The organism is Bifidobacterium platyrrhinorum, from assembly GCF_010667645.1.
Classification (GTDB): domain Bacteria; phylum Actinomycetota; class Actinomycetes; order Actinomycetales; family Bifidobacteriaceae; genus Bifidobacterium; species Bifidobacterium platyrrhinorum.
This window is the reverse complement of the sequence record NZ_WHZV01000008.1, coordinates 1-57,671: the sequence shown is the minus strand read 5'-3', so window position 1 is coordinate 57,671 and position 57,671 is coordinate 1. Positions and strand designations below refer to the sequence as shown.

Here is a 57,671-nt window from a genome sequence, read left to right as displayed (position 1 = left end):
AGGATCCGACGCGCACGACCTCCCGCAACCACGCGGCCATCAGCATCGACCAGAACGGCCAGTTGTGGATCGAGGACTACGGTTCGCTCAACGGCACGTTCATCATCCGCGACGGCGAGGAGCACCAGGTGGTCAAGGGCACGCCGTCCGAACTGGACGCGCCCGCCACGCTGCGCATCGGCGACCAGTTCTTCACGCTCGAGGAGCAGGACGCCCGCTGACACGGGCGGAAACGCCGTCAACGGGCGAAAACGGGTTGGGCCCCGTTCCCTGATGATCGATGAATCATCAGGGAACGGGGCCCAACCCGTATGGGGGGTCCGTCCGGCGGCCTACCGGATCACCGGCCTACCGCATATCGGACGGACGCCGGACTCAGGCGTTGGCGTCCGAGGCGTCGCCGGAGTCATCGGACGAACCGGCGTCGCCGGCGTCCGTGCCCTCGTCGCCGAAGTCGGCGGTGCCGCCCTGGTCGTCGAGGAAGTCGTCCGGGTTGAAGTCCTCGCCGAGCTTCAGGTCGCCGAAATCGATGTTGGAGAAGTCCACATCGTTGATGTCGCCGTCGGTGAAGTCGAGGCCCTCGCCGTCGTCGCCACCGCCCAGACCGAAGTTCGGGTAGATGGTGTCGCGGATCGCCTTGTCCGGCTCGACCACCGCGTTGCGGTAGCGGGCCAAGCCGGTGCCGGCCGGGATGAGCTTACCGATGATGACGTTCTCCTTGAGGCCCTTCAGGTCGTCGACCTTCTGGTTCAGGGCGGCGTCGGTGAGCACGCGGGTCGTCTCCTGGAAGGAGGCGGCGGACAGCCACGAATCGGTGGCCAGCGAGGCCTTGGTGATGCCCATGAGCTCCGGACGGCCGGAGGCGGGCTTCTTGCCGGCCTTGACGGCGGCCTTGTTGACCTCGCGGAAGCGCTGCTGGTCGACCAGCTCGCCCGGCAGCAGGTCCGTGTTGCCGGAGTCGATGACGGTGACGCGGCGGCTCATCTGGTGCACGATGACCTCGATGTGCTTGTCGTGGATGTCCACGCCCTGGGAGCGGTACACGTTGTGCACCTCCTCCACGATGTTCATCTGGGCGGCGCGCTTGTTGAGGATGCGCAGGATCTTCTTCGGATCGACCGAACCCTCGACCAGCTGGGTGCCGGTGGCGACGTGCTCGCCGTCCTTGACCAGCAGCGGCACGCGGCGGGACACGCTGTACTGGATCGGCTTGATCTCGCCGTCCTCGACAGGGGCGCCGGAGTTGGCGTCAGGGGTGAGGATCACCTTGCGGCCGCGGTCGTCGTCCACCACCTTGATGGTGCCGGCGAACTCGGCGATCGGGGACTCGCCCTTCGGCGTACGGGCTTCGAAAAGCTCGGTGACACGGGGAAGACCCTGGGTGATATCGGAGGCCGAGGCGACGCCGCCGGAGTGGAAGGAACGCAGGGTCAGCTGCGTACCCGGCTCGCCGATGGACTGGGCCGCGACGATGCCGACGGTCTCGCCGACGTCGACCAGCTTGTTGGTGGCCATCGACCAGCCGTAGCACTTCGAGCACACGCCGCGCTTGGACTCGCAGGAGAGCACGGAACGGCACTTGACGAACTCGACGCCGTGGGCGACGAGGTCGTTGAGGACGTCCATCGACAGGGCGTCGTCGCGCTTGTACAGCACGGTGGCGCCGTCGGCCGGGTCGACCACGTCGGCCGCGAGCAGACGGGAGTACGGGCCGCCGTCGGCGTTCTTGACGAGCACGAGGTTGCCGTCGGCGTCGCGGTCGGCCACGCGCACCTGGATGCCCTGCTTGGTGCCGCAGTCCTCCTCGCGCACGATGACGTCCTGGGAGACGTCGACCAGACGACGGGTCAGGTAGCCCGACTCTGCCGTACGCAGTGCGGTATCGGCAAGGCCCTTGCGGGCGCCGTGCTGGGAGATGAAGTACTCCAGCACGGACAGGCCGTCGCGGTAGTTGGACTTCACCGGACGGGGGATGATCTCGCCCTTCGGGTTGGCCACGAGGCCTCGCATGCCGGCGATCTGGTTGATCTGCATCATGTTGCCTCGCGCGCCCGACTGGACGATGATGGCGAGGTTGTTGAGCGGATCGAAGTCGTGCTCCACGGCCTTGGAGACCTCGGCGGTGCACTTGGTCCACAGGTCGATGAGCTCCTGGCGGCGTTCCTCCTCGGTGAGCAGACCCATCTCGAAGTTCTCGTTGACGGTGTCGGCTTCCTTCTCGTAGCGGTCGACGAGCTTGTTGCGCTCGGCCGGCTCGATGACGTCGGAGAACGCGAAGGACACGCCGGACCACGGCGCGCGGGTGAAGCCGAGATCCTTCAGGGCGTCCAGCGAGGCGGCCACCTGGGCGGTGGAGTAACGGGTCGCGATGTCGTCGACGATCTTGGCCAGGCGCTTCTTGCCGACCTGCTCGTTGACGAACGGGTAGTCGACCGGCAGGGTCTGGTTGAACAGCACGCGGCCGTAGGAGGTGGCGAACAGCGTGGTGCCGTCCTGGAAGCGCTCCTCGTGCACGGTCTCCTCGCCGTTCTGGGCGGCCGGATCGGCGACCTTGAGGTCGCCCGGCTCCCAGTTGGCCGGCAGGATGAAGTCCTTCGGCACGCGGATGAGCACCTTGGCCTGCATGTCGATCTCGTGCAGGTCGAGCGCCATCTCGGCCTCGGCCAGCGAGGAGAACACGCGGCCCTGGCCCTTGGCGCCCTCCACCACGGTGGACAGGTAGTACAGGCCGAGGATCATGTCCTGGCTCGGCATGGTCACGGTGTGACCGTCGGCCGGCTTGAGGATGTTGTCGGAGGCCATCATCAGCGAGCGGGCCTCGGCCTGGGCCTCGGCGGACAGCGGCAGGTGGACGGCCATCTGGTCGCCGTCGAAGTCGGCGTTGAAGGCGGCGCAGGCGAGCGGCGGCAGGTGGATGGCCTTGCCCTCGACCAGGATCGGCTCGAAGGCCTGGATGCCCAGACGGTGCAGCGTAGGCGCACGGTTGAGGAGCACCGGATGCTCGGAGATGACCTCCTCGAGCACGCCGTACACCTCGGTGTCGCCGCGGTCGACCATGCGCTTGGCGCTCTTCATGTTCTGCGCGTAGTTCATGTCGACGAGGCGCTTGATGACGAACGGCTTGAACAGCTCGAGGGCCATCGGCTTCGGCAGGCCGCACTGGTGCATGCGCAGCGACGGGCCGACGACGATCACGGAACGGCCGGAGTAGTCGACGCGCTTGCCGAGCAGGTTCTGGCGGAAGCGGCCCTGCTTGCCCTTGAGCATGTCGGACAGGGACTTGAGCGGGCGGTTCGAGGCGCCGGTGACCGGACGGCCGCGGCGGCCGTTGTCGAACAGGGAGTCGACGGCCTCCTGGAGCATGCGCTTCTCGTTGTTGAGCATGATCTCCGGGGCGCCGAGCTCGATGAGGCGCTTGAGTCGGTTGTTGCGGTTGATGACGCGACGGTACAGGTCGTTGAGGTCGGAGGTCGCGAAGCGGCCGCCGTCCAGCTGGACCATCGGGCGCAGGTCCGGCGGGATGACCGGGATGACGTCGAGCACCATGGCCTCCGGCTTGTTGCCGGTGGACAGGAAGGCGTTGACGACCTTGAGGCGCTTGAGGGCCTTGGTCTTGCGCTGCTCGGACGCGTCCTTGATCTCCTCGCGCAGCTCGGCGGCGATGGCCTCGAGGTCGAGGGACTGCAGGCGCTTCTTGACCGCCTCGGCGCCCATGGAGCCCTCGAAGTAGTCCTCGTAGCGGTCCTGCATCTCGCGCCACAGGTCCACGTCGTCGATGATGTCGCCGGCCTTGAGCTTCTTGAACTTGTCGAAGACGGCGTTCAGGCGCGCGATCTGGTCGTCGTAGCGCTGGCGGATGCCCGCCATGTCGCGCTCGGCGCCGTTGCGCAGCTTGCCCTTGGCGGAACCGGTGGCCTCGCCGGCCTCCTCGAGCTCGTGCAGATCGGCCTCGACCTTCTTGGCGCGGTCCTCGATCTCCACGTCGCGGCGCTTCTCGAAGTTCGCGATCTCGTGGTCGAACTCGTCCTGCAGGTCCGGAAGGTCCTGGTGGCGCTGGTCCTCGTTCACGGCGGTGACCATGTAGGAGGCGAAGTAGATGACCTTCTCCAGGTCCTTCGGGGTGACGTTGAGCATGTAGCCCAGACGGGACGGCACGCCCTTGAAGAACCAGATGTGCGTCACCGGGGCGGCCAGCTCGATGTGGCCCATGCGCTCGCGGCGCACGCGGGAGCGGGTGACCTCCACGCCGCATCGCTCGCACACGATGCCCTTGAAGCGCACGCGCTTGTACTTGCCGCAGGCGCACTCCCAGTCGCGGGTCGGGCCGAAGATCTGCTCGCCGAACAGACCGTCCTTCTCCGGCTTGAGGGTGCGGTAGTTGATGGTTTCGGGCTTCTTGACCTCGCCGTGGCTCCAGCCGCGGATGTCGTCGGCGGTGGCCAGTCCGATCCTCATCTTGTCGAATGCGTTGACGTCCAGCACTGTTGTTGTGTCCTTACTTACGTTCTTGCGTTGCTCGATTGACTTGCTCGGGCGGGCGCCCGCCGTCCCATGCGGCGGGCGCCGTCGTGTTCACGTTCGGTCCGTGGCGTCCGTGGCCTCGCGGCCCGGACCCGCCGGCCTCACTGGTACTCGGGCTGCGGGGCGGCCTGGTCCTCCTTGGCGGCCGCGTCGGGGCGGGCGCCGATGTTGAAGCCGAGGTCGTCGGAGGAGCTGGACGGATCGTCGTCCTCGTCCTTCATGTCGATGGCCTGGCCTTCGGCGTTGAGCACCTCGACGTTCAGCGACAGGGACTGCATTTCCTTGAGGAGCACCTTGAAGGACTCGGGGATGCCCGCCGGCGGCAGGTTCTCGCCCTTGACGATCGCGCCGTAGACGCGCACGCGGCCGTCCACGTCGTCGGACTTGGTGGTCATCATCTCGTGCAGCGTGTACGCGGCGCCGTAGGCCTCGAGGGCCCACACCTCCATCTCGCCGAAACGCTGGCCGCCGAACTGCGCCTTGCCGCCCAGCGGCTGCTGGGTGATCATCGAGTACGGGCCGGTGGAGCGGGCGTGGATCTTGTCGTCGACCAGGTGGTGGAGCTTGAGCATGTACATGTAGCCCACGGAGATCGGACGGGCGAACGGCTCGCCGGTGCGGCCGTCGAACAGCGTGGCCTTGCCGTCCGGGCCGACCAGGCGGTCGCCGTCGCGGTTCGGCAGCGTGGTGGACAGCAGGCCCTTGAGCACGTCCGGCTTGACGCCGTCGAACACCGGGGTCGCGACCGGGGTGCCCGGCTCGGCCTTCTCGGCACCGGCGGGCACGAGCTTCTTCCACTCGGCCTCGAGGTCCGGGTCCAGGGAGATGTCCCAGCCGGAGTGCGCGATCCAGCCGAGGTGCAGCTCGAGCACCTGTCCGAGGTTCATTCGCGACGGCACGCCGAGCGGGTTGAGCATGATGTCGACCGGGGTGCCGTCGGCGAGGAACGGCATGTCCTCCTCGGGCAGGATGCGGGAGATGCAGCCCTTGTTGCCGTGGCGGCCGGAGAGCTTGTCGCCCACCGTGATCTTGCGGTGCTGGGCGATGTAGACGCGGATCATCTGGTTCACGCCGTTGGGCAGCTCGTCGCCGTCCTCCTCGGCGTCCTCGCGGGTGATCTCCTTGACGCCGATGACGGTGCCGGTCTCGCCGTGGGGCACGCGCAGGGAGGTGTCGCGCACCTCGCGGGACTTCTCGCCGAAGATGGCGCGCAGCAGGCGCTCCTCCGGGGTCAGCTCGGTCTCGCCCTTCGGCGTGACCTTGCCGACGAGGATGTCGCCGGCCTCGACCTCGGCGCCGATGCGGATGATGCCGCGCTCGTCGAGGTTCGCGACCGCGTCCTCGCCGACGTTCGGCAGGTCGCGGGTGATCTCCTCGGCGCCCAGCTTGGTCTCGCGGGCGTCGATCTCGTACTCCTCGATGTGGATGGAGGAGAGCGTGTCGTCCTGCACGAGGCGCTGGGAGATGATCACGGCGTCCTCGTAGTTGTAGCCGTTCCACGGCATGAACGCGATGAGCAGGTTCTTGCCGAGGGCCAGCTCGCCCTTCTCGATCGCCGGGCCGTCGGCCATCACGGTGCCGGCCTCGACGCGCTCGCCGTCGTGGACGATCGGACGCTGGTTGTAGCAGGTGGTCTGGTTGGAACGCTGGAACTTGGCCAGCTTGTAGGAGCTGGTCGTGCCGTCGTCGTTCATCACGCGGATCATGTCGGCGGAGACGTAGGTGACCACGCCGTCCTTCTCCGACTTGATGACGTCGCCGGAGTCGTTGGCGGCGCGCCATTCGGAGCCGGTGCCCACGAGCGGGCGCTCGGACTCGATCAGCGGCACGGCCTGGCGCTGCATGTTGGTGCCCATCAGCGCTCGGTGGCCCTCGTCGTGCTCGAGGAACGGGATCAGCGAGGCGCCGAGGGAGACCATCTGGCGCGGGGAGACGTCCATGTAGTCGACCTGGCTGACGGGCACATCGACCGCCTCCTCCTCGCCGACTCGGGCGAGGGCGGACTTCTGGACGAAGTTGCCGTTCTTGTCGAGCTCCTGGTTGGCCTGGGCGATCACGTGGTCGAGATCGCGGTCGGCGGTCATGTACTCGACCTCGTCGGTCACGTGGCCGTCGACGACCTTGCGGTACGGGGTCTCGATGAAGCCGAACGGGTTGACGCGGCCGAAGGTCGCCAGCGAGCCGATGAGGCCGATGTTCGGGCCTTCGGGGGACTCGATCGGGCACATGCGGCCGAAGTGGGACGGGTGCACGTCGCGCACCTCCATGGAGGCGCGGTCGCGGGACAGGCCGCCGGGGCCCAGCGCGGAGAGACGACGCTTGTTCGTCACGCCGGACAGCGGGTTGTTCTGGTCCATGAACTGCGACAGCTGCGAGGTGCCGAAGAACTCCTTGATGGTGGCGTTCACCGGGCGGATGTTGATCAGGGACTGCGGGGTGATGGCCTCGGCGTCCTGGGTGGTCATGCGCTCGCGCACGACGCGCTCCATGCGCGACAGGCCCGTGCGCAGCTGGTTCTGGATCAGCTCGCCGACCTGGCGGATGCGGCGGTTGCCGAAGTGGTCGATGTCGTCGACGTCCACGCGCAGGTCCACGTCCTGGCCGTTGCGCTTGCCCGGGAAGGTGTCCTTGCCGTCGTGCAGCGTGCACAGGTACTTGATGGTCGCGATGATGTCCTCGCGGTGCAGGGAGCGGTCGTTGACCTCGTTCTCCAGACCGAGCTTGCGGTCGATCTTGTAGCGGCCCACGCGGGCGAGGTCGTAGCGCTTGGTGTTGAAGTAGAAGGACTCCAGCAGGTTCCTGCCGGCCTCCGGGCTGGCGGTGTCGGCCGGGCGGATCTTGCGGTAGAGGTCGGTCAGGGCCTCGTCCTCGGTCTGCAGGGTCTCCTTCTCGAGGGCGTCGAGCACCAGCGGGTAGTCCTTGAACGCCTCGCGGATCTCCGGCTTGGTCATGCCGATGGCCATGAGGAAGACGATGGCGGACTGCTTGCGCTTGCGGTCCACGCGCACCTGCGGCTGGTCCTTCTTGTCGATCTCGAACTCGAGCCAGGCGCCGCGCGACGGGATGATCTTCGCGCCGAAGACCTCCTTGTCGGAGGTGCGGTCCTGCTGGCGGTCGAAGTAGACGCCCGGGGAGCGCACGAGCTGGGAGACGATGACACGCTCGGTGCCGCCGATGATGAAGGTGCCGTGCGGGGTCTGCAGCGGGAAGTCGCCCATGAACACGGTCTGGGACTTGATCTCGCCGGTGTCGCCGTTCTCGAACTCGGCGTTGACGTACAGCGGCGCGGAGTAGGTGTAGTCCTTCTCCTTGCACTCCTGGACCGTGTGGCGCGGCTCCTCGAAGTACGGGTCGGAGAAGGTCAGGGACATGGTCTTGCCGAAGTTCTCGATCGGGGAGATCTCCTCGAAGACCTCGTCGAGGCCCGAGGTGTGCGGCGTGGTGACGGTGCCGTTCTCCTCGTCCTTGGCGACGCGCGCCTTCCAGCGGTCGCTGCCGATCAGCCAGTCGAAGCTGTCGGTCTGCACGCCCAGGAGGTAGGGCACGTCGATGGGTTCCTTGATGGAACCGAAGTTCACGCGGTCCGACGCCTTGTGCAGGTCGATGTCGTGCTGGTCGGCGCGTGCGGTGATGGTGGTGGTGTTCGTCGTAGCTTCAGTAGCAGCCAATGGACGTTCCTTATCGCTCGCTTTGTGTTCGTTTTCCCCGGAAGCGCGCATGGCCACCATATGCCTATGCGAGCGCTTCATTGTTGGAGGCATGCCCGCAATATGACACACCGTATGCAAATTACAAAGAATAGCGGTATGCGAGGACTTTCTCGGCGTCCGTTCACTGCACCTCGACGGTGACCTTCTCGCTGGTCACCTTCGGCGCGTTCTTCAGGCTCAGTTCGGCGGTGTACGTGCCGCGGTCCACCTTCGGCAGGTCGTCCTGGTTCTCGACGCACTGGTCCGACGTGCGGTTCGCGCCCCAGGTCATCGACTGGATGTCCTTGTCGCCCTTCGCCATGAGCAGCTGCCGTGCCTCGGCCGGGCAGGCGTCGGAACGCCACACCACGTCCCCTCCCGAGCGGATGGTGAGCACGCGGCCCGAATCGGAGGCGTCCACGAGGCAGGAGTCGGTCCCCTCGTGCTCGATGGTGGCGACGAACTCCAACGAGCCGCCGACCGGCACGGTGGCGGTCTTCGCCGTGAGCAGGAGCCTCGTGTCCTTCGCCGAGCAGTCCTTCACGCCGGAGCTTTTGTGCGGCGTGGTGACCTCGCCGCGTTCCAGCGCCACGCGGCTCACCCCGCCCCACGTGGCATCGAACGCCGCGGCGGCCCCGCGGCCCAGCGAATACACGCAGAACGACACGAGCGCGAGCGCGACGAGCAGGACGACGCCGACGACGATGCGGCGACGACGGTAGATCGCCCGCTGCCGTTTGCTCAGCCTGCGTTTGCCGGCGTTCCTCGTTGCGCCCATGACGTCCTCTCGCATGATGATTGCCGATGTGATTGACCGCGCGACCCGCCGGGATCCCGACGCGTCGCGATGCTTTCAGTGTACGGACCGGCCACCCCGGGAAGGTTCAGTCCAGCGGCAGCCGGACCGAACCGCCGGGCAGCATCTCGATGAGGCCGTCCTCGTCGAGGCCCGCCACGCAGCGGTCGAGCTGCGCATGGTCCTTCCACAGCGTTTCGATCGTCGCGCGTTCCAGCGCGTTCTCCCCCTCGGGCAACCTGCGCAGCGCGTCGAGCACGATGCCGCGCACCTGCCGGTCGGTGCCCTGGAACCGTTGTCGCGGACGCGTACGCCGCTGTCCCAGACCGGGACGTCCGGCGGCGAGGAACGCGCAATCGTCCCGCACCGGGCAGTGGTCGCACAACGGCGATTTCGCCGTGCACACCAACGCGCCCAACTCCATCACCGACTGGTTCCACGTGACGGAGCGTGCGGCGTCGCGCGGCAGCACCCCGGCGGCGAGCGCCCGCTCCGCCGGGCTCGCCGCGCCGCCCCGCGACTCCTCGCCCGCGAACACGCGCGAGAGCACGCGGCGGATGTTGGTGTCGATCACGGCGATCCGTTCGCCGTACGCGAAGCTCATCACCGCGCTCGCCGTGTAGTCGCCGACGCCGGGCAGCGCGGTCAGCGCATCGTAGCCGTGCGGGAGCCCGTCGCCGCATTCGGCTGCGACGACGCGCGCGCATTCCTGCAGACGCAACGCCCGCCGCGGATAGCCGAGACGCCCCCACATCGTGATCACGTCGGATTTCGGGGCGTCGGCGAGCGCGGCGGCGTCGGGCCATCGTTCCATCCACGCGGTCCAGTACGGCACGACGCGGCTCATCTGCGTCTGCTGGCTCATCACCTCGGAGACGAGAACGCCCCAAGGCGTGGTCCGGCCGAAGCGCCACGGCAGGTCGCGGGCGTTGGCCTCCCACCATGCGGCGAGACGCGGGCGCACCCGGGCGGCGCGGGCGGCCGTGCCGGAGGCCGTTCCCTCGCCCACGGATATGTCCATGTCCGCGGATGCGTTCATGTCCGCGGCCGCGCCCGCCGTCCCGTCCATCGCCGCCGCATGCGGCGCTGCGCCCGCCGCGGCGTCCGATGCCACGCCACCGACCATGCCGACTCCATCGGCCATCCTCCACCGCCTTCCCCGTGTCCTGCGGCGTACCGCCCGGCCGGACCGGCCCGTGCGCACGCCAAGGCCTTCATTGTGCCGTCGCCGGCGTACATCCGCCGCATCGCGAGACCGGCCGACCCTGTCCGTCGCGGTAGACTGGATGGTGGATGGATGCACGAGGATGTGCACCGGACACCGGCGCTTGGGGAGGCCGGCGGCGGATGCGGACCGTTCCGCATGAGGGAGGATCATGATGATGCGCATTCGGGGAAATTCCCGTCACGGGATTCACGGAATCGACGGAATTCACGGAATTCACGGCGCTCCGCGACGGTTCGGCGTCCCGGCCGCGGCTTCGCTGGCCGCCGCCGCGCTGTCGGCCGCCCTGATGGCGGTTCCCCTGCTCGTGCCGCAGGCATGGGCGGCGGGCGGGGCGCCCCGCCTGAAGGAGGTCGCGGCCATCGACCTGCCCGGCGAATACGACCGCGCCTCATGCCAGTCGGCCGGAAGCGACGGCGCCACGGCGCTGTGCACCGGGGCCGGCGACCGCGATACGGGGATCTTCGCCGTGAACGTGAAGGACGGGTCGACGGTCCCCATCAAGACGAAGGGCGCGGCGCTCTCCGAGGACGGCAAGTACGTCTACTACGTGCAAGGCAACCTTTCGGAGATTGACGGCTATTCCTCGTCGGACGCCGGGTGGGACCTCATGAGGATGAACGTGTCGACGAAGGACTCCTCGCCGATGACGTACCAGGTCGGCGACACGTGGGTCTACGCCGCCCACGGCGATTCCGTGTTCCTCTACAAAAACGACGCCAACCAGGACCGCATGAAGACGGTGGACACGGGCACCGGGGACGTCGTCGCGCAAACGGACATGCAGTCGGGCGCGATGCCGGTGTTCTCCCCGGATTACGGCCGGATGTACACGATGGTGATCACCGGCGACGGTTCCGAATCGCTGCGGACCATCGAACCGAAGACGGGCAGGACGCTGGCCACGGTGCCCGTGACGTCGGATTCCGGCTCTCTCGAAGGATCGTCGCTGTCCCTGTCGTCGATCACGCCCGACGGCAAATCCCTCATCGTACGGGTCAACGACAGCGTCGAGGGGAGCGCCGTATACCGTATGGACGTCGCCAGCGGGCGTTTGCATGCACTGTCCGACCACGCGTACGCCGTCACCGCCACCTACCCGTTGTGGAACTCCCCGGACGGCTACGCGCTGATGATGGCGGCCGATTCGGGTTCGCCCGCGGACGGCGTGCCGCGCGCCGAATTCGGCGACGTCGCCTCGCTGGACGTGGTGAACCTCTCCGACGGCAAGACGATCTCGAGCATCGGCATGCCCGCCGAATTCCTGGACGCCGTCGGCGGCGACTCGCATGGGCTGGCGGCGGCCCTGCTGTCCGACGGACGGTACGCCGTGACGGCCAGGCCCGCGAACGGCGCCCTGCGTCTGGCCGTCATCGACATGACCAGCGGTGCCGTCACCACCATGGACACCTCGCCGGGCATCGACGTGACGGGCGTGACCACAGGCGCGGTCAGCAAGGACCGGGGCAGGCTGTTCGTGTCCGTGACCGACGGCGGGAAGGCCAAGCTGCTGGTGTACGACACCGGCCTGGGTCCGTCCGGATCACGCGCGTTGTGGATATGGGGAGGCGTCGCGGTCCTGGGCGTGGCCATCGCGGTCACGGCGGTGCTGGTGGCGGTCAGAAGGCGCGGCGGCCGCGGCGCCCTGGAAGGAGTGACGGCCAGGCCCCGGCCGACCGCGCCTTCTCCCGTTTCCCCGATGTCTGCGGGCGCCAGGCCCCGGCCGAAGTTCTGCGGCGGATGCGGCGCCCCGGTGGAACCGGGCAGCGACGTGCGGTTCTGCACGCAATGCGGACGCCCGTTGCGGATCTGACGACGGGACCGGGGCGTCAGGCCGACGATGGCTCGGGTCCGACGGTCGCGTCGGAGCCACAATCCCGATCCATGCAACCATGCCGTGTCATCCGGCCTTGTCCGTGCGCGGCGTCCCGCCGGGCGTCACCTGCCGCCGGCGAAGTTCAGCTGGCGCCACGCCTCGTAGATGGCGATGGACGCGCAGTTGGTGAGGTTCAGGCTGCGCAGGCTCGGGCGCATCGGCAGCCTGACCTGCTCGGCCACGTGCGGGCCGGCCATGATGTCCATCGGGTCGGGGATGTTGCCCGGTTCCGGCCCGAACAGCAGGATGTCGGTCGGCTTGTATTCGATCTCCGTATACAGCTTCGTGGCGTGCGCGGTGAACGCGATGATGCGCGAGTTCGGCATCGACTCGACGAGGTTCTCGAAGTTCGGGTGCAGCACCACGTGCGCCATGTCGTGGTAGTCGAGGCCCGCGCGGCGCAGCTTCGTGTCGCGCAGGTTGAAGCCGAGCGGCTCCACCAGGTGCAGGATCGTGCCGGTCACCGCGCACAAACGGATCGCGGAGCCGGTGTTGCCGGGGATGCGCGGCGAGTAGTAGCACAGGTGCGGGGTGACGGTCTCCGCCTCGGCCGCCTTCTCGGCGGTGAGCATCGCGTCGACCACGCTGATCGGGTTGCCGTGCGCGTCGGTCACGAGCTCGTCCGGCCCGTAGTTCGACTTGCGGTAACCGTATTCGAACATCTTCTCGACCTTGTCCTCGGGATTGCCTTGGACCTCGGGATTGCCTTGAACGCCCGTCTGCTCCGCCATATTCCCACCACCTTGGTTCCTGCGTGCGTGATTCGACCTTCGAGCATAGGACAAGCTCTGCCCCGCCCCGGCTCTGGCTCCGCCCCGACCGCAGCGGTCACTCCACCCGGATCCTGGGCACTCCCGCATCACGGAGCATCATGAACAGACCATTCGAGAAGGCAACGTCCTCATAGGTGCAATGGAGGATCGTGGTCACACCGGCGGCACGCAATGCCCGATCACGGTCATTCTGCTCCCTGAGCACCTGCTTGGCCGTACGCCCCCGCGTCATGGAGGGTTTCTCGTACTTGGCCATGCCGTCGTATTCGAGTACGATCATGCGACCGTCGTACAGTCTCCAGAGAAAATCGACGCGGTATCGGCGCGCGGGATACGAGGGATCGCAGATCTCGACCTGGAGTTCCGGCACGGCGAACCCATCGGCGATGAGGGACGCGCGGACCAGGGATTCGCCGCCATTCTCGCTGTTCGCGTCAACGCATCCCAACAGCGATTCGATCGGCGCACGGTCCGTGTGCATCCCCTTGCACGACTCCTTCACCGACCGCATGTCGACGCCCTTACGTGCCGCGGAGTCGAAGATCGGCAACGCGTACCGGAACGGGATGCATAAGGCGCAGTCGATCAGGGTCCGGGCAGCCGCCGTCACCGGAACGCCGTCCACCCGGACCGCCGTGATCGACGGCATATACAGACGCCGTATCCCGTATTCCGCGGCATCGCCGCCATGCCGAGACCGGGATCCGGCCGTGTTCCCAAGGCGGTCGAATATCCGCCTCCGGTCGACGATCCCGTCCCCCGATCGATCGGCCACATACACGACGCCGTCATGAAGCCCCCATGAGTGGTCGAAGCCATAGGCGTCGGCGGCGGTCAGTCCGGAGAACACCCAGTCCGGATGCAACCGGGACAACCCGCGCGCCACGTGCAGCGAACGTTGGCATCGATCCAGATCCTTCCAATACTCCGGCGGCGCATACAGGTTCGGGTATGGGGATACCAGCTCCCCGACCTTCCGCCTCCGTTTCAGCGCCCTCCTCATCGCATCCGTACGTCCGACCGCGCAACGACGTTCCCGACGCGCCTGCCCGAGCTCGGCGACCACACCGTTGTGCCGTTTCATGACCTCACGGTAGGCGCCGCCGGCACGGCACGGCAACCCCCGTTCATACATGGGGATAACCATGGAACGTCCTGTGGATAATCAACCGGGAAACCTTTTCCTGTGGATGATCTTCCATCGGATAAACACCTGACGGATAAACACCTGACGGATAAGCATCTGACGGATAAGCACTCGTCAAACAGGTGATCAGACCGTCATGGACGACCGCTTACGATCGTTGCATCCTTCCGACTCCTGTTTCCGGAAAAACCCGGCGTACGTTCGACCGGAGTTTATTTCTTCCCGTCCGATTGGACGTACGCTGAGTCGTCGTCAGCGTACGTCCAACCGGATGGTGCCGGAAAATCCCCGGTCGAACGTACGCCGAAATAAGGGAACACCCGGAACACGGGGTTCCTCACGGATCCCGGTGTCCGTCCCCGGTATCCATCCTGATCCCCATCCCGGGATCCATCCCGGTGTCCGTCCCGGAATCTGTCCCCGGAATCCGTTTCGGGATCCGTCCCCGGGATCCATCCGGCATCTGTTCTCGACATCCGGCCCGGAATCCGTCCCGGAATCCGTCCTGATATCCATCCGGAATCCGTCCCGGGATCCTCGGATCAGTTCTTGAACGAGTGGATCGGGGCGGGGATGCGGCCGCCGCGGGTGACGAACGCCTCGCACGAGGTCTGGTTGACCGGGATGATCGGCGCGTAGCCCATGAGTCCGCCGAAGTTGGCCATCTCGCCGACGCCCTTGCCCTCGACCGGGATGACGCGCACGGCGGTGGTCTTCTGGTTGACCATGCCGATGGCCGCCTCGTCGGCGATGATGCCGGAGATCGTCGCGGCGGACGTGTCGCCCGGGATCGCGATCATGTCGAGGCCGACCGAGCACACGCAGGTCATCGCCTCGAGCTTCTCGATGGTGAGGCAGCCGTTGCCGGCCGCGTCGATCATGTTCTTGTCCTCGGAGACCGGGATGAACGCGCCGGACAGTCCGCCCACGTAGGAGGACGCCATGATGCCGCCCTTCTTCACCTGGTCGTTGAGCATCGCGAGCGCGGCGGTCGTGCCGGGCGCGCCCACCTGTTCGAGGCCGATCTTCTCCAGCACTTCGCCGACCGAATCGCCCACGGCCGGGGTCGGCGCGAGCGACAGGTCGATGATGCCGAACGGCACGCCCAACCGGCGCGACGCCTCCTGCGCGACGAGCTGGCCGACGCGCGTGATCTTGAACGCGGTGCGCTTGATCGTCTCGCACAGGAACTCGAAGTCCTTGCCCTTGGCGGCGTCGAGCGCGCGCGAGACGACGCCGGGGCCGGAGACGCCCACGTTGATGACCGCGTCGCCCTCGGTCACGCCGTGGAAGCCGCCCGCCATGAACGGGTTGTCGTCGGGCACGTTGCAGAAGGCGACGAACTTCACGCAGCCGTAGGAGTCGATGTCGGCCGTGGCGTGCGCGATGTCCTTGACGATGTGGCCGAGCAGCTCGACCGCGTTCATGTCGATGCCGGTCTTCGTGGAGCCGACGTTGACGGACGAGCAGACCACGTCGGTCTCGCTCAGCGCCTGCGGCAGGGAGCGGATGAGCAGCTCCTCGGCCGGGGTCATCGCCTTCGAGACGAGCGCCGAATAGCCGCCGATGAGGTTGACGCCGACCTCCTTGGCCGCGCGGTCGAGCGCGTGGGCGATCCTGACGAAGTCCTCGGAGGTCTTGCAGCAGCTCGCGCCGACGAGCGAGATCGGGGTGACGGTGATGCGCTTGTTGACAATCGGGATGCCGTAGTCGCGTTCGATGTCCTCGCCGGTGGAGACGAGGTCCTTCGCGTACGTGGTGATCTTGCGGTAGATGTTGTCGCAGGTCTCGTCGACGCTTTCGCCCGCGCAGTCGAGCAGCGAGATGCCCATCGTGATGGTGCGCACGTCGAGCTTCTCCTGCTCGATCATCTGGTTGGTCTCGTGGACCTCCATGATATTCAGCATGGTGTGGTTCCTCCTGCCTCAGATGCGGTGCATCTTGGTGAAGATCTCCTCGCGCTGGCAGCGGATGCGCACGCCGATGTCGTCGCCGAGGTCCTCGAGGTTGCCGACCATGGCGCTGAACTCCTTGTCGGAGTTCGCGTAGTCGACGATCATCATCATGTTGAAGTAGCCGTCGATGATGGTCTGGGAGATGTCGAGCACGTTGACGTTGTGCTGCGACAGGTAGGTGCATACGCGTGCGATGATGCCGACGGTGTCCTGGCCGACGACGGTGATGATTGCCTTGTTCATGGCGCTCCCTGATGTGGTGGAAGGTGGAAATCGATCCGCGGAAAAACGAAAAACGGGTGCTCACCAGTATAGGTGAACACCCGTTACGCGGATTCGCGACGTCCACGGACACCGTCGCCCACAGACGCAGACACGGCACACGGCCGTCCGGCCATCCATGGCCGGCGGCGGCCGAACGGGCGGCCACCGCCATCGTCAGGTCACGCTACGCGGCGAGGTCCTTCGGCTTCGCCTCGGCGGCGCCGACCTCGACCGGCGTCATCTCCGGCTCATGCGCGCGTTCCTTCAGTGCGAACGAGAGGACGAGCACGACGGCGATGAGCGCGAGGCCGAACAGGTAGCCGAAGCGGGAGCCGTCCACGAAGCCCTGCGCGGGGTTCGTGCCGCCGCCGGCCGTGTAGGCCGTCTGGCCGAGGCCGAGCAGGCAGGTGGCGACGGCGGTGGACACGGCGCCGCACACCTGCTGCATCGTGTTGAGGATCGTGCTGCCGTCGGCGGCCATGTGCATCGGCAGCGCCTTGAGCGCGGCGGACTGCGTGGACTGCTGGATGAACGGGATGCCGACCATCACGATGATGTGCGCGGCGAGGAACAGGGCGACGGGCGAGCCGGTGCCGATGGCGAAGAACAGCGCGCCGCCGACCGCGGTCATCGCCACGCCGATCCAGACGAGGCGGCGGGCGCCGTGGCGGTCGAACAGGCGGCCGGCGCCCAGCGTGCACAGCGCGTTGACGATGCCGCCGGGCAGCATGAGCAGGCCGGCGACGGTGGAGCTCAGGCCAAGGCCGCGCTGCAGCTCCTGCGGCACGAGGTACATGAACGCGAGCGTGCAGGCGAACGAGCAGGAGACCATGACGGCCGGCGTGCGGAACGCCGCGATGCCGAGCGCACGCAGGTCGAGCAGCGGCGTGGCGATGGTGAGCTGGCGGTGCGCGTAGAAGGCGAGCACGACGACGCCGACGACGAGCAGTCCGACGACGGCCGACGAGAAGCCCATGTCGCTCACGAGGCTCACGCCGGCGACGAGGCAGCCGAAGCCGAGCGCGGACGCGAGGATGGAGAGCATGTCGACGGCCGGGCGGGTGCGCTCGATGGGCGTGACGAAGAACAGCGCGGTGCAGGCGAGCGCGACGGCGGCGATCACGGCGAACAGCACGAAGATCGCACGCCAGGAGACGGCGCCGATGAGCGTGCCGGCGACGGTCGGGCCGACGACCGGCGCGAACATGACGACCAGCCCGGCCACGCCGTTCGCGGCGCCGATCTTCGCCGGCGGGAACACGTGCATGATGGCCGCGTACAGGGTGGGCAGCACGATGCCGGTGCTCACGCCCTGCACGATGCGGCCGGCGAGCAGCACGGGGAACGTGGTCGCGAACGCGCACACGATCGCGCCGACGAGGAAGCATGCGAGCGCGAACAGCACGAGCGTCTTCGCCCTGACCCACTTGAGCAGGAAGCCGACGCACGGCAGCACGATGCCGATGGCGAGCATGTAGCCGACGACCATCCACTGCGCGGTGCCGGAGGAGACGGCGAATTCGTCCATGAGATCGGGGATGGCGATGTTCATCGACGTCTCGGAGAGCATGCCGAGGAACGCGCCGAAGTACAGGCCGAGCATGACGCGGTGCGGATGCGCGAAGCGCGGGGCGGGCTCGCCGCCGGGCACGGGCGTGGCGACCTCGTAGGAGATGCGGTCGAGATGCGGCTGGGCCGCCGCGGAACCGGCGTTGGGATCATTGATGGTTGTCTGATCGGACAACGGAAAACCTCTTCTTGTCTGTATCCACACGTCGCCGCCGGGCGATCCCCCCCCCACATGGGCGGCATACCGCAGCATGGCCGCAGACCAGACCGCATGGCCGCGCACGCCGCGCGTTTCGTGGGAAACGCACGGCGGCGGCATCATCGGCGGGGAATCGAGAACCCCTAACGTCCGGGTCCCGACGGCAACGAAAAACCGCATGCCCCAAGGCGGAGAATGCGCCGGAGGCATGCGGTTATCAAGTCGAGATGTGACCGTAGTACGTTTTTCGTTTTTTCGTAAGCGAGCCGGGCGTGTCGCAGCGGCCTCCCCCAGTCCGCTCCGCGGACAGTCCCCCTCGTCAGAGGGGGCCGAGAAACGCGCTGCACTCACCGTCTGCGCACGACGTCACGTCCGGTGCCGCGCATCGTGTTCTCCGCGGTCTTCGCGGCCGCTGGGGTCACGCCGCGTTCGCGCGCGGCCTGCTTCATCTTCGGGTTCTCCGGGCCTTCGTTGGGAGGCAGCTGGCACAGCCACTCCCCCACGAGTCCGACAATCATGTCCGCGAGGCAGATCACGCCGGTGACCGCGCATTCGGTCACGGCCTGCGCGTAGAAGTCGGCCTCGATGTGCCCCACGGAGGGGATGATCTGGCCGAAATACCAGCCGGCGAGCGCCGCGCCGGCCAATGCCAGCGCCTTGGCGAGCACGAGCGTGTGGAACGCGAGCGTCGGGTTGACGAAGGTGCGCGGGCGTTTGCGCGGGTCGGTGGTCGCATACTTGTGCACGTTGATCGCGAGCACGAGCACGAGCACGCCGATGGCGACGAGCAGCGCCGCGACGAACCAGGGCGCGCCGATCAGCGTGAGCCCGTACCGTTCCCCGAGCACGGCGACGCCCGCGCCGGCCGCCAGCCCCAGTGCCAGGCCGAGCGCCGGCTGCCACCATGGTGTCCTATGCGCCTTCATCGTGTGTCCTTCCGATCGTCCGTCCGATGCCGGGCGGTTCCCGTGTATCCGCGTGTCCTCGCGTATCCGCGCGCTCCGGCGGTTCGCGTCATTTCGCCCCGATGATCCAGTTGTCGCTCAGCTGCCCGACCATCCCCGCGTCGGGGGCCATCGCGAGCAGGAACGACACCGGGTCGCCGCCGAGCGTGGCGTTCGGGTCCATGTCCATCCACGGCGCGAGCACGGAGGCATGCGTCCTGGCCGACGGCCACGGCACGCGGCAGTCCGGTTCGTCGGAGGTCACGTGCTCCATGTCGACGAGGTCGAGGTCGATCCCGCCGTCGTGCGTGCGTTCGATGGCGCCGAGCGCGGCGATGAGCGCGCGTGCGCCGAGTCTCGTCTCGATCTGGATGACGGCGCTCATCGCGTCCGGGCCGTCGAAGCTGCTCACGTGGTAGAGCGGCGAGATGCCGTCGACCTGGTTGCCGGGCAGCCCGTCGATGGCGACGATCGCCTCGCGGAACAGATGCTCGGCATCGGTGGAGGTCGAGTCCATCGAGATGACGGCCTTGAGCGGGATCGTCGCGCCGCCCGCGAGGTCGTGTCCGGCCGCGGAGCCCTCGGCCGGGGCGGCGGGATCCACAACACCATCGGAACCGGCGGCACCGGCGGCACCGGCATCGCCCGCCCTCACGCCACCGTCGTCGTGCGCCGTGCCGCTCATCCAGTCCCCGGCGAGACGTTCGACCGGCGGTTCGTCGCCGTCCGCCTCGGCGAGCATCCCCTCGGCGAGTTCGTTCACCGGACCGCCGTGCATGCCCCTGAGATCGGCGTGCGGGTCGAGCGCCGCCCACGGCACGAGCACGAACGCCCGCTGCCATGCGCGCGGATGCGGCAGGGTTAGGTCAGGGTCGTCGGATTCGATGCCGTCGTAGTCGATGATGTCGAGGTCGAGCGTGCGGCTCGCCCAATGGTTCTCGCGCGTGCGGCCGTGGTCGGCTTCGATGCGCTGGAGTCCCGCGAGCAGCGCGCGGGCGTCGAGCGTGGTGGTCGCCTCGACCACGGCGTTGAGGAAGTCGGGGGCGCCGTCGGCCATGCCCCACGCGGCGGTGCGGTAGAGCGGCGAGACTCCGGTGACCTGCGTGCCGTCGAGCGCGTCGATGCGACGCACCGCGTCGCGCAGCGTCGCCTCCACGTCGCCCTGGTTGCCGCCGAGCGCGATGACCGCATGATGCGTCGCTGCGCCGGCATCGGCGGACGCGGTCGTGCCGGCACCGCCCGCCGCGTCGTTCCCGGCGTCCGCCGCCGCACGCGAACGGGTGATGGTCACGGCCACGTCGTCGAACGGCACGGTGATCGGCGCGTGCGGCTTGTGCACGGTCACGTCGACCGTGCGGATCGGGTCGATGGCGAGCAGCGCGTCGGCGATGTCCTGCGCGAGCTTTTCGATGAGGTCGACATGCGCGCCTTCGATGACGGCGACGATCGCCTTGGCGGCGCGGCCGTAGTCGACGGTGTCGGCGAGCGCGTCGGACCGGCCGGCGGCGGCGAGGTCGAGGTGGAGCGTCGCGTCCACGACGAACGGCTGCGCGCGCTCGTGTTCGAAGTCGAGCACGCCGTGCGTGCCGTTGGCGCGTACGCCGGTCAGTGTGATCGTGTCCATGTCGGTTCCTTCCGTCTCACCCCGCGTATTCGCGCCACGTGTCGCCGACGGCGACGGCGGCGCGGCTGCGGGCCACGTCGTGCACGCGCACCGCCCACGCCCCGTGTTCCGCGCACAGGGCGCTGAATGCGGCGGTGGCGTCGTCGCGCGCGTCCATCGTCGGGTCCGTGAATCCCGCCTTGTCGAGGATGGCGGTGATGAAGCGTTTGCGCGATTGGCCGATGAGCACCGGGTATCCGCTCGCGCGGAACAGGTCGAGACCGGCGAGCAGCGGCAGGTTGTGTTCGATGCCGGGCTTGGAGAAGCCCAGGCCCGGGTCGATGACGATGCGTTCGGGGGCGACTCCGGCGGCGAGCACCGCGTCGACCTGGCGCATGAGCTCGTCGTGCACGTCCCGCAATACGCCGTGCTCGTAGTGCGAGGTGTCGGCGTCGGGGGCGCCGGCCTTGGAGCCGGCGAGCCAGCCGCGCCAATGCTGCACGATGTACAGGCAGTCGTGGTCGGCGACGACGTGCGGCAGTTCCGTGTCGAGCGTGCCGCCGGACACGTCGTTGATGATCTGCGCGCCGGCGTCGAGCGCCGCGGCGGCGACGGCCGCACGCGTCGTGTCGATGGACAGCGTCGCGCCCGCGGGAACGAGCGCCTCGACCGCGCCGGTCACGCGTGCGAGCTCGTCCTCCTCGCTGACACGTTTGGCGCCCGGCCGCGTCGATTCGGCGCCGACGTCGATGATGTCCGCGCCGGCGGCCATCATCGCGCGCCCATGGTCGGCGGCGGCGCGCGGGTCGAGCCACAGGCCGCCGTCCGAGAACGAGTCCTCGGTGATGTTGAGCACGCCCATGACGAGCGTGCGATCCGTGTCATGCAATGCCTTGAGACCCGTCATCCCGTTCCCCTTCATCGATGGTTCTCCCCTTCACCGCAGTGAGGCCCCCTTGCGGGAGCCTCACTTCCGGCCGTAACGGCTATCTGCTCATGATCAGGCTCATGGCCTCGGCGCGGGTGGCGGGGTTGCGCAGCAGTCCGCGCACCGCGGAGGTCACCGTGCGCGCCTCGGATTTACGCACGCCGCGCATCGACATGCACAGGTGCTCGCATTCGGTCACGACGATCACGCCGCGTGCGCCCGCATAGTCGACGAGCGCGTCGGCGACCTGCTGGGTGAGGCGTTCCTGCACCTGCGGACGCCGGGCGTACACCTCGACGAGCCGGGCGAGCTTGCTCAGGCCCATGACCCCGTCCTTGGCGGGGATGTACCCCACATGGGCGACGCCGTGGAACGGCAGCAGATGGTGCTCGCACACCGAATACAGCTCGATGTCCTTGACGAGCACCAGCTCCTCGGTGTCCACATCGAAATGCTTCTCGAGCACATGCTCGGGCGAGGCGCCCAGGCCGGCGAACAGCTCCCTGCCGGCGCGGGCGATGCGGTCCGGGGTCTCCACGAGGCCCTCGCGGTCCGGATCCTCGCCGATCGCCTCGAGGAAGAGGCGCACGGCCCTGCGCACGCCCTCCTCGTCGTAGGAGGGGGCGTCGCCGTCGCCGCGCGTCTGGCCGGCGGCGACGTGGCCGCGGGGCGACTGCGGCAGCGAGACCTGCAGGACGGAACCGTCCTGCGCCGCGCGGGACTGTGCCTGCGCGGGGGCGCCGGGACCGCCGTGGCCGGCATGGTGCGGCCGTGACTGCACCATGCCGGGCTTGCGGGATACGTCGCCGGCATTCCTCGCGTCGGCGTTCTCACGGACCAGCGACGGCGAATCCGGCAGGGAGATGTTCTGCGCGTGCCTTGCCATCGGTCACTCCCCCGGCTTCATGCCGACCGAACGCTTGAGCGATTCGGGGATCTCGACCGGCGGCAGGTCGGAGTCGGGGCGCTTCTCGTCGGACAGCCACACCGGGCGGACCGGCGCCTTGCGGATCGGCGCGAAGATCGCGGCGAGCTCCTTCTCGTTCAGGGTCTCCTTGACGAGCAGCTGGCGCACGAGCTCGTCGAGGATGTCACGGTTCTCGTTGATGATGTTCCACGCCTCGGTGTGCGCGGTCTCCACGAGCTTGAGCACCTCCTCGTCGATGACCTCGGCGGTGCGGTTCGAGTAGTTGTGCGGCGCGAGGGCGCCCAGGTCGCCGCTCTGGTCCTCGTCGCCCGTCCACTTGATGGCGCCCAGCTTCTCGGAGAAGCCGTACTGCGTGATCATCGTGCGGGCGATGTTCGTCGCCTTCTCGATGTCGTTGGACGCGCCGGTGGTCGGGTCGTGGAACACGATCTCCTCGGCGGTGCGGCCGCCCATCGCGTACGCCATCTGGTCGAGCAGCTGGTTGCGCGACTGCGAGTAGCGGTCGGAGGTGGGCATCACGGCGGTGTAGCCGAGCGCGCGGCCTCGCGGCAGGATCGTCACCTTGGTGACCGGGTCCGTGTTGTGCAGCGCGGCGGCGACGAGCGCGTGGCCGCCCTCGTGGTAAGCGGTGTTGCGCAGCTCGTCGAGCGCCATGCCCTTCGACTTGCGCTTCGGGCCGGCCTGGACACGGTCGATGGCCTCGTCGATGGCGCGGTTGTCGATGAGCTGGGCACCGGCGCGGGCGCACAGCAGCGCGGCCTCGTTGAGCACGTTGGCCAGGTCGGCGCCGGTGAAGCCCGGCGTGCGCACGGCGACCATGTGCAGGTCGACGTCCGGCACGAACGGCTTGCCCTTGGCGTGCACCTTGAGGATCGCCTCGCGGCCCTCGAGGTCCGGCGCGGCCACGCCCACCTGGCGGTCGAAGCGGCCCGGGCGCAGCAGGGCCGGGTCGAGCACGTCGGGGCGGTTCGTCGCGGCGATGATGATGAGGTTGGTGTCGTTGTCGAAGCCGTCCATCTCGACGAGCAGCTGGTTGAGCGTCTGCTCGCGCTCGTCGTGGCCGCCGCCCATGCCGGATCCGCGCTTGCGGCCGACGGCGTCGATCTCGTCGATGAAGATGATGGCGGGCGCGTTCTTCTTCGCCTCGTCGAACAGGTCGCGCACGCGGGAGGCGCCCAGACCGACGAACATCTCGACGAAGTCGGAGCCGGCCATCGCGTAGAACGGCACGCCCGCCTCGCCGGCGATGGCGCGCGCGAGCAGCGTCTTGCCGGTGCCGGGAGGGCCGTACAGCAGCACGCCGCGCGGGATGCGGGCGCCCAGCGCCTTGTACTTGGACGGGTCCTTGAGGAAGTCCTTGATCTCCTCGACCTCGGCGAGCGCCTCGTCCTCGCCGGCCACGTCGGAGAACTTGGTGTTCGGGGTCTGGCCTTCGAGCAGCTTGCCGTTGTTCTTCTTGCCGCCCATGCCGAGCATGCCGCCGGCGCCGCCCATGCGGCTCATGAGCCACCAGAACAGGGCGAAGAAGATGATGAACGGCAGGATCGAGGTGAGCAGGTAGCTGAGCATGCTCGTCTCCTCGATGGAGGCGCTCCAGCCCTTCGACGGGTTGGCCTTCTCGACCGCCTTGAGGATATCCTGTCCCTGAGCGAACGTGTAGTAGAACTGGACCTTGTCGCCGTAGTTGTGGTTCTTGCCGGTGTCCGGGTCCTTCTTGTTGTAGTCGCTCTTGAGCTCGAGGGTGACCTTCTGCTTGTTGTCGACGATCTTGGCGTAGCTCACCTGCTCGTTGTTGAGCAGCTGCAGGCCGTCCTTGGTGTCGATGGTCTGGGTGCCGGTGCCGCTGAACATCTGGAACATCAGCGCGACGAGCACCACGACGACGGCGCCCCACAGCCACGGGGACTGCCAGAACGGCTTGTCGCCGTTGCCGCCGTTGCCCTGCTTGCCGTTGTTGTTGCGGTTGCCGCCATTGTCGTTGCGGCGGAACGGATTGTTGAACGGGTTGCCGTTATTGCCGTTGTTCGGCTGTCCGGGCCCCTGGGGGAAGCTCATGCCTGTTCTCCTTGATATACTGCCGGCTTCAGCACCGCGATGGAATCGAGGTTGCGGTAACGCTCGTCGTAGTCCAGGCCGAATCCGACGACGAACTCGTCCGGGATCTCCAGCCCCTTGTACTTCACGTCCACGTGCACCTCGCGGCGCGCGGGCTTCTCCAGCAGGGCGAAGATCTCGACCGATGCGGCCCCGCGCCGCTTCAGTTCCTCGACCAGCCATGCCAGCGTGCGGCCGGAATCCACGATATCCTCGACGATGAGAATGTGCCGACCGCGAACATCGGTCGACAGGTCCTGGCGGATCGTCACCGTGCCGCTGGAGGTGGTGCCGGAGCCGTAGCTCGACAGGCTCATGAAATCGAGCTGGCAGGGGATGGACAGCGCCTGCGAGAACGCGGCGATGGTGTTCACCGCCCCCTTGAGCACCGCCACCAACAGCGGGTCCTTGCCCCGGTAGTCCTCGCTCGCCTGCGCGGCGGCCTTGGCGATGATGGCCTGGATCTCCTCTTTGCTGACCAGCTCGTGGTCGATGTCGTCATGTACGTCAGCGATTCGCATGCCCACCATATTGGCACAGGCGAGTGACGTGTTTCTTAGGGATTGCTGGGAAACCTCAGAGTTTCGTCAGTGAGGCGGCGAAGGCGTCGAGGGCCTGGTTCGCCGACCATCCGTTCGACGGGTTGTTGACGATCGCGGCGAAGGTGAGTACGCCCCCGTCCGCGCGCGAGACGTTGCCCACCAGCGAGCGCACGGTGTCCAGGGCGCCGGTCTTGACGCGCAGCAGGCCGCGGGCCGAGTCGTCGCCCACGCGGTTCCTGACCGTGCCGACGAGGCCCGGCAGCGCCAGGCCCTCGGACGCGGCGGCGGCCCCGCCGTCGGGGTCCACGTATTTCGACTGCACCTGGGCGAGCGTGAGGACGGTGAGCGTGGTGCCCGGCGCCAGTCCTGAGCAGCTGGTCAGGTGCATGCCCTCGGTGGACACCCCGTGTTCCCCGAGCACCTTGGCGACGGCCTTGACGTCGCCGTCGATCGAATTGCCGGTGCCGAGCTTCAGGGCGGTGAGACGGCCGAACAGCTCGGCGAGCGTGTTGTCCGAATGGCGCAGCATGAACGCCAGCACCTCGTTGAGCGGCGCCGAGCTCACCTTGGCGAGCCGCGCGGATTCCCCGACGCCGCTGACGTCCTGCGAATCGAGGACCTGGATGCCCTGCTGCGCCAGCAGGCCCTTGAACGCGGCGGCGGCATCGTCGGCCGTGCTCTGCGAAAGCATCGGGTAATCGGTGAACTCGTCCGGATCCTCGGCGGCCAGGCCGGTCCAGTCGCGTCCGCCGTCCACCGCCATCGAGGAGATCGGCGTGTAGTAGCGGTTCTCGCCGTTGTTCTCGTCGATGTCCGTCGGCGTGCGGTCGTCGCCGAACAGCGTGTCGTCCGCGGCGACGGCCACGGAGGTGATGCCCTTCGCCTTGAGCGCGTCGGCGGTCCGCCGCGCGAGGGTGGCCAGGCCGGCGCGCCCGTTGACGTGGGAGGGGTCGGATTCGCCCAGGCCGAGCAGCATGTCGCCGCCTCCCTTGAGCACGACGGTCGGGTTGTCCGAGGCGTGGGTGAGGTAGGTGGAGGTGTCGAGGGTCGATCCCATCTCCAGCGTGCTCGCGGCCGCGAACGCGGTGAGGGTCTTCGTCGTGGAGGCGGGTTCGCGGGCCGTGCCGGCCTCGTGCTCGGCGACCACGTTCCCCTTCGCGTCGGCGATGACGACCGAATAGTCGGAGCCGACGCCCTCCGCCTTGCCCAACGTCTCGATGAGCCGGGCGGCCTGCGCCTTGTCGACGGGCTTGTCCGCGTCGGCGTCGCCGGCCACGACGCCCGCCGCGACGGTGGAGGCGGGATCGGGGTAGGTGCGCACGGCGACCGGGTCGAGGGTGAGCATGCCCGGCGCGACGTCGAACACGTCGGCGACGGTGTAGCCGATTCCCGTGGCGAGTGTGAGCGCGACGCAGGTCGCGCACACGGCCACGCGGTGACGTGCGGGTGATGCCGTTCGTCCGTTGTCTGCCACATCCGCTCCTTACTGCCCCGGACCATTGTCCCGGATTCACTGTCCCGGATTCGTCCGGTGTCGGTGTGTCCGGATCCACATTCCCGGGCTTGTGCTCCCGGATCCGCGTGCCCGACCGGAGAAAACGTACGCCAGGACGTTCCTTATGTACGAGATCTCCGGCGACCGCCAGGTTGACCGGAGACTCCGTACGATTGCCGCCTTCCAGCGTACGAAACCCCCGGTACGGACCGGCCTGCGGCCGGCCTCAACATCACCTCGCAGCTGTCGCCGCTCGGCTGAGCCTAAAAACAGTCCACCGGACTGTTTTCTTAACGGCTCAGCCCTTATGCTGGATCGGCTTCCACTGGGCCTTGGAGAAGATGGCCTGGAAGGAGATGGGGACGTAGGAGAGCATGTAGATCGGGAAGGCGAGCACGTAGGCGAACAGCTCCTTGTTGGTGGCGCCGATCTGCCCGCGTTCGGCCACGATCGTCAGGCCGGCGAGCGCCATCATGCCCAGCACGGACAGCACGATGCCGTTCGCCCATCCGGTGACCGAGCTCAGCTGGCTGGACCACGAGACGAATCCGAAGGCGGCGAACAGCACGCCGAGGATGACCCTGGCCACGCCGAGCACGGTGAACGGGCACAATAGCAGCGTGAAGTCGACGGCGGAGAAGTCGCGTTCGCGCACGGCGCGGCGGACCAGCGAAGGCCCGTAGTAGCGGAACACCTGCAGGAAGCCCTTGCTCCAGCGCAGGCGCTGGCGCCAGCTCTGCGCGAAGGTGACGGGCTGCTCGTCGTACAGGATCGCGGTGCCGCAGTAGCCGACGCGGTCGCCGTGCAGCACCGAGTCCATCGTGAACTCGAGGTCCTCGGTGAGCAGGTGGAACTTCCAGCCCTTGTTGCGCTTCATGACCTCCTTGGAGAACATGAAGCCGGTGCCGCCCACGTGGCAGCTGGATCCGAACAGCATGCGAGAGTTGTTGAGGAACCTGGATTCGCGGATGAACCACAGCGCCGAACCCGAGGAGACCCAGTTGTCGTTGAGGTTCACCGAGTTGCGGTAGGAGGTGAGGATGCGGAATCCGGACTGGAAGGCCTTGTTCATCTCCTCGAAGTAGTGCTTGTCGAGCTTGTTGTCCGCGTCGAAGACGAAGTACGCGTCGTACGTGTCGGCCAGGCCCTCGTCGATCATGTGGTCGAGCAGGTAGGTCAGGGCGTATCCCTTGCCGATGAGCTTGTCGTTGTGCCGTTCGACCACGTTGCAGCCCATGGCGCGCACCACGTCGGCCGTGTCGTCGGTGCAGTTGTCGGCGACGAGCCAGATGTCGATGAGGTCGGCGGGATAGGTCTGCTCGCGGATGCAGCGGATGAGGTTGCCGATGACCTTCGATTCGTTGCGCGCGGAGATGAGCACCGCGTAGCGTCTGTCCATGGGCGCGTCGGGGAAGCGCACGGGCTTGGAGAACAGGGACATGAGGATGCACGCGCCCTGGTAGACCATGCCGGCGCCGCCGACGATGACGAGCAGGATGTCGAGTACGGTGAGCAATGCCATCAGCGCCACCTCGCACGGGGGTTGTCGGAGTCGCCGGATTCCCGTTCCCTGGCGGCGTCCCGGGGTTCCGTCGTCTTGCGTATCGTCTTCGTCTCAGGCGGGTCGTCGGTTTCCGGCGTCCCGTCGGAGGCTTCCGGCGCACCGGTCCGCACGCCCCTGAGCCCCGCCGCGGCGGTGCGCCTGAGCACGCCCTGCGGAATCGCGACGGTGACGGAGTCCCCGCCGTCGCCGGAGGCCCGGTCGTCGTCACCGTGCGGGATGGCGTAGATTTCCTCCTGCAGGCGGCGGATCTCGTCGTTCATCGGCACACGGCTCGTCGAACCCTTCGCGGCGCGGGGCATGTGCTCGCCGATCGGGTGGAGCACATGCTCGTTGAACGCCTCCGAGGCGACCACGACCTTCGACTTGGGGCCGACCGGATCGTTCATCAGCGGCGAGTCGACCAGATCGTACCGGCGCGTGTACGCGCGGAAGATGACCTGCAGCGAGGCGGTGACCGGCAGCGCGAGGAACGCGCCGAGCGCGCCGAACAGCGAGCCGAACGCGAGCACGGACAGGAACGCGATCGCCTCGTTGATGTCCATCGTGCGGCGGGAGATCATCGGCGAGAGCAGCAGGTTCTCGATCTGCTGGTAGATGATGATGAACACGAGCACGGCCACCGCGTACGTCCATCCGCGGTTGCCCCAGGCGAACAGCACCGGCAGCGCGCCGCCGATGTACGTGCCGACCGTCGGGATGAACTGGGAGACCACGCCGCAGAACAGGGCCAGCGGCAGCCAGTAGGGCACGCGGATGATCTCGAGGAAGATGGCGGTGCAGGCGGCGTTGATCATCGCCAGGATCGAACGGGAGAACAGGAACGAGGAGATCTGGTCCTGGGCGACGGTCCACACCAGCAGGAAGCGCTTCTGCATGCCCGGCGCCATCCACTGGCAGAAGGATCGGCGCAGCTTCGGGCCCGCGGCGGAGATGTAGTAGGTGGTCATCACCACGGTGAGCAGCTGCAGCAGGAACGAGAACAGGCCTCCCACCGTGCTCACGGCGGTGCCGGCGAAGTCGGTGACCCACGAGGTCTGGATGTTCTTGACGATCTCGGTGAAGAGGTTGTTGATCTCGGGCAGCTCGAACGAGGAGTACTGCGCCACGAAGTCCTTGATCTGCTCATAGGTGGCGGGCACGCCGTAGACCATGGCGATCATCTGGTTGACGAACATGCTGCCGAACAGCGAGAACAGCACGCCGATGACGAGGGCGACCGTCAGCAGGCCGACCAGCGAGGCGATGCCGCGCCTCCAGCCGTGCCGCACCAGCGCCACGACCATCGGCTCGATGGCCAGCGCCAGGAACAGGGAGATGATGATGTCGAGCACCAGATAGGAGATGCGCCCCCAGGAGCGCCAGCAGAAGGTGAACACGACGATCGCGATCGCGATGTAGAACAGGGAGCGGCCGAACCATTCCGGGGGCCTGCGGGGATCCCCCTTCACCGGGAACAGGGTGCCGAAATCCCACCGCTGCTCCGTGTCCTGCGTCTGTCTGCTGGTGCTCGCGCTTTGGCTCATGGGCCCCATTGTAGCGACCGGGGAGATGCCCGAGGCGGGCGGAGGGTGTACGCCCGGCCAATTATCCTGAAGGCATGCTCAACGTCTCGATCGTCATTCCGGCCTGGAACGAATCCGAGCGCATCGCCGTCTGCCTGCTCAACACGATCAGGCAGACCGTGATGCCCTACGAGATCCTGGTCGTCGACAACCGGTCCACCGACGACACCTGCGCCATCGTCGAACGCTTCATCGCCGACCATCCCGAGGCGCCGGTCAAACTGTTGCACCAGAACGAGGAGCAGGGTCTGATCCCGACGCGCAACTACGGGCTCGACCATGCCACGGGCGACGTGCTCGGCCGCTTCGACGCCGACTGCATGATCAAGCCCGACTGGGTGGAGGTCGTCTCCGGCATCTTCACCGAGGATCCGCAGGCCATGGGCGCCACCGGCCCGGTCATGTATTACGACATGCCGTCGCGCCACTTCGGGCTCAAGGGCGACAACTCGCTGCGCAAGCGCATCTACAAGGCGGACGGCGGCCAGCCGTTGCTGTTCGGCTCCAACATGGCGCTGCGCGCCTCGGCCTGGCATGCGATCTCCGGCGAGGTGTGCCGCGACAAGGCGGACGTCATGCACGAGGACATCGACATCTCCCTGCACCTGATGGGCAAGGGGCTCAAGACCGTGTACTCGCCGCGCATGATCGCCGGCATGAGCGCACGCCGCATGGACACGTCGCTCTCGTCGTTCCGCAACTACATGAAGCGGTTCCGCAACACGTTCGACGCGCATCCGCAGCATTGGCGCAAGCACAAGCCGGAGGTCCTGTTCACCGCCATGTACCCGGTGATGCACCTGTTCTACCCGGTGTGGCAGAAGGTGCTCAACACGGCGGACATCAATCCGGCCGAGGCGGCGTGGATCAACGAGCAGATGGAACTCGCCGAGAAGGAGGGGCGGGAGCTCTACGACGAGACCCCCACCGACGAGGAGTGGGACGAGAGACACGAGTGACGTCGGCCGGCCGGTTCACGATTTCCCCCCCCCCGCGCGGAATCGTGAACCGCCGCCCTGTGCGAACGAACATGACGAAGCCCGGAATCAGGCCGAAGCCGATTCCGGGCTTTGTTCGTTCCCGTTCGTTTCCGGTTCACGATTTCCGGAAGCGGAAAATCGTGAACCGGTCATCTCACATCAGGGACTTGTAGATGGCGAGGATGTCCTCCTCGGTGGCCTTGCGCGGGTTGCCCGGGGTGCACACGTCGTTGAACGCGTCGTGGGCGAGCGGCTCGAGATCGGCCTCGGTGGCGCCGACCTCGGAGATCGTGGTCGGGTTCTTCAGGTCCACGGTGAGCTTGTGGACGGCCTGCACGGCCTCCTCGCGCACCTTCTCGAGGTCGCCGGTGTAGGCGTCCTCGACGCCGAACGCGTCGGCGATGTCACGGTACTTCTCGCCCGTGTAGTCCTTGTTGTACTCCATGACCGGGGCCAGCAGGATGCCGTTGGCGACGCCGTGCGCGACGCCCAGGCGGCCGCCGAGCGGGTGGGCCATGCCGTGCACCAGGCCGAGGCCGACGTTCGAGTAGGCCATGCCGGTGATGTAGGAGGCGTACGCCATCTGCTCGCCGGCCGGGATATCGCCGTCGGCGGACTTGGCGAGGTTCTTGGCGATCATGCGGATGGTCTGCATCGACAGGCAGTCGGACAGCGACCACGCGCCCGGGGTGATGTAGCCCTCGATGGCGTGGGTCAGGGCGTCCAGGCCGGTGGCGACCTTGAGGCCGCGCGGCATCGAGTCAGTCAGATCCGGGTCGACGAAGGCGACGATCGGGATGTCGTGCGGGTCGACGGCCACGAACTTGCGCTTGTTGGCCGTGTCGGTGATCACGTAGTTGATGGTGGTCTCGGAGGCGGTGCCGGCGGTGGTCGGCACGCCGAAGATCGGCACGGACGGGTTCTTCGTGTCGGCGACGCCCTCCAGGGACAGCACGTCGGAGAACTCCGGGTTGGCGGTGATGATGCCGATGCCCTTGCAGGTGTCCTGCGGGGAGCCGCCGCCCAGGCCGATGAGGAAGTCCGCGCCGGAGGCGGCGAACTTCTCGACGCCGTCCTTGATGCACTCGACCGGCGGGTTCGGCTTGACGTTGGAGAACACCTCGTACGGCAGGCCGGCCTCGTCAAGGACCTTGGTGACCTTCTCGGCGGTGCCGGTCTCGAGCAGGACCGGATCGGTGACGATGAACGCCTTCGTGAAGCCGTGCTGCTTGGCGACGGCCGGGATCTCCTTGATCGCCCCACGACCGAAGTACGCGGTCTGGTTGAAAATCATGCGATAGACCATAAGGCTCTCCTTTAAGCTATGTGTCTTGCCTTATTACCGTGTGGGCGCGCGCATACGTTGCGCCGTCCGACAATCACTTAGTGTACTCGCGGATGTGAACGTTACCAGTGATATCGGAGGGATTTTTTCCGAAGGCGTCGCCACAGGACCGGGCGAACGGATGCGTACGGGGGCGACGCCCATGCCGCACCGGCCCTTCCCGTCGGCATGTCGTCCGACGTGCCGGCGGCATCCCACCTTGAACCGGAAACGGAGGCTCCGCCGATCGCGAACATGGTGCACCGACCGGCCGCACCGGCGTTTCCCCCGAATCGCCGGGGACTATCATGACCGGTGATCGGGGTTGTTTTCCATATACACGACCGCGTGTCGGGCACGCGGAACACGGAGGCTATGACAATGGCAAACGGCAAATCGATGACCGTCGGGGAAATGGTGGGGCTGTTCCTGCGCGGGGACGCGCCCGTGCGCGTCGACGCGTTCGACGGCTCGCATTTCGGGCCCGCGGACGCGGGTCTCAAGGTGCGCATCACCAATCCGGACTGCATGTACCAACTGCTCGCGCATCCGAACGAGATCGGCGTGGTGCGTGCGTACGTGCTCGGCGAGTTCGACGTGGAGGGCATCGACTACGCCGACCCGTACCCGGCGATGCGTGCGATGGTGTCGATGGCGAAGTACGTCAAACCGGTCACGCCGGTGTCGATGGCGCGCGTGACCGCCGGGATCCTGAGCCATGGGTTCAGGAGGCCGCCGGTGCCGGCCACCGAGGGGCCGAGCAAGTTCGCCCGCATCAAGGAGGGACTGCTCCCCCACACCGAGAAGGCCGATTCGGAGACGGTGAGCTTCCACTACGACATGTCCAACGAGTTCTACGCCGACTTCCTCGGCCCCTCGATGACTTACACCTGCGCGGTGTTCGAGAACGAGGACATGAGCCTCGAGGACGCGCAGGCCAACAAGCTGCGCCTGATCCTGGACAAGCTCGGACTGGAGCCAGGCCAGCGCCTGCTGGACATCGGCTGCGGATGGGGGTCGATGGTCATCGCGGCCGCGCGCCGCGGCATCAGGGCGCTCGGCGTCACGCTCTCCAAGGAGCAGGCGGCGTACGCGAACGAATGGATCGCGCGCGAGGGGCTTTCCGACCTCGCCGAGGTGCGCGTGCAGGACTACCGCGAGGTGCCCGAACGCGACTTCGACGGCATCAGCTCGATCGGCATGATGGAGCATGTGGGCGTGAAGAACTACCGCAGCTACTTCGAGGAGATGTTCAAGCTGCTCAAGCCGATGGGACGGCTGCTCAACCACCAGATCACCATCAGCCACGACAAGCCCGACGGCAAGCCCGGCACGGACGAGTTCCTCGACCGCTACATCTTCCCCGACGGCGACCTGGGCGCGCCCGGGTTCATCGAGTCGTGCATCCACGACGCCGGGTTCAACGTGGTGCATCAGGAGAACCTGCGCCAGCATTACGCGCTGACGCTGCATCACTGGAACCGCAACCTGTCCGAGCATTGGGACGACGCGGTGAAGCAGGTCGGCTTCGAACGGGCGAAGGTGTGGGGCCTGTACATGGCCGCCTGCGCGCTCAACTTCGAGCTCGACGGCATCCAGATCCACCAGTTCCTCGCCGTGCGCCCCGACCGCGCCGGCCACCCGGACGGCAAGTGGTATCCGCTGCGTCCGTGGTGGAAGGCGTGATCCGGGCCGACGGACCCGTCGCCCCCCCTCTCCGTGAGGGAGCCTCCGCCACATGAACGGTCCGGGGAAGGCGGCCGGGACCGTCAGAACTGGATGTAGTCCACTTCCTCGTGTTCGCCGGTCTCGAGGTATTTCGCCAGGTCCTCCGGGCCGGAGAACACCATCGTGACCGCCTGCGCCACCATGAGGTTCACGCGGTCCATCGGCGTAAGGCCCTCACGGTAGCCGTACACCGGCTTGCCCATCGCGTAGGCGTATCCGATTTCGAACATCGTGCCCGCGTCCTCGTCCATGAGGTTGGCGATCACGGCGTCGGACGCCTTGATGCCGGCGATATCGTCGGCGAAGCAGCCTTCCGGCCCCACGTCCTCGATCTGGCCGGCGAATCTCGGTTTGAACAGGCGCTGGCCGTGGTCCTCCAGCGTCCGCTCCAGTCGCTCCATGCTTGCCGTCTGCTCGGGGTCGAAGAACGGACCCGCCACATAGAAGTCATATTGCGTATCGCTCATGCCCACCATTGAAGCGCTGCGCGACACGGACGACCGGCATATGGTTCACTTTTCGGACGAAAGCCCACGATATGGTCACTATGTGGAATCTCTTCCCGACACGGCGGCACCCCACACACCTTTGGCCCCCTCCAAGGCGATTCACACCCAAGACAGAACGTCCCCATGCCGCCGCCCACCCATATCGCCCATTCCCGCAGCGTACGTCCAACCCGACATTATCGACCACCATCCGTTTGGACGTACGCTGAGAAACCGTCAGCGTACGCCCGAACGGATGCAATATGAAAATGTCCGGCGGAACGTACGCCCGCAGACCAGCCCATAGGGAACCAGGGCATGAGCACAAACATGTGTCTGTTTTCCTTACCCCTCACCCCGGCACCGACGCCGACCGGAACGACTTCCAACATCCAGGTCAAGCGCCCGTCAAACCATCAGACCACCAGACACACTTTTGGACTTGCAACCCCCAAAAACACACGCCCCGTGGGACGAACACAACCGAGGTGGATGACCGCCCCTGGCTTCACGCCGTAAGCAGTCCCCCTATCTGGGGACATGCCGACTTGCATCTAAATGTGGGGGCTATAGGCCAAATGTGGTGAGTTTATGGTGAGTGGCGTCGAGATATGCGAAACCCCGCAAGCCTTGCTATTACTTGACTCACGGGGTTTCCGTGGTGGCTCCGAACGGCGTCGATCCGTTGACCTAGCGATTTTCAGTCGCTCGCTCTACCAACTGAGCTACAGAGCCAGAGGACAATCAAAAAACCCGAAAACCGGGCTTCTCAACATCCCAGCGACCACGACCGGACTTGAACCGGCGACCTCCGCCGTGACAGGGCGGCGCTCTAACCAACTGAGCTACGCGGCCGTTGTTCTCTCGCGTTTCCGTGAGGCAACGAATGAATATATTACTCATATCGAAGCATCACGCAAACTACGGCGTGTCGCCTCGTATTGCAACGATTTACGTCACATCACCACGACCGCGAGGCACGGCGGAACGATCCGCATGCACGACGAAACACGACGAGGTGCGGCGAACCCCCACCGCGGCATCCGCGCCCGCGGACACCTCCGGAGCCGAAACGCATGCGGGGCGCGCCCGACGAACGGACGCGCCCCACGGAATCGCGCGACGGAGTCGACCACGATGGTCGCGGGCGGCGGTCGCACGCGACGGCGACCGGAAACCGGCCCGAATCACACGGCACCATACGGAACCGCCCGGAACGGGTCATTCGGCACGACCGGCCGCCGTCGGACACCGAACTCAGTCGGTCTGCTTCCAGTTCTCGACGTCGATGTGATGCTCCGGGTTGGCCTGCCACGCACGCCACGCGGATTCGACGATGTCCTCCACGTCGTACTTGGCATGCCAGCCCATCTCCTCGTTGATGCGCTTCGGGGAGCCGATGAGGTGCGGCGGGTCGCCGGCGCGGCGGCCCTGGACATGCTCCTGGAACGGGAGGCCGGTGACCTTCTTGAGCTCGTCGACGATCTGGCGCACGGAGGTGCCTTCGCCGGTGCCGACGTTGAAGGCGTCGTACTTGCGCCCGTCGCGGTCAAGGTACTTGAGGGCGGCGAGATGCGCATCGGCCAGGTCGGAGACGTGGATGTAATCGCGCACGCAGGTGCCGTCCGGGGTCGGGTAGTCGTCGCCGAAGATCAGCGGGGCCTTGCCCTTCTTGAGGCGGTCGAGCAGCATCGGGATGAGGTTGAGGATGGCCGGGTCCTCGAGCTCGACGGGGCCGCAGCCGGCCACGTTGAAGTAGCGCAGCGCGCAGAAACGGATGCCGTAGCGGCCCTCGCAGGCGCGGGCCATCCACTCGCCGAACAGCTTGGTCTGGCCGTACGGGTTGATCGGGAGCATCGGGACGACGTCCTCGGGCACCACGTCGACCGGCGGAACGCCGTAGGTGGCGGCGGAGGAGGAGAAGACGAGCTTGCGGGTCTTCTTGGACTCGCTCATGCCGGTGAGCACGTTGAGCATGCCGCCGATGTTCTGCTGGTAGTACCACAGCGGCTTCTCGACGGATTCGCCGACCTGCTTGCGGGCGGCGAAGTGGATGACGGCGTCGACGTCCTCGGCGTCGAGGATCTCGGCGAGACGCTCGCCCGCGCCCGGCGCGGAGATGTCCATGCCGTACAGGCGGGAGCCTTCGATGCGGGTGGGCTTGCCGTAGCTCAGATCGTCGACGACGACGACCTTCTCGCCGGCCTCATGCAGAGCGTGGACGACATGGGCGCCGATGTAGCCGCACCCACCAGTGACGAGAACTGTCATATCTGGCCTTTCATTGCCATGGAGCGAAAGCCCGGACATGCGGTTCGACTGCGCGAGCCGCTGTTCGCTTCTGCTCACATTTGTTATATTTTCGAACAATTTGAGTATAACACGTAACACGAACGAACACACGCGCGTTCCCGCCCCACCCAACGCAATCGTACGTAATCATGGTGAATAATGGAACAACACAAGACGACACAGGAAGGCATGCACATGACGAACGACCCCGCCGCCAACGGCGACGCCACGGACACCACCGCGAACCCCGCACCCGGAACGGCGACGACCCACGGCCACCCGCTGCACCGCGTGCTGTCGTTCGTGCGCCGCTCGGGCCGATTGGACGCCAGGCTCCAGCGCGCATGGGACAACTACGCGGACGGCTATCTCCTCGACGTGAACGACGGCGAGGGCTCGCTCGACGTGCGCCCCGGGTTCTCCCTCGACGCCCGGTACGTGCGCGAGACGTGGGGCAACGACAATCCACTGATCATCGAGATCGGCACCGGCCAGGGCGAGAACATCGTCGCCGCCGCGGCCGCACGGCCGGACGTGAACTTCCTCGCGCTCGAGGTCTACGACCCGGGCGTGGCCCACACGCTGCTGCTCGCCGGCAAGCAGGGGCTGAGGAACATCCGCGTGGCGCAGGTGAACGCACCGGAGCTGTTCAAGGCGTGCGCCGACGGCATGGCCGCCGAGGTCTGGACCTTCTTCCCCGACCCGTGGCCCAAGAAGAAACACCACAAGCGCCGTATCGTCCAGCCCGCGCTGGCGGGCGAAGTGCGGCGCGTGCTGGCGGACGGCGGCGTCTGGCGCATCGCCACCGACATCGAAGACTACGCACTGCACGTGCACGAGGTGATGGACGGGCTCGACGGATGGCGCAACGACGGCGGCGCCACCGTCAGCCTGCCGACCGGCCACGTGGGCAAGGGCAACGCCGATCTGGCCGCCGACATGCCGCACGCCGACTTCACCGAGTCGGGGCGTTTCGACGGCCGCGTGCTCACCAACTTCGAGAAGAAGGGCCTCGCCGCCGGCCGCGTGATCCACGACTTCACCTACCGCAAGGCGTGACGGCCGGGGAGACATGACACGGCCGGACCTCGACCGCCACACCGCACGACACGCCGACTTGCAAGGGCGTGACGACTTGCGTATTGTTACTCAAGTTGTCACGCCCCCATCGTCTAACGGTTAGGACACCAGACTTTCAATCTGACAACGAGAGTTCGACTCTCTCTGGGGGTACTTCATCGCAAAGGACCGGCTTCATGCCGGTCCTTTTTCGTTTCTCCACCCCATCCGTCCCGGCCGCCCCCCCGGTTCCCGCCGTCCGATGTGGAAGATCCGGGATCTCGACCAAGCCCGGTCAGCCGTCGGTCACTGCTTAGAGATGGACCAGAAGGTCGGGCTGCTGTCCCAGTTGAAGGAGACGCCCTTGAGCCCCTTGACGGTGGCGCTGGTCGCATTCGTGTTGTAGATGGGGATGGAAGGCAGGTCCTCGAGGAGGATCTCCTCGGCCTGCACGTAGAGCTTGTCCGCCTCATCGGTCGACGCCGCGGCCGAGGCCTTGGCGAGCAGGCCGTCGAACTCGGCGTTGTCGTACTTGCCGTAATTGCGGCCGCCGATCGCGCCGCTCGCATAGATCGGCGTGAGGTAGTCCTCGACGGACGGGTAGTCCGGTCCCCAGATGTCGTGGTACGCGGAGGTGATCTTGCCCGCGTACGCGTTGGTGATGTACTCCTTCTGGGTGGGGATCGGGTCGGTCTTCGCGTCAATGCCGAGCGTGTTCTTCAGCTGGTTCACGATGGCGTCGTACGTCTCCTTGTAGGTTCCGTCGGCGTTGTAGGTGATGGTGAAGTCGCCGTCCCAGGGGCTGATCTCGTTCGCCTGCTCCCACAGCTTCTTCGCCTCGGCGGCGTCGTGGCGGAGTACGTCGGAACCCTTGAGGCTGCCGGAGTACGGCTTGAACACCGGAGAGGCGAAGTCGGTGGCGGGGCTCGCGAGGCCGTTCATGATCTTCTCGGTGATGGCCTTGCGGTTGATGGCGAGGCTGATGGCCTTGCGGCGCAGCACGCCCTCCTTGCCGGAGAAGTGCTTGAGGTCCTCGGGGATGCCGAGCGCGACCCTCACGGGGCCGGGTTCGCTGTACGCCTTGACGGTCTTGTCGTTGAGGAGGTGCTTGAGCGCGCTGGCCGGGATGGCGCTGGTGATGTCGAGGTTGCCGGACTGCACGTCGGCGTACTGCGCGTTCGTGTCCGTGTACATCCTGTAGGTGATGCCGTTGTTCTTCGGCTTGTAGTAGCCCGTGTAGTACGTGTTCGGCACGACCTCGATCTGGCTGTCGTGCTTCCAGGACTTGAACTTGTAAGGCCCGTTGCCGACCGGGTTCTGACCGAAGGCCTTCGGGTCCTTGTAGAAGGATTCCGGCAGCGGGTCGTACGCCATGAAGGTCAGGACGGTCGGGAAGACCGCCGACGCCTCGTTGAGCGTGATCGTGAAGTGCGTGTCGTCCTTCACGGAGAGCCCGGAGAGCTGCTCGTCGCCCTTGAGCCCGTCCTTCTGCAGGTCCTCGTATCCCTTGATGTACGCCAGATACCCGGCGTTCTTCTGGGCGTTCTTCACGTTCGCGGTGTAGGACCACGCCTTCACGTAGCTTTCGGCGGTGATCGGGGTGCCGTCGGAGAACTCCAGCCCCTTGCGCAGGGTGACCGTGTACTGCGTGTTGTCGGCGTTCGGTTCGATCTTCTCGGCGTTCTCGTTGACGATGCCGCCGTCGGCCTTGGTCGCCACCAAGCCGGTGAACAGGACGCGGTTGAGCACCAGCGCGCCGTTGCCCTCGTTCGTGTCGCCGGGCACGAGCGGGTTCTGCGGCTCGCCGATGCCGAAGCTGATGATGTTGTCGTCCGCCGCGATCTTGTCCGCCTGGGATGTGGCGCCGCAGCCGGCCAGCATCGTGGCCGCCGCGATGGCCGCGACGACGGTGCGTATGGTGCGTTTCATGGTCATGGTTCCTTCTCCTTCTCTTGCGTCATGTCTCATGTGCGCGCGACGGCTCGCATGCACGGCGCCTCACGGCGCACACGTGCGTTCCCCGCCGCCCCGACGGCCGTCACGCGGTCCAATGGGTGGGGAACGGATCGTCGATCGTCCGGTCGAGTGTGAAATCGCCCCGTTCCATCATGGCGATCTCGATCAGGGCGAGCCCGATGCCCGCCGCCCCCCGGAACAGGCTGTGCGGTCTGGTGATGTCGTCGGGCTTCTGCCGCCAGAACGCGATGGGCCAGTCGGCCCGGCCGTCGCCCAGGTCCTCCTTCATGCCGAGGATGACGTTCCCGCAACGGATCGCGAGATCGTGCCATCGCCGGTCGCCGGTCGCGAGGTACAGGCCGACGAAATAGTGAACCAGTCCCGCATGGCCGCAGCACAGCGTGTCGATGTTCCACAGTCCGCGGGACTGGTGTTCGGGCGCGCCGACGGACTCGAAGCCGTCGGCGAGCGCGTGGACGAACGCCATCGCGTCCCCGTCCCCGGTGAGCCGGTGGAGCAGGTACGGGAACTGCCCGGTGCCGGCGATGCCGTGGCAGTGGCCGAGGGGGAACAGGTCCCGTTCCTCGGGCGCGAGGCTACGCGGTATGAGCACGCCCCTGGTCTGGGGCACGGCGACCGACCTGAGGTAGCGCAGCTGGTCGCGCGCGGCGTCGAGGTAGCGCCCCTCGCCGGTGAGTTCGTACAGTTTCAGCAGGATGTACCCGCTGCCGGCGGCACCGAACTCCCAGTTGGGCATGTTGTGGTCCATGTGGAAGACGACGCCCTCGAACGTCGCGGTGCCGCCGAAATGCCCGTCGAACACCACGTGGCCGTCCGCGCCGGTCCCACCTTCGGACAGGTACTGCACCCCCGCCCGGCGGACGAAGCCGAGGATCTCCGGATCGTCGAGCCGGCGGCCGAGCGCGAGGAGGAACAGGAGGATCCCGCCGTCCTTCACCCATGCCGTGTTGCCGGTCCAGTAGGGGCCGTGTTCGCCCTGTTCGCAGTGGGACAGGTAGCGTTGCGCGAACCGGCGGGCGGTCTGCGCGTAGGAGGGGTCGCCGAACGCCTCGGCGGCCTCCAGCAGCATGAGCCCGTAGCAGCTGTCGAATCCTTCGAGCGTGGTGACGGGCGCCTGCGCCAGGTGGTCCCGGACCCATTCGGCGGCGCGGCGCGCGATGTCCCGATGCTTCGGGTCCCCGGTCACACGGGCGAGCTGGATGTAGAAGTGCATGATGCCGGCGGATCCGTCCGCGTACCCCGGGTTCGGTCCTTCGCCGCCGACGCCCTCCCAGTGGATGCCGTCACCGTCCTCGATGGCGAAGCCTTCGATGTAGCGTTCGGCCTGGAGGGCGGTGTCAAGCCATTCGTCCGCGCTTTCGGCCTGCTTGAGCCCATATGGTTTGCCGACGCGGAACGACCATCTGTCGTTCCCCGTCGGCAATCCCCTATCGTCGTTCGCAATGCCCATGCGGACAACTATTACCGTTTCGGCGAGGGCGACACGACAGCCGCCCTATAGGCTTTTCTTGGTGCCGGTTATTCGCCGAGCCGCTTCGCCACCCAGTCGACGATGTACGGGGCGACCTGTTCGATCTGGTCGATGGCCACCTCGAACTCGTGCGGGCCGCCGTACCACGGGTCCACCAGGTCGATCTCGCCTTCTCGGCCGGCCGGCGGCTTGGGCAGGTTCGGGTCGAAGCTGCGGTACATGTGCACTTCGGCGCGTTTCGCCGGCGGCAGCATGCGCAGCAGCGCGCGCATGTGCGAGGCGGTCATCGGCAGGAACAGGTCGGTGCGGGCGATCTCGTCGCGGCTGATCCGGTGCGCGAAGTGGTTGCGCGGGATCTCGTCGCCGTAGCCGCGCTCGCGCAGCACGTGCACGGCGCGCGGGTCGATCGGGTGGCTCCACTCCTCGTCGGAGACGCCGCTGGACTCGACGTCCACGCGGTCGGACAGGCCGCGCTCGTCGAAGTAGTGGCGCAGGATGATCTCGCCCATCGGCGAACGGCAGATGTTGCCGGTGCACACGGTCATGACCGTGTACTTCTTCTGCTGGTGGTCCTTGCCGCGTTCGTCGGCCATGGCACGCTCCTTGCGCTGTTCGGTGGTTGGATGATGGATAAGGATTGTACCGGCATAACGCGAAGAACCTCCCGTGCGGCAGGGTACGGGAGGTTCTTCGGAAAAGCCGCGGCAACGGCGCGGCGTCAGCGCGCCGGACGCACGTATTTGACGAAACGGTACCGGTCGATGCCGGTGCCAGGCTTCTTCGGCACGAGCCACGGCGAGCGGTCGGCGACCTCCCAGTGCCCGTCCTCGGCGAGCGCGGCGATGTCGGGCGCGTACGTGTCGGCGTCCACCTGTGCGTCGAGCAGGGTGACGAACACCTTGTTGGCCTGCGGGAGCGCCTCCCGGAAGAGCTGCGCGCCGCCGATCACCCAGATCTCGGAACGGTCGAGGCCGTCGTCCGGGATGGCCTCCTGGCGTGCCAGGTCGAGCGCGTCCTCCAGGCTGTCGACCACCGTCGCGCCGGGCGCGCGGTAGTTCTGGTCATGGGAGACGACGATGTTGTCGCGGTTGGGCAGGGGCCTGTAGCGCAGGTCCAGCGACTCCCACGTGCGTCGTCCCATGATCACCGGATGCGAGACGGTGAGCTCCTTGAAATGCTTCATATCCTCGGCGAGATGCCACGGCATGCCGCCCTCCAGCCCGATGGCCCCCGCGCGACCTTCCTTGTCGCGGGCCTCGGCCCAGATGAGGTTCACCGAGAACGTCTTGGGGAAATCGTCGCCCCAGTCCTCGGTCTCGTCGAGCCCGGCGGTCCCGGGCTCGGGTTCGTGATAGCCGCTTCGGCTACTGTCATGCTCCATTTCAGACTCCTTGAGTGAGTTGGACTGGGACAGAAGTCTAATGTCAGACGGCGACGGGCGCCTTGATGGTCGGATGGTGGCGGTAGTCGAGGATATGGAAGTCCTCGTACTCGTAGTCGAAGATGGAATCGGCCTTGTCGATGGCGATCCTCGGGTACGGGTACGGCTCGCGCGACAGCTGTTCGAGCACCTGCTCGATGTGATTGTCGTACACATGGCAGTCGCCGCCGGTCCACACGAACTCGCCGGGTTCGAGACCCGCCTGCTGCGCCATCATCAGGGTGAGCAACGAGTAGGAGGCGATGTTGAACGGCACGCCGAGGAACATGTCGCAGCTGCGCTGGTAGAGCTGGCAGCTCAGGCGTCCGTCGGCCACGTAGAACTGGAACAGGGCGTGGCAGGGCGGCAGGGCCATGTGCTCGACCTCCGCCGGGTTCCATGCGGAGACGATCATGCGGCGCGAGTCCGGATGGTGCTTGATGAGGTCCATCACGTTGGCGATCTGGTCGATGGTGCGGTTCGGGTCGTCGGGGGTGGGCGCCGGCCACGAGCGCCACTGCACGCCGTAGACGGGGCCGAGGTCGCCGTTGGCGTCCGCCCATTCGTCCCAGATGTGCACGCCGCGCTCCTGCAGCCAGCGCACGTTCGAGGAGCCCTTGAGGAACCACAGCAGCTCATAGGCGAGGCCCTTGAAGAACACGGTCTTGGTGGTGAGCAGCGGGAACGTGCCGTCGGACAGGTCGAAGCGGATCTGGCGGCCGAACAGGGAGATCGTGCCGGTGCCGGTGCGGTCGGACTTGAGCGTGCCCTCGGTGAGGATCGTGCGCACGAGGTCCTCGTAGGGCGTCGGCACGTCCGTGTCGGGGCGGGCGGGGATGCGCGTGCGGATGTCAGCGAGTTGTTCCGGGGTCAAAGCCATGGGCACCAGTGTAGCGTCCGGCGTGGCGCGGGAGCGTCCGGCACACCCCGGCCGCCCTCCCCCGTGCTGCGCCCGCCCGTCCGCCGGCCGCATGGGTGATGATATGCCGTGCGCGAAGGGTGTTTTGGGCTACATTGGAAGGTATGCGACGCGACAGGCGCGCCGCACGGGCACACGAGGAGGCTTTCATGGCCAAGAGACTGTGGGTTGAGCGCAACAAGGACGGCTCCTGGGACGCGTTCAGCGAGGACGGTGCGCATATCAAGTTCGGCAAGGATCGCGGCCAGTTCACGCCGGGCGACCTGATGAAGATCGCCCTGGCCGGCTGCGCGGCGCTGTCCAGCCAGTTCGCCATCGAGCACACGCTCGGCGAGGGCAAGGGCGCGAAGATCGTCGTGGGCGGCACCTACGACGCCGACAACGACGCCTACATCAACTTCGACGAGCAGGTCCTGGTCGACGCCACCGACGCGGGCCTGAGCGACGAGGACGCCGCCAAGCTCAAGGAGCGCATCACGCGCCACATCGACAAGGGCTGCACCGTCAAGCACACGTACGTGCAGGAGACGCCGGTGCGCATGGAGGTCACCATCAAAAAGTGAGTTCCGTCGCCCGCCCGTGGCCGCCTTCCGCAGGGCGGACCGGGCGACGACGTCGGTGAGACGGGAAGGCTCCCCAAGCGTGCCCCTCCTTCCGATCGGCGGGCCGGATTGATCCGGATCCGATGATCGGAGGTGTGATTCGGGCCACGCTTGGGGAGCCTTCCCGTTTCATCCGGGTCCGCGCGGAGCGTCGATCGGCGCCCCGGCGGACGCAGGTCAGTGCTCGGGGTCGATGGTCTTCTCGATCTCCTGGACGACCTCGGGCTCGGCCGGGGCGACCGGCACCTCCTTGACGCCGCTGATGTCGTCGAGCGGCTTCGGCTTGACCTCGGCCGGGGAGCCCGGCACCGTATCCAGGCGGCTTTCGGCGGCCTCCACGTACTTGCGCGGCACGACGTAGACGGGGCCGACCGAATGCTGCAGCAGGCCCTGGCTGGTGGAACCGAGCAGCAGGCCGGTGAAGCCACCGCGGCCGCGGGAGCCCACGACGACGACGTCATGGTCGTAGCTGGCCTTGGTGAGCGTGTCGACGGCGGAGCCGGGCACGATGCGCTTCTCGATCTTGAGGTCCGGGTACTGCTCCTCCAGGGGCTTGACGCGTGTCTCCAGATCCTCCATGTAGGAGTCGTAGACGCTGTCGTCGGCGCCCTTGACCTGCGGGGCGGCGGAGATGACGTCGAGTTCGGCGCCCCATGCGTGCGCGAAGGAGGCGGCGATGTCGAGGGCCTTGAGGCCCCACTTGGATTCGTCGGAACCGACGGCCACCTTGGTGATGGTGTTGTTGAGGTGCATGAGGTTGCCGTCGTCGTCGGTGTAGGGCACGACGACGATCGGGCAGTAGGCGTATGCGGGCAGCGACGACGAGGTGGTGCCGAGCAGACGTTCCGCCAGACCACCCTTGCCGCGGTTGCCGATGACGATGAGGTTGTAGTTGCGGCTCAGTTCCACGAACACGGAGGCCGGGTCGCCGGTGACGATGAGCGTGGCGGCCTCGACGCCCTGCTCGTCGGCGATGGCCTTCGCCTTGGACAGGATCTCCTGCGCGTCGGAGTGGGCGGCGTTGTCGTCGCCCATCGCGGTGTAGGTGGCGTCGAAGCTGACGGCGGCGTAGCTGGGCAGGGAGTACGCGCAGACGATCTGCAGCGTCAGTCCCGCGTGCTTGGCGTAGTTCGCCGCCCACCAGGCGGCCTTGTAGCTGGCATTCGACCCGTCAACGCCGACGAGTATGGCCTTGTCGTTGATCATGACGACCTCCTTGAGTTATACGCGGCGCCGCACCGGCGACGTCGCCCCCTGTGCCTCCCAGAATACCCCGTCGTCTCGGGGAAGCATGGAACCCGACACGTGAATTCCTTCACGTGTCACGGTGTGGCGCGCGGCGGCCGGCGTCGTCGGAAGACCCGACGGCGAGGCCGCACCGGACGGCCCGTATGCATACGCGCCCCCCCATACGCGAAAACGCGTCTCCCGTGGGAGACGCGTTTCATGCGATCGGTGAAGCGAAACCGTGAACCGCTTGGTTCGCCTTGTGGGTTATCGGTCAGGCCACTCGACGGATGGAGTAGCTCTGGCCGCCGAAGGACCAGGACACCGGGTTGGTGCGGATGCCGTAGCCGTAGTTCTCGGCGTCGACCAGCATGCCGTTGCCGATGTAGATGGCGGCGTGGTTGGCGTTGGCCAGGATGTCGCCCGGCTGGGCCTCGGCGAGGCTCGGGACGGCGTAGCCGACGGTGGCCTGCGCGCCGGAGGTGCGGGGCAGGGAGATGCCGTTCTGGCCGAACACGTACTGCACGAAGCAGGAGCAGTCCATGTTGTACGGCGGGTTGCAGCCACCGTACTGGTAGCGGTCGTCGGCCGCGATGGCGAGGCCGAGGGCCACGATGCCTGCCGCGTTGCCGGTGGCGGCGGGCAGGTTGGAGGTGTCGAAGGATTCACGGGAGGAGGAGCGGCTCGCGGCCTGGGAGGCGGCCTCGGCAGCGGCCTTCTTCTCCTGCTCGGCCTTGGCCTCGGCGTCCTTCTCGGCCTGGGACTTGGTCTTCGGCACGTCGAGGGACTCGATGCCGCCCCAGTTGGAGTCCTGCTCCACGTCGGTGGAGGTGGATTCCTTCAGCAGGTCCTTGCGGGCGGTGGAGGTCTTCGGGAAGGAACGCTCGGACGAGACGACGCCCGAGGTCTGGTCGGCGGCGGTGGCCGCGGGCGCCACGGCGACGAAGGTCGCGCAGGCCGCCACGGCGGCGACGAACATGGTTACGGTGTGCTTCAAGGTATTCATCGGTTCCTTACAGTAGCAGCCGGGGTTCCTCGTGGCGTTAACGCGAACATCCGTTACAGGGGAATCATGCGCGACACGCCGGACGCCGACGGGAAGGGACGGCGCGGAACGGGGGATATGAAGGGGAACTGGAGATCAGTAGTGGATGTACTCGAAGTCGGAGACGTTCGTGTACGTCTTCGAGTAGGTCTTGCCGTTCATCACGGAGCCGCACTCGGAGGTGACGATGGAGCCGTCGGCGTTGATCTTCTCTACGATGGCGACGTGGCCGTAGGTCGAGTCGGTGCCCTCCTGGCCGGCGCGGAAGACCATGATGTCACCCACGTGGCGCGGGGTGTTGTCCACCCAGTAGCCGAGCGCGCGAGCGGAGTTGGCCCACATGTTGCCGTTGCCCATGTGCGAGCCGACCGGCAGGCCGAGCTCGTGGCGGCGCACGTACACCCACCAGGTGCACTGGCTGAACTCGTAGGCGTTGCCGATGTCGCCGGTGGCGTGGTTCGGATCGAAGCCGGCGGGCAGCAGGCCGCCGTCCTGGTCCATGAGCTTGGCGACGTTCTCGTTGTTGGCGAGGGAGCGGGACATCTGCTTGGAATCGAGCGAGGTGTTCGCGTCGCCGAGCGACCAGGAGCCCTCGTTGGAGGTCTGCTGGGTCTGGGTGGAGTCGGAGTCCTGCTGCGCGACGTCGCTGGACATCGTGTCGTTGCCGTCCGCATCCTCGGTGCCCGTCAGCGGCGTGCGCACGTCGGAACGGGAGGCCGCACCGCTCACGCGCTGGATCTGCGTGGTGGTCGTGGACTGGTCGTCGGCGAAGGACATGCCGTCGTCCGCCGGGTTGGCGAAGGCCACCGCGGTCGCGGCGGTGCCGGCCAGGGCGGCCAGGGACGCGGAGCCCATGATGAAGTTGCGACGCTCGGCCGCGCGTGCGGCCTCGCGGATGGAGCGACGGGTCATCGGGGCGATCTCGTTGAGCTTTTGCGCCACGGCGGGCTCGAGTCCGAGCACCGCGCCGTTGCCCTCGGCCATCTGCATGGCGAGGACGGTCTTGCGCGTATGCGAACCGCGGGCGGCGGAGAACAGGTTCATCGAGCTGTCGGAACCGCCACGTCGGGTTGAAGTCCTAGCCGCCTTGTGTGCAGCATGCCTCATAAAGAATCACTCCTTGCGGGTTGGAGGGCGCCCCTGCAGCGGGCGCCACTCACCGTCACAGTTCGCCACCATACAACGCACCCCGGTCTTCGGGCAAACCGCCTCAGGGTGTCGAACCGGTTCGACCCCGATTATGGACACCATGAATACCCCCGATATTCACCCTTGGTTCACCATATGTTCACATATGCCGATTCGCACATGCGGGAGCCCCATTGACGCCACGGACGCCGGACGACAAGGGCGCGGGACCCGGACGACCCTGATATGCACATATATAACTGTGCATATCCACACCCCCTGCCCGGGATGCGGCCGCGCCGGCGCACCATCCGCACGGTTGGCTAGGGTGGTGACCATGGCCTATTCAGTGAACATCCCCACCGACATGCTGCCCGAAGACGGTCGTTTCGGCTCCGGCCCCAGCAAGATCCGCCCCGAACAGATCGCCGCGCTCGACGCCGGCGCCGTGAGGCTGCTGGGCACCTCGCACCGGCAGACCCCGGTGCGCCAGCTCGTCGGTTCGATTCGCGAGGGCCTGGAATCCTTCTTCAATGTGCCCGACGGCTACGAGATCGCCCTCGGCAACGGCGGCGCCAGCTGCTTCTGGGAGATCGCCTGCGCCTCGCTGATCACCCGTCAGGCGGCGTTCGGCACGTACGGTTCGTTCAGCGCGAAATTCGCGAAGTCGGCCGCGGCCGCCCCGTTCCTCGAGGATCCGGTGGTCTATCAGGGCGAACCGGGCACCTACCGTCTGCCCGAACGCACCGAATACGTGGACGCCTACTGCTGGGCGCACAACGAGACCTCCACCGGCGTCGCGGCCCCGGTGCGCCGCGTCGAGGGCAGTCTCGAGCAGGGCGCCATCACGCTGGTCGACGGCACGTCCGCCGCCGGCGCGCTGCCCGTGGACGTCAGCCAGACCGACGCCTACTACTTCTCCCCGCAGAAGGCGTTCGGTTCGGATGGCGGCCTGTGGGTCGCGGTCCTCTCCCCCGCCGCCATCGAACGCGCCGCGCGCGTGGAGGCGAACGTGAGCCTGCCCGGCGCGAGTCGCTGGGTGCCGCCGTTCCTTTCGCTCACGAAGGCGCTGGAGAACTCACGCAAGGACCAGACGCTCAACACCCCGGCCGTCGCCACGCTCATCATGATGGAGAACCAGGTGCGCTGGCTCAACGACAACGGCGGCATGGACTGGGCCGCCGCCCGCTGCGCCAAGTCCGCGTCGCTGCTGTACTCGTGGGCGGAGCGCTCCGAATACGCGCATCCGTTCGTCGCGGACGAGGACGCACGCTCCCATTCGGTGGTGACCGTCGACCTCGACGAGTCCGTCAACGCGTCCGATGTGGTCGCCGCGCTGCGCGAGAACGGCATCGTGGACACCGCCGGCTACCGCAAGCTGGGGCGCAACCAGCTGCGCGTCGGCGTGTTCCCGTCCGTCGAGCCGTCCGACGTGGCCGCACTCACCCGTTGCATCGACTACGTTGTCGAGCATCTGTAAGCGCGTGCCGGTAAGGTTGGCGTCGTGAAACTGCGATTCGCCCCGATCATCGACCCCGCCGTGCGCCGACCGGCCCCCAAGCCGGTGCGCGTGGACCTGCGCACCGTGTTCCTCATCGGAACGGGCCTGTGGGCCGCGGCGCTGATCGTGTGTCTGATCCTCGACGCGCTCGATTTCGACGTCACCACGCCGATGATCGTCTGTGCCGCGGGCGTCATCGTGGGCGTGCTCATGCTCATCTGGGAGCATTTCGACCGCTGGGACTACCGGCGGCTCGGCCAGTGACCAGGACCGGCCTACCGTCGCACACCACACCTGCCGTCGGATTCCCCGTGCCGACGGGCGGCACGGAGGCCGTCGTCCCGCGGCTCAGCGCGCAACCGGCAGGGTGAAGCTGAACGTGCTGCCCTGCCCGGGCGCGGACCACACGGTCACGGTGCCGTGGTGCGTGAGCGCCACATGCTTGACGATGGACAGGCCCAGGCCGACGCCGTCGACGGCGCGCCCCTCCTGCCCCGAACCGCGGTAGAACCGCTCGAAGATGCGCGACTGCTCCCTCTTCGGTATGCCCTTGCCCTGGTCGATAACGCGGATCACCGCATGCTCGCGCAGCTCGTCCGATTCGACCGACACGCCGACGTACCCGCCGCGCGGCGAATACTCGACGGCGTTCTCCACCAGTTTGCCGATGGCGGTGCGGATCTGCCCGGCGTCGCCGTTGACGACCAGCGAGTCGTCGCCGTCCACGTGCACCTCGACGCCGAGATCGCGGATTTCGGGCGGCAGGGAGGCGACGACGGCCCGCACCTGCTCCATCACGTTGAGACGGTTGGCCGCGGACGGCACGATCGGCTCCTGCGCCTTGATGAGCAGCAGCAGGTCGGAGACCATGTGGTTGAGGTGGTTGCTGGCGGAACGCACCTCGTGCGCGTCGGCCCGGATGCGGTCGCGGTCCGGCTCGCCGCGCTCCAGATCGTCGGCGAGCCTGCCGAGCGCCTTGGTGGGTCCGAGCAGCTGCTCGGACACGTTGATGATGAAGGAATCGCGGATCTGCGCGAACCGCACGGTCTCGCTCACATCGTCGATGAGCACGACGACGAACCGCTCCCCCACGCGCCCGACCGTCACCTTCAGCCAGTTGGGACGCCTCACGCCGGGTTTCGCCCCGGCGGCGCCCTGCGCGTCGTCCGCGGCGGCGGGGATGAACCGCTTCGGCGTCTCGGTCTCCAGGTCGAAGCGCCGCCTGCCGCCGTGCGCGAAGACGTCGCGCACCGCGTCGGTCACGGCGTCGTTGACGATGCTGTCGTCCTGCACGATGCCGAGACGGTAGGCCTGCGGGTTCGCGCGGATGACGTCGCCATCCGCGTCGACGATGAGCGACGCGCTCGACAGGATGGACAGCAACGCCTCCGTGGAGGCGTCAAGCGGCGCGTCCTCGTCGTCCGCGTCGCGCCGCCTCCTGCGCAGGCCCTTCGTCCTGCGCCCGATGAGGCCGCCCAGCCACTCCAGGAAGGACGCCCCTCCCAACAGACGTTCCACAACCGGTTCGATGTGATCGAGGATGAACAGCAGAAGCGCGAGGGCGATGGCCAGCCCCATCACGCCGAACACCGCGGACACGATGAATGACGGCACCGGGGAATCATACATGGTGCCAATTCTCCCCCACGCCGGCGCGAATGTTGCGGCGACATGCCGTGAAATTGAATGATGGGTGAACGTTCCAGTGAACTCGCAACCAACATCAGGTGGCGATTGCGCTACGTTGTCGCGCCCGCGGACGGACTCGCCTAGACTGGTGGAAGGTGCCGTGGGACCGGCTCGGCCGGGTCATGGCAGAAGAAAGATGAAAGGCTGAAAGACAATGCGCGTTATCTTTAACGAAGAGCTCAAGGCCGTCGCCGACGACCTCGACCGCATGGCGCAGGGCGTGCGCAAGTCCATCCGCGGCGCCGGGGACGCCCTGCTCAAGCAGGATGTCGAGGCGGCCCAGACCGTCATCGACGGCGACATCGAACTCGACGCGCTCGAGGAGAGCGTCGTCGACCAGTGCGTGAAGCTGCTGGCCAAGCAGAACCCGGTCGCCACCGACCTGCGCGTCGTGGTCTCCACGATGCGTCTGGCCACCACCTTCGAGCGCATGGGCGATCTCGCCAAGCACGTGGCGGAGACCGCGCGCCGCGCCTACCCCGCCTCCGCCCTGCCGGACAGCGTCAAGGAGACGTTCCAGCAGATGCAGGACTTCCTCGACGAGACCTCCGACGACGTGGTGAGCATGCTCTCCGACCGCGACGCCAAGACCGCCGAGCGCGTCATCGCCAACGACGACAAGCTTGACGACCTGCACCACAAGACTTTCGAATTCGCGCTTGATGAAAACGTGGAGATGACCCGTCAGCAGCTCATCGATGTCGTGCTGCTGGGCCGTTTCCTCGAGCGTCTCGGCGATCACGCGGTCTCCGCGGCCCGCCGTGTCGTGTTCATCGTCTCCGGCTTCGATCCTTCCAAGGAGCCGGTCCGCGACGAGGAAGGCTCGATCGAATGATCGCGCGCCGCACTGCAAGCGGCTGTTAGGATTTCTCCCCGTCTCGGGAGACCCGGAACGGCGCAACGGCCCATGACATGGGTCTTGCGTCGTTTTCTTATGCCCGCGTGACGGGCGGCCTCCCCGGCCCCGCGTGACGTGACGGACCGAATCGTCGGGACGGGCCGGCACGGATGCGGCGGATACGCAAGAGGGACGCCCTTGACGGGGCGTCCCTCTTCGTTACCGTGATTCAGCGACGAATCGCCGGGCTCACTTCTGGCCCTGGGCGGCGACGGCGGCGGCACCGGCGGCGGCGGCCTCCGGATCCAGGTACTCGCCACGCGGCTTGATCGGCTTGAAGTCCTCGTCCAGCTCGTACAGCAGCGGGATGGCGGTCGGGATGTTGACCTTGGCGATCTCCTCCTCGGACAGGTTGTCGAGCATCTTGACGATGGCACGCAGCGAGTTGCCGTGGGCGGCGATCAGGACGGTCTTGCCGGCCTTGAGCTCGGGCTCGATGGCGGACTTGAAGTACGGCTCGACGCGCTTGACGACATCGGCCAGGCACTCGGCCTCCGGAACCGGATCGCCGGTGTAGCGCGGGTCGTGGTTCTGCGCGTACTCGTCGTTCGGATCGATCTCCGGCGGCGGGGTCGCGTAGGAGCGGCGCCACAGCATGAACTTCTCGTCGCCGTACTCCTGACGGATCTCCGTCTTGTTCTTGCCCTGCAGGGCGCCGTAGTGACGCTCGTTGAGACGCCAGTTGCGCTCGACCGGGATCCACAGACGGTCCGCGGCGTCCAGCGCGATGTTGGCGGTGTTGATGGCGCGACGCAGCAGGGAGGTGAACACGATGTCCGGAAGGACGTTCTTCTCCTTGAGCAGCTCGCCGCCACGCTTGGCTTCGGCTTCACCCTGCTCGGTCAGCGGGACGTCGACCCAGCCGGTGAACTGATTGGTTTTGTTCCATGCGCTCTGTCCATGACGGAGCAGTACCAGTTTGTAAGACATACGGTCAGTCTACCGCCAGAACGGGCCAGACACGAACAATCGTCTTATGTTTCTCGGCAACGTTTGGGTAACGTTTCCCGTCACGTCACACCACGCCGGAGATGCTGGGGTCGGGCGCGGCGGCCGTCATGAAGGACAACGCCGCGAACGCGACGGCGAACCACAGGGCCTGCAGGCCGGCCGTCTTCAGCGCGGCGCCGAACCGGCCGCGTGCGACGCGCGACGGCACGCGGACAGCCATGGCGAGGCCCGGCGCCGCCGCGGCCAGCAGCAGCGGCAGCGCGGCCCAGTCCATCCGGCCGATATGGCCGGTCGCCGCGTACGACACCCAATCCGCGGAGGCGAGGCACAGCCACAGGTACAGGAAGGCGGACGTCAGCCATTGCGCCGCCTCGCATGCGACGAGCGCCGCACGCGCGCCGCGCTCCCCCAGACGCACGGCCAACGTACGCTTGCCGTGCACACGGTCGTCGTCGATGTCGCGCAGGTTGTTGACCATGAGCAGCGCGACGGCGTCGAGGCCGACGCACACCGCGGCGAGGAAGCCGAACCAGTCGAGCCCGGCGGCGCCCCGCCAGTACCATCCGCCGGACCATGCGGACACGTCGAACGGCGACGAGACGTCGATGCGCCACGCACCGGGCATGCCGAAGCCATCGAAGGCCTGAACCACCGCCAACTGCGTGCCCAACGTGGCCACAAGGCCGAAGAAGACGAACACGGACGCCTCGCCGAGGCCCGCGTACCCGTATGGGTGCCGGCCGCCGGTGTACCACCATCCGGCCGCGAGGCACAGCAGGCCCACGCCGACGAACCAGTACTGCCGGGAGAGCACGGCCACGGCGAGGCCGCAGACGCAGGCGAGCGCCGCGGCGACGCCGGCCGCGGCGAGCACCCGTCCGGGCGCGACGAGCCCGGATGCGGTGAGGCGCTGGGGCTTGCCGCTCACGGACTCGTGGACGCCGCGCGACTCGTCCGTGCCGCGCACGCCGTCGGAATAGTCGTTGGCGAAGTTGACGGCGATCTGCAGGAACAAGGCGACGCCCATGCACAGCAGCGTCATGCCGGCGAACCGGGGCAGCGCGTCGCCGTAGGCGTACCAGGGCATGGCGCATGGCCCCTTGCCCATCTCCATGTCCATCCACACGCCGTCGTCCGTCGAGACGCAGTGTTGGCCGCCGCCGGACAACACGGACCAGGCCGACGCGGCGCCCACCAGCACAGGCGCGATCGACGCCGGCAGCGTCCGGGGGCGCATTCCCCGCATCCACAAACCCAGATTCACAATCACCCACTCTACCGTCGGCGCCGGGTTCCGCGTCCCCCATCGGCGAATGCACGGCAAAGGACGGACGAACGTCGTACGGTCCCCTCCCCGCCGTACGTTTCCCCCGGTTACAGGGCATGTGACCGGAGCGAACGTATTCCCTTCATGGTCCACGAGTACGTTCTTCCCGGTTACGGGCGGTATGACCGGAGAGAACGTAACCTCTCCGCGGACCACGAGTACGTTTTCCCCGGCCGGAACACAACAGGCCGGAGGAAACGCACCGAATGCAGGGGCAAGGGTGCGTTTCCTCCGGCCAACGCAGGAACGGGGACCGGGGCATGCCCCGAGTCGGCCCGGCGCCCGAAGGCATCGGCTCAGCGGGTGGAGCCGTAGGACTTGAAGAAGACGCTCAGCAGGGCCACGTAGGCGACGCCCACGGTCATGACGAGGATCGCGCCGAGCTGCATGCCCATCGCGTCGGAGGCCAGGCCCATGAGCGGCGGGAAGATGGCGCCGCCGATCAGGCCGATCATCATCAGGCCGGACACCTCGTTCTGGCGTTCCGGCAGGTGCAGCAGGCCGGTGGTGAGCATGATCGAGAACACGTTCGCGTTGCCGAGCCCCACGAAGGCGAGGCCCGCGTAGGCGAGCCACACCGGCATGCCCTCGAATCCGGCGAACAGGACGAAGCACACCGAGGAGAGCGCCATGAGCGCGCCGCAGCCGCGCAGGATCTGCCGGCGCGTGAACTTCTGCAACAGCACGGAGCCGGACAGGCAGCTGAGCGTGCGGAACGCGAAGTAGACGCTGGTGGCGCCGCCGGCGGCCTCGATGCCCATGTCCGAGTGCTCCATGAGGATCTTCGGCGCGGTGGCGTTGATGCCGACGTCCACGCCCACGTGGCACACGATGCCGAGGAAGCACAGCACGATCACCGGGTTCCTCAGCAGCGCGAAGCAGCCGAGCACGCTGGTGCCGCCGGCGTCCGGCGCGTTCTCCTTGATGTCGTCGAATGACAGCATGACGAACGCGAGGATCGCGCACACCAGGTAGATCGGGTACAGGAGCCACCACTTGCCGAACGTGGTGGCGGCCCAGCCGGCGATGAGCGGGGCGATGAACGAGGCGATCGCCTTGACGAACTGGCCGAAGGTGAGCATGCCGGCGAGCTTCTCGTCGTGCGCGAGGTTGCCGACGAGCGGGTTGAGCGAGACCTGCATGAACGTGTTGCCGATGCCGAGCAGGCAGAAGGAGACGACGATGAAGACGAGCTGCGCGGCCTTGGCCGGGATGAGGTATCCGACGATGGGCAGCAGGCAGCCGAGCGCGGTGATCGCGATGGACACGAGCACCGTCATGCGGCGGCCGATGCGGTTCATGAGCATGCCGGCGGGCACGGAGAGCACCAGGAACCAGAAGAAGGTCATGGTGGTGAAGACGCCGCTCACCGAATCGGACAGGCCGAAGTCGGACTGCACGTAGTTGGAGGCGGTGCCGACGAGGTCGACGAAGCCCATCACGAAGAAGGACATCATGACGGGCACGAGCACGGCGAAGGGCGCGCTGCCGAGTTTGTCGGGCTGGACGGGCGTCTGCGGGCTGCGCGGCGCCGAAGGGGTGGTTGAAGCCATCGTTACTCCGGTTCTGGTCGTTGACGGTACGCGGAACGGTCCGCCGATCCGCGGGTACGGTCACGCCTCCCTTCGAGTAACGCCCGGACAGTCTCACGATGCTAACGACTGCACCGCCACGACACGCCATGGTCGCGTCCTCACCGGAAAAGAGGATCCGGCGATGCGATGCCCCCGAAAAAGACGACGGCCCCTCGCCGCGCGGGGTTCGCGCGGCGAGGGGCCGGGGCGTCCGGGGCCGTTATCGGACGACGGATCAGCCGACGAGCGGCTTGACGAGCGGGAAGGTGATGGTCTCGCGGATCGTGGCGCCGGTCAGGGCGATGAGCAGTCGGTCGATGCCCATGCCCATGCCGCCGGCCGGCGGCATGCCCACGCCGAGGGCCTCGAGGAAGTCCTCGTCGATGTCGCACGCCTCCTCGTCGCCGGCGAGCGCGTCCTTCGCCTGCGCGACGAAGCGCTCGCGCTGCACGACCGGGTCGTTGAGCTCGGAGTAGCCGGTGGCCAGCTCGAAGCCGCGCACGTAGAGGTCCCACTTCTCGACGACGCCCGGCTTGTTGCGGTGGCCCTTGACGAGCGGGGAGGTCTCGACCGGGAAGTCGCGCACGAAGGTCGGCTCGTAGAGCTTGTCCTCGTAGAAGTGCTCCCACAGGTGCTCGACGAGCTTGCCGTGGTTCTCGACGTCGTCGCGCTCGACGCCGAGCTTGTCGGCGATGGCGCCGAGGTGCTCGACGGAGGTGCCGGGGTGCTCGGGGCCGCCGTTCGGGACGATCTCCTCGCCGAGCGCCTCGGACAGGGAGTCGTACATGCTGATGGTGCGCCATTCGCCGCCGAAGTCGTATTCGGTGCCGTCGAGCAGCGTGACCTTGTGCGAGCCGTACACGTCCATCGCGGTCTTCTGCACGAGCTCCTTGACGAGCTGGCCGATGGTGTCGTAGGTGCCGTACGCCTGGTACGCCTCGACCATCGTGAACTCGGGGGCGTGGGTGGCGTCGACGCCCTCGTTGCGGAAGTCGCGGTTGATCTCGAACACGCGGTCGATGCCGCCGACGAGGCAGCGCTTGAGGAACAGCTCCGGCGCGATGCGCAGGTAGAGGTCCAGGTCGAACGCGTTCATGTGCGTGGTGAACGGGCGTGCCGCGGCGCCGCCGTGCACGGTCTGCAGCATCGGGGTCTCGACCTCGAGGAAGTCGTGGCTCGCGAACGTGTGGCGCAGCGAGGCGACGGCCTTGGAGCGGTTGCGCACCATGTTGCGGATCTTCTCGTCCGCGATCATGCCGATGTACGGCTTGCGGGTGCGGGTGTCCTCGTTGAGATCCTTGTGGAGGGCGGGCAGCGGCTGCAGCGCCTTGGCGGCGATGGCCCATTCGGTGGCGAACACGGACAGCTCGCCGGTCTTGGAGGCGATGACGCGGCCCTTCAGGTACAGGTGGTCGCCGAGGTCGACGAGCTGCTTGAACTGCTTGAGGGAGTCGGCGCCGATCTCCTTCTTGGAGATCATGCCCTGGATCTTCGTGCCGTCGCCGGCGGCGAGCTGCACGAAGTTGAGTCCGCCGGCGTTGCGGATGAACAGGACGCGGCCGGCGATGCCCACCATGTCCTCGGTCTCCTGGCCGGGTTCGAGCTTGCCGTCGTACCGGGCGCGCACGTCCTCGATGGTGTCGGTCACGTCGAGATGGACCGGGTAGGGGTTGATGCCGTTCTCGAGCATCATCGCGCGCTTGGCGACGCGCATCTGCACCTGCTCGGGGTGCGCGAGCGGGCCGAACTCCTTGTTGGACGGGTCGACGGCCTCGTCCAGCGTGGCGCCGTCCTTGATCTTCTCGCGGATGGTCGCGTCCTGCTTGAGCAGCATCTCCGCGCGTTCCACCGTGGTCATCTGGACGACGGCGTTCTCTTCCTCGTTTGCTTGGGATTCTTGGGTTTCACACATAGCCCCACAGTCTAGCGAGGAGGCGATACACGGCGAAACGGCACGGCTCCGCGGCGGCCCGACAGGTTCGGATCCACCGGCACGAACCCGCCCGACGGCCGACCCGCCATCTTGCCGGCTGGCGTCGATCCGGTCAAAACCGTTGGAAAACGGCGCAACACGCCGAACAGCACCCTCGAATTTGCAAGTCGGACGGTTGCATGTAATATATCCCCCGTTGCCAAACGGGCTGTAGCGCAGCTTGGTAGCGCGCTTCGTTCGGGACGAAGAGGCCGCGGGTTCAAATCCCGCCAGCCCGACAACTGAGGAACCGCTGAGAGATCAGCGGTTCCTTTTTTCATATTCCGGGTTAAGTAAAGAAACGTGGGTCTTATCCGCGCGTGTCATCGGCGTGGCGTGGATTATTTTGGGGTTAAGTAAAGAAACGTGGGTCTTATCCGCGCGTGTCATCGGCGTGGCGTGGATTATTTTGAGCGTCCTGCCCA

The 57,671-nt window shown here is 67.0% G+C and carries 43 protein-coding genes and 4 tRNA genes (1 of these 47 running past the window's edge); 11 read left to right on the top strand and 36 right to left on the bottom strand.

Annotation, left to right across the window (positions count from 1 at the left end; translation table 11 throughout):
• Positions 1 to 221 carry the final stretch of an FHA domain-containing protein gene (locus GFD21_RS08805; protein WP_163197604.1) on the top strand. Its footprint begins 541 nt before the window's first position, so 221 of the gene's 762 nt are visible here — the last part of the coding sequence; its start codon lies off the left edge, out of view; the stop codon is at positions 219 to 221.
• Between the two features lie 154 nt (positions 222 to 375).
• Here GFD21_RS08805 and GFD21_RS08800 read toward each other — a convergent pair whose 3' ends face one another.
• From GFD21_RS08800 to GFD21_RS08785, 4 genes are all read right to left on the bottom strand, one after another.
• Positions 376 to 4,482, bottom strand: coding sequence for a DNA-directed RNA polymerase subunit beta' (locus tag GFD21_RS08800; protein WP_163197603.1), 4,107 nt, complete (start codon positions 4,480 to 4,482; stop codon positions 376 to 378).
• A 140-nt stretch (positions 4,483 to 4,622) separates the two neighbouring features.
• Entirely contained in the window at positions 4,623 to 8,189 is a 3,567-nt protein-coding gene (gene rpoB, locus GFD21_RS08795) for a DNA-directed RNA polymerase subunit beta (protein WP_163197602.1), read from the bottom strand.
• Between the two features lie 163 nt (positions 8,190 to 8,352).
• On the bottom strand, positions 8,353 to 9,003 hold the full coding sequence (locus tag GFD21_RS08790; RefSeq protein WP_404801574.1) for a hypothetical protein: 651 nt from the start codon (positions 9,001 to 9,003) through the stop codon (positions 8,353 to 8,355).
• Positions 9,004 to 9,094: 91 nt separating this feature from the next.
• Positions 9,095 to 10,027, bottom strand: coding sequence for an A/G-specific adenine glycosylase (locus tag GFD21_RS08785; protein WP_163197659.1), 933 nt, complete (start codon positions 10,025 to 10,027; stop codon positions 9,095 to 9,097).
• A gap of 493 nt (positions 10,028 to 10,520) precedes the next feature.
• Between GFD21_RS08785 and GFD21_RS08780 the strand changes: the two genes are divergently transcribed.
• Positions 10,521 to 12,044 carry a zinc ribbon domain-containing protein gene (locus GFD21_RS08780; protein WP_163197600.1) on the top strand — a complete coding sequence of 508 codons (1,524 nt, stop codon included), beginning with the start codon at positions 10,521 to 10,523 and terminating at the stop codon, positions 12,042 to 12,044.
• A gap of 125 nt (positions 12,045 to 12,169) precedes the next feature.
• On the opposite strand, the gene GFD21_RS08775 is transcribed toward GFD21_RS08780, so the two are convergent.
• The 14 genes from GFD21_RS08775 to GFD21_RS08710 form a co-directional block, all read right to left on the bottom strand.
• Positions 12,170 to 12,838, bottom strand: a complete 669-nt coding sequence (locus tag GFD21_RS08775) for a tRNA (cytidine(34)-2'-O)-methyltransferase (protein WP_163197599.1) — start codon at positions 12,836 to 12,838, stop codon at positions 12,170 to 12,172.
• A 97-nt stretch (positions 12,839 to 12,935) separates the two neighbouring features.
• Entirely contained in the window at positions 12,936 to 13,730 is a 795-nt protein-coding gene (locus GFD21_RS08770; RefSeq protein ID WP_163197598.1) for a hypothetical protein, read from the bottom strand.
• 839 nt (positions 13,731 to 14,569) lie between these two features.
• Positions 14,570 to 15,934, bottom strand: a complete 1,365-nt coding sequence (locus GFD21_RS08765; RefSeq protein ID WP_163197597.1) for a PFL family protein — start codon at positions 15,932 to 15,934, stop codon at positions 14,570 to 14,572.
• An 18-nt stretch (positions 15,935 to 15,952) separates the two neighbouring features.
• On the bottom strand, positions 15,953 to 16,225 hold the full coding sequence (locus tag GFD21_RS08760; RefSeq protein ID WP_034525826.1) for an ACT domain-containing protein: 273 nt from the start codon (positions 16,223 to 16,225) through the stop codon (positions 15,953 to 15,955).
• Between the two features lie 205 nt (positions 16,226 to 16,430).
• Complete coding sequence (locus GFD21_RS08755; RefSeq protein ID WP_318643754.1) at positions 16,431 to 17,897, bottom strand: DHA2 family efflux MFS transporter permease subunit; 1,467 nt, start codon at positions 17,895 to 17,897, stop codon at positions 16,431 to 16,433.
• Positions 17,898 to 18,361: 464 nt separating this feature from the next.
• On the bottom strand, positions 18,362 to 18,940 hold the full coding sequence (locus GFD21_RS08750) for a DUF3180 domain-containing protein (protein ID WP_163197596.1): 579 nt from the start codon (positions 18,938 to 18,940) through the stop codon (positions 18,362 to 18,364).
• An 88-nt stretch (positions 18,941 to 19,028) separates the two neighbouring features.
• On the bottom strand, positions 19,029 to 20,582 hold the full coding sequence (gene folK / locus GFD21_RS08745) for a 2-amino-4-hydroxy-6-hydroxymethyldihydropteridine diphosphokinase (protein WP_163197595.1): 1,554 nt from the start codon (positions 20,580 to 20,582) through the stop codon (positions 19,029 to 19,031).
• A 16-nt stretch (positions 20,583 to 20,598) separates the two neighbouring features.
• A complete protein-coding gene (gene folP / locus GFD21_RS08740; RefSeq protein ID WP_163197594.1) occupies positions 20,599 to 21,468 on the bottom strand; it encodes a dihydropteroate synthase in 870 nt (289 codons plus the stop codon).
• Positions 21,469 to 21,547: 79 nt separating this feature from the next.
• Positions 21,548 to 22,171, bottom strand: a complete 624-nt coding sequence (folE, locus tag GFD21_RS08735; RefSeq protein ID WP_404801576.1) for a GTP cyclohydrolase I FolE — start codon at positions 22,169 to 22,171, stop codon at positions 21,548 to 21,550.
• Positions 22,172 to 22,378: 207 nt separating this feature from the next.
• Entirely contained in the window at positions 22,379 to 24,472 is a 2,094-nt protein-coding gene (gene ftsH / locus GFD21_RS08730; protein ID WP_163197593.1) for an ATP-dependent zinc metalloprotease FtsH, read from the bottom strand.
• Positions 24,469 to 25,032: a hypoxanthine phosphoribosyltransferase gene (hpt, locus tag GFD21_RS08725; protein ID WP_191996917.1), complete on the bottom strand. Its 564-nt coding sequence runs from the start codon at positions 25,030 to 25,032 to the stop codon at positions 24,469 to 24,471. Before hpt ends, ftsH begins: the two co-directional genes overlap by 4 nt.
• A 55-nt stretch (positions 25,033 to 25,087) precedes the next feature.
• The gene (locus GFD21_RS08720; RefSeq protein ID WP_163197591.1) at positions 25,088 to 26,527 is read right to left on the bottom strand and encodes a D-alanyl-D-alanine carboxypeptidase; all 1,440 of its coding nucleotides are present in this window, start codon (positions 26,525 to 26,527) and stop codon (positions 25,088 to 25,090) included.
• A 319-nt stretch (positions 26,528 to 26,846) separates the two neighbouring features.
• Positions 26,847 to 28,070, bottom strand: coding sequence for a glycosyltransferase family 2 protein (locus GFD21_RS08715; protein WP_163197590.1), 1,224 nt, complete (start codon positions 28,068 to 28,070; stop codon positions 26,847 to 26,849).
• Complete coding sequence (locus GFD21_RS08710; protein ID WP_225431759.1) at positions 28,070 to 29,635, bottom strand: AI-2E family transporter; 1,566 nt, start codon at positions 29,633 to 29,635, stop codon at positions 28,070 to 28,072. The genes GFD21_RS08715 and GFD21_RS08710 overlap by 1 nt, the downstream gene beginning before the upstream one ends.
• Positions 29,636 to 29,709: 74 nt before the next feature.
• Between GFD21_RS08710 and GFD21_RS08705 the strand changes: the two genes are divergently transcribed.
• Complete coding sequence (locus GFD21_RS08705; RefSeq protein ID WP_163197588.1) at positions 29,710 to 30,633, top strand: glycosyltransferase; 924 nt, start codon at positions 29,710 to 29,712, stop codon at positions 30,631 to 30,633.
• A gap of 175 nt (positions 30,634 to 30,808) precedes the next feature.
• Here GFD21_RS08705 and fucO read toward each other — a convergent pair whose 3' ends face one another.
• The gene (gene fucO / locus GFD21_RS08700) at positions 30,809 to 31,960 is read right to left on the bottom strand and encodes a lactaldehyde reductase (RefSeq protein WP_163197587.1); all 1,152 of its coding nucleotides are present in this window, start codon (positions 31,958 to 31,960) and stop codon (positions 30,809 to 30,811) included.
• 399 nt (positions 31,961 to 32,359) lie between these two features.
• Between fucO and GFD21_RS08695 the strand changes: the two genes are divergently transcribed.
• Entirely contained in the window at positions 32,360 to 33,664 is a 1,305-nt protein-coding gene (locus tag GFD21_RS08695; protein ID WP_163197586.1) for a class I SAM-dependent methyltransferase, read from the top strand.
• Between the two features lie 83 nt (positions 33,665 to 33,747).
• Here GFD21_RS08695 and GFD21_RS08690 read toward each other — a convergent pair whose 3' ends face one another.
• The 4 genes from GFD21_RS08690 to galE all read right to left on the bottom strand — a co-directional run bounded on the left by GFD21_RS08690 (position 33,748) and on the right by galE (position 36,465).
• A complete protein-coding gene (locus tag GFD21_RS08690; RefSeq protein WP_163197585.1) occupies positions 33,748 to 34,173 on the bottom strand; it encodes a nucleoside 2-deoxyribosyltransferase in 426 nt (141 codons plus the stop codon).
• Positions 34,174 to 34,853: 680 nt separating this feature from the next.
• Positions 34,854 to 34,929, bottom strand: a tRNA-Phe gene (locus tag GFD21_RS08685).
• Between the two features lie 46 nt (positions 34,930 to 34,975).
• Positions 34,976 to 35,049 (bottom strand) — tRNA-Asp (locus GFD21_RS08680).
• A 402-nt stretch (positions 35,050 to 35,451) separates the two neighbouring features.
• Positions 35,452 to 36,465, bottom strand: a complete 1,014-nt coding sequence (galE, locus tag GFD21_RS08675) for a UDP-glucose 4-epimerase GalE (RefSeq protein WP_163197584.1) — start codon at positions 36,463 to 36,465, stop codon at positions 35,452 to 35,454.
• A 210-nt stretch (positions 36,466 to 36,675) separates the two neighbouring features.
• Between galE and trmB the strand changes: the two genes are divergently transcribed.
• On the top strand, positions 36,676 to 37,545 hold the full coding sequence (trmB, locus tag GFD21_RS08670) for a tRNA (guanosine(46)-N7)-methyltransferase TrmB (RefSeq protein WP_163197656.1): 870 nt from the start codon (positions 36,676 to 36,678) through the stop codon (positions 37,543 to 37,545).
• Positions 37,546 to 37,647: 102 nt separating this feature from the next.
• Positions 37,648 to 37,719: transfer RNA gene (locus GFD21_RS08665), tRNA-Glu, on the top strand.
• Positions 37,720 to 37,851: 132 nt separating this feature from the next.
• On the opposite strand, the gene GFD21_RS08660 is transcribed toward GFD21_RS08665, so the two are convergent.
• The 5 genes from GFD21_RS08660 to GFD21_RS08640 form a co-directional block, all read right to left on the bottom strand.
• Positions 37,852 to 39,474, bottom strand: coding sequence for a peptide ABC transporter substrate-binding protein (locus GFD21_RS08660; protein ID WP_163197583.1), 1,623 nt, complete (start codon positions 39,472 to 39,474; stop codon positions 37,852 to 37,854).
• A gap of 109 nt (positions 39,475 to 39,583) precedes the next feature.
• Positions 39,584 to 40,972 carry a lanthionine synthetase LanC family protein gene (locus GFD21_RS08655; protein WP_163197582.1) on the bottom strand — a complete coding sequence of 463 codons (1,389 nt, stop codon included), beginning with the start codon at positions 40,970 to 40,972 and terminating at the stop codon, positions 39,584 to 39,586.
• A 68-nt stretch (positions 40,973 to 41,040) separates the two neighbouring features.
• Positions 41,041 to 41,586, bottom strand: a complete 546-nt coding sequence (locus tag GFD21_RS08650) for a low molecular weight protein-tyrosine-phosphatase (protein WP_163197581.1) — start codon at positions 41,584 to 41,586, stop codon at positions 41,041 to 41,043.
• A 125-nt stretch (positions 41,587 to 41,711) separates the two neighbouring features.
• Entirely contained in the window at positions 41,712 to 42,374 is a 663-nt protein-coding gene (locus GFD21_RS08645) for a dihydrofolate reductase (RefSeq protein WP_163197580.1), read from the bottom strand.
• Positions 42,375 to 42,417: 43 nt separating this feature from the next.
• Positions 42,418 to 43,293, bottom strand: a complete 876-nt coding sequence (locus GFD21_RS08640; protein WP_163197579.1) for a thymidylate synthase — start codon at positions 43,291 to 43,293, stop codon at positions 42,418 to 42,420.
• Between the two features lie 188 nt (positions 43,294 to 43,481).
• On the opposite strand from GFD21_RS08640, the gene GFD21_RS08635 reads away from it, so the two are divergent.
• Complete coding sequence (locus GFD21_RS08635; protein ID WP_163197578.1) at positions 43,482 to 43,895, top strand: OsmC family protein; 414 nt, start codon at positions 43,482 to 43,484, stop codon at positions 43,893 to 43,895.
• A 216-nt stretch (positions 43,896 to 44,111) separates the two neighbouring features.
• On the opposite strand, the gene GFD21_RS08630 is transcribed toward GFD21_RS08635, so the two are convergent.
• From GFD21_RS08630 to GFD21_RS08620, 3 genes are all read right to left on the bottom strand, one after another.
• Complete coding sequence (locus tag GFD21_RS08630) at positions 44,112 to 45,140, bottom strand: universal stress protein (RefSeq protein ID WP_163197577.1); 1,029 nt, start codon at positions 45,138 to 45,140, stop codon at positions 44,112 to 44,114.
• Between the two features lie 295 nt (positions 45,141 to 45,435).
• Positions 45,436 to 46,167, bottom strand: coding sequence for a C40 family peptidase (locus GFD21_RS08625; RefSeq protein ID WP_191996916.1), 732 nt, complete (start codon positions 46,165 to 46,167; stop codon positions 45,436 to 45,438).
• Between the two features lie 135 nt (positions 46,168 to 46,302).
• Positions 46,303 to 47,313, bottom strand: coding sequence for a CHAP domain-containing protein (locus tag GFD21_RS08620; protein WP_163197576.1), 1,011 nt, complete (start codon positions 47,311 to 47,313; stop codon positions 46,303 to 46,305).
• A gap of 358 nt (positions 47,314 to 47,671) precedes the next feature.
• Here GFD21_RS08620 and serC point away from each other — a divergent pair, with 358 nt between their 5' ends.
• Together serC and GFD21_RS08610 are read left to right on the top strand one after the other, a co-directional pair.
• Complete coding sequence (gene serC / locus GFD21_RS08615) at positions 47,672 to 48,814, top strand: phosphoserine transaminase (protein WP_163197575.1); 1,143 nt, start codon at positions 47,672 to 47,674, stop codon at positions 48,812 to 48,814.
• A gap of 30 nt (positions 48,815 to 48,844) precedes the next feature.
• The gene (locus GFD21_RS08610; protein WP_163197654.1) at positions 48,845 to 49,099 is read left to right on the top strand and encodes a DUF2530 domain-containing protein; all 255 of its coding nucleotides are present in this window, start codon (positions 48,845 to 48,847) and stop codon (positions 49,097 to 49,099) included.
• A gap of 84 nt (positions 49,100 to 49,183) precedes the next feature.
• On the opposite strand, the gene GFD21_RS08605 is transcribed toward GFD21_RS08610, so the two are convergent.
• Complete coding sequence (locus GFD21_RS08605) at positions 49,184 to 50,464, bottom strand: sensor histidine kinase (protein ID WP_163197574.1); 1,281 nt, start codon at positions 50,462 to 50,464, stop codon at positions 49,184 to 49,186.
• Positions 50,465 to 50,678: 214 nt separating this feature from the next.
• On the opposite strand from GFD21_RS08605, the gene phoU reads away from it, so the two are divergent.
• Positions 50,679 to 51,359: a phosphate signaling complex protein PhoU gene (gene phoU, locus GFD21_RS08600; RefSeq protein WP_163197573.1), complete on the top strand. Its 681-nt coding sequence runs from the start codon at positions 50,679 to 50,681 to the stop codon at positions 51,357 to 51,359.
• Between the two features lie 252 nt (positions 51,360 to 51,611).
• On the opposite strand, the gene GFD21_RS08595 is transcribed toward phoU, so the two are convergent.
• From GFD21_RS08595 to lysS, 4 genes are all read right to left on the bottom strand, one after another.
• On the bottom strand, positions 51,612 to 52,352 hold the full coding sequence (locus GFD21_RS08595; RefSeq protein ID WP_034525883.1) for a phosphoglyceromutase: 741 nt from the start codon (positions 52,350 to 52,352) through the stop codon (positions 51,612 to 51,614).
• Positions 52,353 to 52,437: 85 nt separating this feature from the next.
• Positions 52,438 to 53,610 carry a 1,4-dihydroxy-2-naphthoate octaprenyltransferase gene (gene menA / locus GFD21_RS08590; protein ID WP_225431758.1) on the bottom strand — a complete coding sequence of 391 codons (1,173 nt, stop codon included), beginning with the start codon at positions 53,608 to 53,610 and terminating at the stop codon, positions 52,438 to 52,440.
• Positions 53,611 to 53,996: 386 nt separating this feature from the next.
• Positions 53,997 to 55,253, bottom strand: a complete 1,257-nt coding sequence (locus GFD21_RS08585) for an MFS transporter (protein WP_163197572.1) — start codon at positions 55,251 to 55,253, stop codon at positions 53,997 to 53,999.
• Positions 55,254 to 55,509: 256 nt separating this feature from the next.
• Positions 55,510 to 57,186: a lysine--tRNA ligase gene (gene lysS / locus GFD21_RS08580; RefSeq protein WP_163197571.1), complete on the bottom strand. Its 1,677-nt coding sequence runs from the start codon at positions 57,184 to 57,186 to the stop codon at positions 55,510 to 55,512.
• Positions 57,187 to 57,411: 225 nt separating this feature from the next.
• On the opposite strand from lysS, the gene GFD21_RS08575 reads away from it, so the two are divergent.
• Positions 57,412 to 57,485: transfer RNA gene (locus GFD21_RS08575), tRNA-Pro, on the top strand.
• The last annotated feature ends 186 nt before the right edge of the window (positions 57,486 to 57,671 follow it).

What these genes read in the sequence shown, in the direction of transcription:
- GFD21_RS08790 (WP_404801574.1), bottom strand. Translation starts at nt 9,003, where the DNA reads ATGCGAGAGGACGTCATGGGCGCAACGAGGAACGCCGGCAAACGCAGG.
- GFD21_RS08785 (WP_163197659.1), bottom strand. Translation starts at nt 10,027, where the DNA reads ATGGACATATCCGTGGGCGAGGGAACGGCCTCCGGCACGGCCGCCCGC.
- GFD21_RS08780 (WP_163197600.1), top strand. Translation starts at nt 10,521, where the DNA reads ATGGCGGTTCCCCTGCTCGTGCCGCAGGCATGGGCGGCGGGCGGGGCG.
- GFD21_RS08775 (WP_163197599.1), bottom strand. Translation starts at nt 12,838, where the DNA reads ATGGCGGAGCAGACGGGCGTTCAAGGCAATCCCGAGGTCCAAGGCAAT.
- GFD21_RS08765 (WP_163197597.1), bottom strand. Translation starts at nt 15,934, where the DNA reads ATGCTGAATATCATGGAGGTCCACGAGACCAACCAGATGATCGAGCAG.
- GFD21_RS08760 (WP_034525826.1), bottom strand. Translation starts at nt 16,225, where the DNA reads ATGAACAAGGCAATCATCACCGTCGTCGGCCAGGACACCGTCGGCATC.
- GFD21_RS08750 (WP_163197596.1), bottom strand. Translation starts at nt 18,940, where the DNA reads ATGAAGGCGCATAGGACACCATGGTGGCAGCCGGCGCTCGGCCTGGCA.
- folK (WP_163197595.1), bottom strand. Translation starts at nt 20,582, where the DNA reads ATGGACACGATCACACTGACCGGCGTACGCGCCAACGGCACGCACGGC.
- folP (WP_163197594.1), bottom strand. Translation starts at nt 21,468, where the DNA reads ATGACGGGTCTCAAGGCATTGCATGACACGGATCGCACGCTCGTCATG.
- ftsH (WP_163197593.1), bottom strand. Translation starts at nt 24,472, where the DNA reads ATGAGCTTCCCCCAGGGGCCCGGACAGCCGAACAACGGCAATAACGGC.
- hpt (WP_191996917.1), bottom strand. Translation starts at nt 25,032, where the DNA reads ATGCGAATCGCTGACGTACATGACGACATCGACCACGAGCTGGTCAGC.
- GFD21_RS08715 (WP_163197590.1), bottom strand. Translation starts at nt 28,070, where the DNA reads ATGGCATTGCTCACCGTACTCGACATCCTGCTCGTCATCGTCGGCGGC.
- GFD21_RS08710 (WP_225431759.1), bottom strand. Translation starts at nt 29,635, where the DNA reads ATGAGCCAAAGCGCGAGCACCAGCAGACAGACGCAGGACACGGAGCAG.
- GFD21_RS08705 (WP_163197588.1), top strand. Translation starts at nt 29,710, where the DNA reads ATGCTCAACGTCTCGATCGTCATTCCGGCCTGGAACGAATCCGAGCGC.
- fucO (WP_163197587.1), bottom strand. Translation starts at nt 31,960, where the DNA reads ATGGTCTATCGCATGATTTTCAACCAGACCGCGTACTTCGGTCGTGGG.
- GFD21_RS08695 (WP_163197586.1), top strand. Translation starts at nt 32,360, where the DNA reads ATGGCAAACGGCAAATCGATGACCGTCGGGGAAATGGTGGGGCTGTTC.
- GFD21_RS08690 (WP_163197585.1), bottom strand. Translation starts at nt 34,173, where the DNA reads ATGAGCGATACGCAATATGACTTCTATGTGGCGGGTCCGTTCTTCGAC.
- galE (WP_163197584.1), bottom strand. Translation starts at nt 36,465, where the DNA reads ATGACAGTTCTCGTCACTGGTGGGTGCGGCTACATCGGCGCCCATGTC.
- trmB (WP_163197656.1), top strand. Translation starts at nt 36,676, where the DNA reads ATGCACATGACGAACGACCCCGCCGCCAACGGCGACGCCACGGACACC.
- GFD21_RS08660 (WP_163197583.1), bottom strand. Translation starts at nt 39,474, where the DNA reads ATGAAACGCACCATACGCACCGTCGTCGCGGCCATCGCGGCGGCCACG.
- GFD21_RS08655 (WP_163197582.1), bottom strand. Translation starts at nt 40,972, where the DNA reads ATGGGCATTGCGAACGACGATAGGGGATTGCCGACGGGGAACGACAGA.
- GFD21_RS08650 (WP_163197581.1), bottom strand. Translation starts at nt 41,586, where the DNA reads ATGGCCGACGAACGCGGCAAGGACCACCAGCAGAAGAAGTACACGGTC.
- GFD21_RS08645 (WP_163197580.1), bottom strand. Translation starts at nt 42,374, where the DNA reads ATGGAGCATGACAGTAGCCGAAGCGGCTATCACGAACCCGAGCCCGGG.
- GFD21_RS08640 (WP_163197579.1), bottom strand. Translation starts at nt 43,293, where the DNA reads ATGGCTTTGACCCCGGAACAACTCGCTGACATCCGCACGCGCATCCCC.
- GFD21_RS08635 (WP_163197578.1), top strand. Translation starts at nt 43,482, where the DNA reads ATGGCCAAGAGACTGTGGGTTGAGCGCAACAAGGACGGCTCCTGGGAC.
- GFD21_RS08630 (WP_163197577.1), bottom strand. Translation starts at nt 45,140, where the DNA reads ATGATCAACGACAAGGCCATACTCGTCGGCGTTGACGGGTCGAATGCC.
- GFD21_RS08625 (WP_191996916.1), bottom strand. Translation starts at nt 46,167, where the DNA reads ATGAATACCTTGAAGCACACCGTAACCATGTTCGTCGCCGCCGTGGCG.
- GFD21_RS08620 (WP_163197576.1), bottom strand. Translation starts at nt 47,313, where the DNA reads ATGAGGCATGCTGCACACAAGGCGGCTAGGACTTCAACCCGACGTGGC.
- serC (WP_163197575.1), top strand. Translation starts at nt 47,672, where the DNA reads ATGGCCTATTCAGTGAACATCCCCACCGACATGCTGCCCGAAGACGGT.
- GFD21_RS08605 (WP_163197574.1), bottom strand. Translation starts at nt 50,464, where the DNA reads ATGTATGATTCCCCGGTGCCGTCATTCATCGTGTCCGCGGTGTTCGGC.
- phoU (WP_163197573.1), top strand. Translation starts at nt 50,679, where the DNA reads ATGCGCGTTATCTTTAACGAAGAGCTCAAGGCCGTCGCCGACGACCTC.
- GFD21_RS08595 (WP_034525883.1), bottom strand. Translation starts at nt 52,352, where the DNA reads ATGTCTTACAAACTGGTACTGCTCCGTCATGGACAGAGCGCATGGAAC.
- menA (WP_225431758.1), bottom strand. Translation starts at nt 53,610, where the DNA reads ATGCGCCCCCGGACGCTGCCGGCGTCGATCGCGCCTGTGCTGGTGGGC.
- GFD21_RS08585 (WP_163197572.1), bottom strand. Translation starts at nt 55,253, where the DNA reads ATGGCTTCAACCACCCCTTCGGCGCCGCGCAGCCCGCAGACGCCCGTC.
- lysS (WP_163197571.1), bottom strand. Translation starts at nt 57,186, where the DNA reads ATGTGTGAAACCCAAGAATCCCAAGCAAACGAGGAAGAGAACGCCGTC.